Genomic DNA, 55163 nt, shown 5'->3' on the forward strand with positions numbered 1-55163 from the left:
GGGGGTGGGGGGGGGGGGGGGGGGGGGGGGGGGGGGGGGGGGGGGGGGGGGGGGGCCCCGGGGGGGGGGGCGGGGGGGGGGGGGCCCGCGGGGGGGGGGGGGCCACCGCCCCGCACACCCCGCACCATGCAGCACGCACGCATCACGAAGGAGTGAACGCCCCGATGGTGTTCAAACGCCTGCTCGGCTCGCTCGGGGTCGGCGGCCCGTCCGTCGACACGGTCCTCGACCCGGGGGCGGTGACTCCCGGCGGCAGTCTGACCGGCGAGATCCGCCTGAAGGGCGGCGGTGCGGAGTTCGAGGTCGAGCACCTCACCCTGGAGCTCCTGGCCCGCGTCGAGGCCGAGACCGACGACGGCGAGTACGACGGCACCGTCGTCTTCGAGCGGTTCACCGTCGGCGGCGGGTTCCGGCTCGGCGAGGACGAGGAGCGCACTCTGCCCTTCGCCTTCTCCGTCCCCTGGGAGTCCCCCCTCACCGAACTGCACGGCCAGCCGCTCGGCATCGCCCTCGGCCTGCGGACCGAACTCGCGGTGGCGGGCGCCCGGGACAAGGGCGACCTGGACCCGGTCGCGGTGCGCCCGCTGCCGGTCCAGGAGGCGATCCTGGAGGCCTTCGGACGGCAGGGCTTCGGCTTCCGCTCGGCGGACCTGGAGTACGGCCGGATCGGCGGCACGGGCCAGCAGCTGCCCTTCTACCAGGAGATCGAACTCACGCCCTCGCCGCGGTTCGCACACGCCGTGAGCGAGATCGAGGTCACCTTCCTCGCCACGTCCGGCGGTCTGGAGGTGGTGCTGGAGGCCGACAAGCGCGGCGGCGGGCATGACGCGGTGACCCGCTTCACCGTCGGCCTGCACGGCGTCGAGCAGACCGACTGGGACGCGGAGGTCGACGGGTGGGTGCGCCACCTGGTGGAGCACCGCGCCGCCTTCGGCGCCCACGGGGGCCACGGGTCCTACGGCCACCACGGCGACCACAGCGACCACCACGAGGGGCACCGCTCCGGCCCGGGCATGGGCACCGCCGTCGCGGCCGGTGCGGCCGGGCTCGCGGTCGGCGTCGCCGGTGGCATGGTGGCGGCCGAGATCGTCGACGAGGTGGGCGACTTCTTCGAGGGCGACGAGGACGAGGAGGACGGAGGCGAGGAGGGCTGACCCGCCCGCCGCGACCGCCTGGTAACTTCTACACGACTGTAGAACTACGGCGGTTGCCCCGGACCCGTGCCCGGTCGGCACGGGTCCGGTCCGCCCCGACACCCGGGAGCCCTCATGGCACTGTGGGACCGCATCAGGGAGTCCGCATCGACGATGCAGACCCAGCTCGTGGCGAAGAAGAACGACCTCAAGAGCGGAGCCTTCCGCGACGCCTCCATGGCCATGTGCGCGCTCGTCGCCGCCGCCGACGGTGTCGTCGACCCCTCGGAGCGCCGCCGGGTGGCCCAGCTGATCGCCACCAACGAGGTGCTGCAGAACTTCCCCGCCGAGGATCTCCAGCGCCGCTTCGACGCCAACCTGGACAAGCTGGCCGCCGACTTCGACTTCGGCAAGGTGAGCGTCATGCAGGAGGTCGCCAAGGCGAAGAAGAAGCCCGCCGAGGCGCGGGCCGTCATCCAGATCGGCATCGTGATCGGCGGTGCGGACGGCGACTTCGACAAGACCGAGCAGGGCGTCGTCCGGGAGGCCTGCTACGCCCTGGACCTGCCGCCGCACGAGTTCGACCTCTGAGGGCCCGCGCCCCGCGGGGAGCGCGGCGCCCCGGCGGTCCCCCGGGCCGGTGCGCGCCTCACAGCGGTGTGGCCGCCTTCAGCACGAAGAAGAGCGTGACGGCCGAGTTCGCCGAGGACAGCGCCGAGACCGCGGCCCCCGCCGCCGCCCCCCAGGCGGCCAGCCCCACCGTCGTCGCCGCCGGCGGCCACGCCCGGGTCGCCGGCGGGGGCGCCAGCAGTGCGGCCACCCGGCGCGGGACGGGCCCGGCGGAGGCGCCGGCCAGGGTCGGCGCGGGCGCTCCGTGCGAGACCAGGCCCGCCTTGCCGATCGCCCGGGCCACGGTCCGGCGGCTGCCGGTGGCGGCGGCGGCCTCCTCGTCGGCCCAGCGCTCGGCGGTGTAGCCGACCGCCGTGCACAGCGGCCGCAGGAAGGGGTTGGCCCGCGCCGCCAACCGCACCACCAGCAGGAAGCGGTGGTGGCCGCGGGCGAGGTGCGCCCGCTCGTGGGCGAACAGCGCCCGCCGCTCGGGCGCGGAGAGCGCGTCCAGCAGGGCCCGGGTCACCACCACCCGGCCGCCGCCGCGCCCGGGCAGGGCGTAGGCGTAGGGGGTCCCGTCCGGCAGCACCGCCACCCGCCGCGCCGGCAGCGCCGCCAGGGCCCGTTCGGCCCGGCGGCGCACCGCGCGGTGGTGGCCGAGCAGCCGGGCGCAGGACAGCAGGACGGCCGCCAGGGCGGGGATGGCCGCCTTGCCGGCCACCTCGTCGTAGGGGAGGGCCCGGCGCACCTCCGGGTCCGACCAGCCGTCGGGCAGCGGGTTCCCGGGGAGCTGGGCCGTTCCCACGACCACCAGCAGGGCGAGGCACAGGGTGCTGCACACCGCGAGGACGGCGGCGGTCGCGGACAGCAGCCAGGTCGCCGCCCGCGGGTGCAGATGCTGCTCGGCCAGGCGCGCGATCGGCCAGGCGCTGAGCGGAAGGACGAGCGGCAGGAAGACGAAGACCCCCATGCGGTCAGTCTTCCCCGTCCCCCGCCGCCTCTGCCAGCAACTCCCGCAGAAGCTGCTCGTCGTCCGGCCGCAGCGCGGTCACGAAGCTGGCCAGGACCGCCTCCCGGTCGGCTTCCGCGTCCAGCATCCGCCGCATCCGCAGGGCGGCCAGGCCGGCCTCGTCCGCGGTGGGCGTCCACTGGAAGGAACGGCCGGCGCGTTCCCGGGCGACCGCGCCCTTGGTGTGCAGACGCGTGAGGATGGTGACGACGGTGGTGTAGGCGAGGTCGCCCCCGAGGTGCCCCTGGACCCAGGCCGCGTTCACGGCTCCGGGCGCCTCCCGCAGCGCGGCGAGCACCTGGCCCTCCAACTCGCCCTGGGCGCGCCGCCGGTGGTGCCGAGCAGCGGGTCCGTCCTGGTTCCGGCCCGTCATGCCGTCTCCTCCCGTCCGTCCGGCCGCGCGGCGTGCGCCGGGGCGGTTCATCGTACTGACCGGGGGGTCGGGCGCGACGCACGCCGTTCCCCGTGCGTTCGGCGGGACGTCATGGCGCGGACCGCCCTCCCGGGGACGCTGCCGGTCTCCTACAGTGTTGTAGAGGCCGCGGGTGCCGGTGGGAAGCCCGTGGCCGGAGCGGTCGTGGTCCGCCCGGCAGTGGGCCGGGCCCTTCGAGGAAGCGGGACGATGTTCGGTCTCAGTGAGCTCGCGATACTCCTGATCGTGGTCCTCGTCGTGTTCGGTGCGCGCAAGCTCCCGGAGCTGGCACGCAACGCGGGCAGGGCGGCGCGGATCCTCAAGAGCGAGGTGCGGGCGGCGAAGGAGCCGCACGAGGCGCCCGGCGCCCCCGCGGCCCCCGGGGACTCCGGGGTGCTGGAGGGCCGGATCGTCGAGGGCCCCGGGGGCCCGTCCGGAGCGCCCCGACCCTGAACGGCCCCTCGCGGCAGAAGCGCCCCGCCCCTGAACCGCCTTCGCGGCAGAACGGGGCGGCGCCCGCCGCGGTGTGCGGCCCCGGAACGCTCCTCGCGGGGGGAAGGGGAGCGCGTGGAGACACCCGGGGCCGCGTTCACGGCCGTGGTCCCCGGCGCCGTGCTGATCGGCGGGTCGGCCGCGGCCTTCGCACCGGTGGCGGTCGTCGGGTGGCGCCGCAGGGCCGTCGGCGCCCTGGTGCGGGCGGAGGAGGAGCGGGACGCCGCCCGGCGGGGCGGGCCGTCCGGGCCGCGCTCCCCCGGATGACCTCCCGCCGCGCGGCCGTCGGCGCGTCACACCGGACGCGGTGAGGGCGGTTGGGGAGACTGCGGCACATGAACGAGACCATCCAGGCCGTCCTCGAAGGCGGCCCCTCCGAGCTTCCGGAGCGCATCGTCCAGGTCCCCGCTCCGGGGGAGGACGTGAAGGTGCCCTTCCGCGGCGGCTACGAGCACTTCAGGGCGACCATGCGTCAGCAGGACACCGAACGGGGCACACTGCCCGTCTACGAGTGGTGGGAGCGCACCGAGCTGCCGGGCTGACCCTCCGCGTCCGCCCTCCGGCCCCGGTCCGACCCCCGTGCGGCCGGGACCGCGCAGGGCCCGGTCCCGGCCCGGCGCCCCCCGCTCAGTGCGCCGCGCCCGCGGACCCCTCGGCGGCGGCCGCGGCCTCCGCCTCGCGGCTGATGCGCGCGAACTGCTCGCCCATCGCCGCGGAGAGCGCCTGGGCCGCGGAGAGCGGGCGGACCATCACGGTGAACTCGTCGATCAGGCCGTCCTCCCCGAGGTGCAGCATGTCGCAGCCGTGGACGGTGCGGCCGCCGACCCGGGCGGTGAAGACGAGCACATGGTCCCGGCCGCCGGCGTCCTCGATCACGCGGACGTAGCGGAAGTCCTCGAACACCCGCCAGACGCCGCGGAGGATGGCGGTGGTGATCGCCTTGCCCGGATAGGGGCGGAAGGCGACCGGGCTGGTGAAGACGACGTCCTCCGCCAGCAGGGCGGCGATTGCGTCGTGGTCGCCCGCCTCGACGGCCTTGCGGAATGCCTGCATGGTCCTGCTCCCTCGCGTCGGGCCGTCCCTCTGCCTATTCAATTCGTTGAGTAGGTGCGGAAGACAATAATCACCTCGGTGATAGCGTGTCCAGATGTCCCTGAAGCACGCCGTCCTGGCCGCCCTCCTGGAGGGCGAGGCGTCCGGATACGACCTGGCCAAGCTCTTCGACGCGGCCGTGGCCAACTTCTGGTCCGCCACGCCGCAGCAGCTCTACCGGGAACTGGAGCGGCTGGCGGACGAGGAGCTGGTCAGCGCCCGGCTGGTCGCCCAGGAGCGCCGGCCCACCAAGCGGGTCTTCACCCTCACCGAGTCCGGGCTGCAGGCGCTGGCCTCCTTCACGGGGGAACCGCCGCGGCCCACGGCCGTCCGCGACGACCTGCTGGTCAAGATCCAGGCCCTCGACTGCGGCGACCCGGCCGGGGTGCGGGAGCTGGTGGAGGAGCGGGCCGCGTTCTCGCGCGGGAAGCTCGCCCGCTACGAGCGGCTGCGCGAGCGGCTGCTCGACGGCCGGGGCGAGGAGGAGTACCTGCGCCGGGCGGAGCGCGTGGGGCCCTATCTGACGCTCCTGCGGGGGCGGGCGTTCGAGGAGGAGAACCTGCGCTGGTGCGCCCGGGTCCTCGCCGTGCTCGCCGAGCGCGAGGCGGTCCGGGGGGCGGCGGGGCCGCGCTGACCCCGGCGGGTGGACGCGCCCCGGGGGCGTCCCGCGCGGGCGCGGGGTGCGGGCGTCAGGCGAGGGCGATGAACAGGCCCAGGGTCACCAGCGCGAGCAGCCCCCCGCCCAGTCCGAGGGCCACCGAGCGTGCCTCGTCCCCCGGGTCGGTGCCCCCGTCGGCGCGGCGCAGCCCGAGGACGGACCTGGCGATCAGGGTCAGCGCGGCCGCGCAGCAGGCGGCGATGAGTGCGTCGGTCACGCGGCGACGGTCTCACGCACCGTCAGCCGTCGCATCCGGACGGACCCCATCGGGTCCCCCCCGGCCCGCCGGAGAGTTCGGACAGGGTGTCCGAGAGCCAGGTGATCCAGAACGACTCCAGCTCGATCCCGCCCCGCAGCACCACATGCCGGAGCCGGTCCTCGCGGCTGATCCGCCGCTCGGGCGGGAAGTCGCGCCGCTCGATCTCCCGGTAGGCCGCCAACTGCTCCCGGTGCAGGAGGAGATGGCGGCGCAGCTCCTCGTCGAGGTCGGCTCCGCCGCCGGTCGCCGCCGCCGCCCGCAGACGCAGCAGCAGCGGGTCCCGCACGGCGCGCGGCTCCTCCCTGCGGTCCACCCAGGAGGCCAGCTCCTCCCGGCCCGCGGGCAGCACCTCGTACTCCTTGCGCTGCCCGCGGGTCGGCTGGGGGGAGGGGAGGACGCGGATGTGCCCCGCCTGCTCCAGCTTCCCCAGCTCGCGGTAGATCTGCTGGTGGGTGGCCTGCCAGAAGTAGCCGATGGACCGGTCGAAGCGGCGGGTCAGCTCCAGCCCGGACGAGGGCTTCTCCAGCAGGGCCGTGAGGATGGCGTGCGGCAGGGACATGGCCGCATCCTAGGGACGCGCGGCCCGCCCGGCCGCGGCCCCGCTCACAGCTCCGCCGCGAGGCGGGTGCCCTGGTCGATGGCGCGCTTGGCGTCCAGCTCGGCGGCCACGTCCGCGCCGCCGATGACGTGGACGCTGCGGCCGGCGGCGTGCAGCTCCTCGTAGAGCGAGCGCTGCGGCTCCTGGCCGGCGCACAGCACGACGGTGTCCACCCGGAGTACCGAGGGCGTGCCGTCGACGCTGATGTGCAGGCCCTCGTCGTCGATGCGCTCGTAGGCGACCCCGGCGGTCGTGGTCACACCGCGGTGCTTGAGTTCCGTGCGGTGGATCCAGCCCGTGGTCTTGCCGAGCCCGGCGCCGACCTTGCCGGTCTTGCGCTGGAGCAGGTGCACCGTGCGCGGCGGGGCCGGGCGCTCGGGGGCGGTGAGCCCGCCGGGGGCCGCGTAGGAGGTGTCGACGCCCCACTGGCGGAAGTAGGTCTCCGCGTCCAGGCTCGCGCCCTCGCCGCCGTCGGTCAGGTACTCCGCGACGTCGAAGCCGATGCCGCCCGCGCCGATCACCGCGACCCGGTCGCCGACCGGGGCGCCGTCGCGCAGCACGTCGAGGTAGCCGATCACGCTGGGGTGGTCCACGCCCTCGATCACCGGGGTCCGCGGGCTGACGCCGGTGGCGACCACCACCTCGTCGTAGGTGTCCGCCGGGAGGTCCTCGGCGGTGACGCGGGTGCCGAGCCGCACCTCCACCCCGAGCTCGGCGAGCCGGTGGCGGAAGTAGCGCAGCGTCTCGCCGAACTCCTCCTTGCCCGGGATGCGCTTGGCGATGTTGAGCTGGCCGCCGATCTCCGCCGCGGCGTCGAGGAGGGTGACGCGGTGGCCGCGCTCGGCGGCGGAGACGGCGCAGGCGAGCCCCGCGGGCCCGGCGCCGACGACCGCGACCCTCCTGGCGAGCCGGGTGGGCGCCAGGACGAGTTCGGTCTCGTGGCAGGCGCGCGGGTTCACCAGGCAGGAGGTGATCTTCAGGCTGAAGGTGTGGTCCAGGCACGCCTGGTTGCAGCCGATGCAGGTGTTGATGGCCTCGGGGCGTCCGGCCGCGGCCTTGGCGACGAACTCCGGGTCGGCGAGGAAGGGCCGCGCCATGGAGACCATGTCGGCCCGCCCCTCGGCGAGCACCTGCTCGGCCACCTCGGGGGTGTTGATGCGGTTGCTGGTGACGAGCGGGATCGAGACCTCGCCCATCAGCTTCCGGGTGACCCAGGTGTACGCGCCCCGCGGCACCGAGGTGGCGATGGTGGGGATGCGGGCCTCGTGCCAGCCGATGCCGGTGTTGATGAGGGTCGCCCCGGCCTCCTCGACCGCCCGGGCGAGCGTGACGACCTCCTCCAGGGAGGAGCCTCCGGGGACGAGGTCGAGCATGGAGAGCCGGTAGATCAGGATGAAGTCCGGGCCCACGGCCTCGCGGGTCCGCCGGATGATCTCCAGGGGCAGCCGGATGCGGTTCTCGTAGGAACCGCCCCACCGGTCCGTGCGGTGGTTGGTGCGGCTCGCGATGAACTCGTTGACGAAGTAGCCCTCGGAGCCCATGATCTCGACGCCGTCGTAGCCCGCCGACCGGGCGAGGACGGCGGCGCGGACGAAGTCGGCGATCGTCTCCTCGATCTCGTCGTCGGTGAGGGCATGGGGGACGAAGGGGCTGATCGGCGCCTGGATCGCGCTGGGGGCGACGAGGTCCTGGTGGTAGGCGTAGCGGCCGAAGTGCAGGATCTGCAGGGCGATCCGGCCGCCTTCGGCGTGCACGGCGTCCGTGACGGTGCGGTGCTGTGCCGCCTCCTCCTCGGTGGTGAGCTTCGCCCCGCCCTCGTAGGGGCGGCCCTGGTCGTTGGGCGCGATGCCGCCGGTGACGATCAGGCCCACACCGCCGCGGGCGCGCTCGGCGTAGAAGGCGGCCATGCGCTCGAAGCCCTGGTCGGCCTCCTCCAGGCCCACGTGCATGGAGCCCATCAGGACGCGGTTGGGCAGGGTGGTGAAGCCCAGGTCGAGCGGGCTCAGCAGATGGGGGTACGGCGTCGGCGCGGGCCGGGTGGTGGGCGTACTCATCGGAGCCTCCTCGCTCGGGTGTCGAGAACGTTGTAGTCGGCTCCGGGATGGTTTTGCAACAAAGTGCAAAATGAAGTGCGTCACCGTAGCCCATCGCGGCCGTATGAATGGTCCGACAAGTCCATCTATCAGCCATACGGGTGATATTGGTTAAACGCCCCGCTTCCTTCCCTCTACCGTGGCGCTCGTGGCGGGATGGCAGCAGATGAGCGCACTGGGGGTCGCGGCTGTTCTCGGGGCGCAGGGGGTGGCGATCGCGGCCTCCGTGCCCGAGGAGGCCAACGCGGCCGAGCGGCGGAAGGTGTCGGCCGGGACCCCCGAACGGCAGGTGGGGGACCGCCGGCCGGGGCGGCCGGGTGCGGGCCCTCCCGCGGGCTCGGTCACCGTGACCCTGCCCGGTTCGCACGGCGCGCACGCCTCGGTGGTCGTCTCAAGCGGCCACTGCCCCCCGCCCGGGCCCCCGGAGCCCCCGCCCGAGCCGCCCGTGCCCTCGCCCGAGCCTCCGCAGCCGACTCCGGAGCCCCCGGCCCCCGAGCCGCCCGCGCCCTCGCCCTCGCCCTCGCCCTCGCCGGAGCCTCCGCGGCCCGAACCGGTGCCGGAACCCGAACCCGAACCCGAGCCCCCCGCCCCCGCACCGGAGCCCGCCGCCGAGCAGCCCCCGCCTCCGGCGGCCCCCGCGCCACCGGAGCGGCCCCCCGCGCCCCTGCCGGCGCCCGCCCCGGCCCCCGCGCCACCGCCTGCGGCCGCCCCGCCGCCCGAGGCGGCGCCGGTGGTCATCCGCCGCCACCGCCCGGCGGGCCAGGGGCCCGAGGCGGACGGCACGCCGCTCACCGTGCTGATGCTGGTCACCACCACCCCCGCGGTCCTCGCGGCCGCCCTGCTGCGCCCCCGGGCGCACTCGGCCGCGCGCCGCGGGCGCTGACGCGGGGCCGGGGCCCGCCCCGGCCGGTCGCCGCCCGCCGCACCTCCTGCCCTGCCCCGTCGCACCCCCACGGAGAAGCCCCCATGTCCGACTGGCTCGTCCTGGCCACCGTGATGGCGGCCGCCTGCGCCGTCGTCCTCGTCGTCACCGTCCTCAGTCAGCGCCGGCTGCAGGGCGCTGCGGACGGCCCGGCCCCCGCCCCGCGGCAGGAGACGCCCGACGTGCTCGAGTACATGGTGATGATGGTCGGCGTGGTCTACGCGATCGTCCTCGGCCTCGCCATCGCGGGCGTGTGGGAGGCGCGCGGGGCGGCCCAGGACGCGGTGCGCACGGAGGCCCAGGCCCTCCACGAGGTCACCCAGCGCGCCCAGGTCTACCCCGCGGACTACCGGGAGCGGTTGCGCACGGACGTGGACGCCTATGTGAACGAGGTGGTCGCCGGCGAGTGGCCGCGCATGATCGACGAGTCGGAGCTGTCGCCGCGCGGCGCGGAGCTGCTCGCCGCGGTGCGCACCAGCGTGGCCGAGCGCGCCCCGTCCAACGAGCTGGAGGCCCAGGCGTACCAGCCGATGCTGGACCAGGTGGCCCTGGCCGAGGACGCGCGCAGCGCCCGGGCGGAGGGGGCCGGGCAGACCCTGCCGGGCATCGTCTGGTTCGGGCTGATCAGCGGGGCCGTGATCACCGTGGGCCTGATCTTCACCATGCAGATCGGCCGGTCGTTCCGGGAGTTGCTGCTGGCGGGCCTGTTCAGCGCGCTGATCGCGTTCCTGCTCTTCCTGGTGTGGGATTTCGACGCGCCGTTCGGCCGCTCGGGCAGCGAGTCCGCGGACGCCTTCCGCCAGCTCTTCCCGGGGGCCACCGCCCCCTGACCGGGTGCGCCCGGACACCGCCCCTGGCCCGGTGTGCCCGGACACCGCCCCCGTCCCCGCGCCGTCCGCGGGGGGCGGGGGCGGAGCCGTGTCCGCGGGGGCGGGAATAGTGCCCCGGCTCGCCCGGTTGCCGATATAGTTCAACTTTCAATCAACATGGAGGGGTGACCCCATGGAGTTCGGCATCTTCACGGTCGGCGACGTCACGACCGACCCGACCACGGGCCGCACGCCGAGCGAGCACGAGCGGATCAGGGCCACCCTCGCCATCGCGCAGAAGGCCGAGGAGGTGGGGCTCGACGTGTTCGCCACCGGCGAGCACCACAACCCGCCCTTCGTGCCGTCCTCCCCGACGACGCTCCTCGGCTACCTCGCCGCCCGCACCGAGCGGCTGGTGCTGTCCACCTCGACCACGCTGATCACCACCAACGACCCGGTGAAGATCGCCGAGGACTACGCCTACCTCCAGCACCTCGCCGAGGGGCGCGTGGACCTCATGATGGGGCGCGGCAACACCGGACCGGTCTACCCGTGGTTCGGCCAGGACATCCGCCGGGGCATCGAGCTGGCCGTCGAGAACTACGCGCTCCTGCGCAGGCTGTGGCGGGAGGACGTGGTCGACTGGGAGGGGACCTTCCGTACCCCGCTCCAGGGCTTCACCGCCACCCCGAGGCCCCTGGACGGAGTGCCCCCCTTCGTCTGGCACGGCTCGATCCGCTCGCCGGAGATCGCCGAACAGGCCGCGTACTACGGCGACGGCTTCTTCCACAACAACATCTTCTGGCCGATGTCCCACACCAGGAAGATGGTGGACCTCTACCGGCAGCGGTACGCCCACCACGGCCACGGCGGCCCCGAGCAGGCCGTCGTCGGCCTCGGCGGCCAGGTGTTCATGCGCGGCAACTCCCAGGACGCCGTACGCGAGTTCCGGCCGTACTTCGACAACGCCCCGGTGTACGGGCACGGGCCCTCGCTGGAGGACTTCACCGAGCAGACGCCGCTGACGGTGGGCTCGCCGCAGCAGGTGGTCGAGCGCACCCTCGGCTTCCGCGAGGCGGTGGGCGACTACCAGCGCCAGCTGTTCCTCATGGACCACGCGGGCCTGCCGCTGAAGACCGTGCTGGAGCAGCTGGACATCCTCGGCGAGGAGGTCGTCCCCGTGCTGCGCAAGGAGTTCGCCGCCCTGCGGCCCGCGGGTGTGCCCGAGACCGCGCCGCCGCACCCCGCCGTCGCGCGCGGGAGGGTCGCCCCCGCCGCCCCTGCCACCCGCGCCACCCGCAGCGTCGAGGAGGACTGACGCCATGACCGCACCCCGGACCGCCCCCGCCCCCGCCCCCGCCCCCGTGAGGCTCGCCGTCGTCTCGGCAGGGCTCGGCGTCCCGTCCCGGACCCGGCTGCTCGCCGACCGGATCACCGCGTCCGTGCGCGGCGAACTGGCCTCGCGGGAGCGCCCCGTCGAGGTGACCGTCGTCGAACTGCGCGACCTGGCCGTGCCGATCGCCCACCACCTGGTGACCGGCTTTCCGCCGCCCCGGACCGTGCCGACCGCGGTCTACGCGGCCTCCGAGGACTGGGGCGGCGCCGGTGACGCGCTCACCGGGGATCTGCCGGCGCGCATCGGGCGGGCGGCCCGTGAGCTCGCCGTGCTGCTGGACGCCCCGGCCGCCGATCGGGCGCCACAACCCCACCCTGTCGACCTCTTTGCGTAGTTTTGCATAGGCTTGCACCGTGTGCATGGGTTCGTGTGCACGCACCAGGCGGACGGCTGCGGAGGTGGCGACATGGCAGAGGCAGGCAGGATCGTCGTGGGCGTGGACGGTTCCGAACCGTCGGTCAAGGCCCTCAGGTGGGCCGTCCGCCAGGCCGGTCTCAGCGGGGAGACCCTGGAGGCGGTGATCAGCTGGGAGTACCCGGCGGCGGGCTGGGCGGCCATGGTGCCCTCGCTGCCGCCGGACTTCGACCCCGAGGAGATGGCCTCGAAGATCCTCGACGACACCCTGGAGCGGACGCTCGGCGCGGAGGCGGCGGCCTCCGTGCAGCGCACGGTCGTCGTGGGGAACCCCGCGCAGGCGCTGATGGAGCGGGCCGAGGGGGCGGACCTGCTGGTCGTGGGAGACCGCGGCTACAGCGGGTTCAAGGCCGCCCTCCTCGGCTCCGTCGGGCTGCACCTCTCCCAGCACGCGCCCTGCCCCGTGGTGGTGGTCCGCGGCGGCGCCGAGGAGTGAGCGCCGCCGGTCCGGGGCCGCCCGCACGGGCGGCCCCGGACCGGCGCACACGGGCTCACCTGCGGTTGTACAGCCGCATGGTGACGGGACCGAAGACGGCCACGAGCAGGGCGGACCAACCGAGCGACCAGGCGATGTCCGCCGCCGGCCACTCGCCCGCCATCAACTCGCGGACGGCCGTGGCCACATGGGTCACCGGGCTGTTGTTCACGAACGCCTGGAGCCATCCGGGCATCGTCCGCGGGTCGACGAAGACGTTGCTCAGGAAGGTCAGCGGGAAGATCACCATCATGCTGACGCCCATCACCGACTTCTCGGTGCGCAGCAGCAGCCCGAACATCGTCCAGATCCACGAGAACGAGAACGCGAAGACCATCAGCAGGGCCACCCCGAGCAGCACGCCCGCGACCCCTCCGGCGGGGCGGTAGCCGATCAGCAGGCCGACGCCCAGCATGACCGCGGAGGCGATGAGGTAGCGCACCACGTCGCCGAGGAGGTAGCCGACCATCGGCGACGGCCGCCAGATGGGCAGGCTGCGGAAGCGGTCGAAGACCCCCTTGACGATGTCGGTGTTGACCGCGACGCCGGTGTACATCGTGATCATGACGACGCTCATGGTGAGGATGCCGGGCAGCAGGAACTGCACGTACGCCGAGACCGAGCCGGCGATCGCGCCTCCGAAGAGGTACGTGTACATCAGCACCATCATGATCGGGAACGCCGTCACGTCGAACATCTGCTCAGGCACGTGCTTGATCTTGAGCATCGCGCGCCACCCGAAGGTGAGGGATGTCGTCAGGGCGGACGGGCGCGCGGGCCGCTCGGCGGAGAGCAGCAGCGCGGCCAGTTCCTCCGCCCGCGGGGCCTCCCGTTCGAGCTCGGTCTCCTGGGTGGTGGTCGTGGTCGTCATACCGCGCCCCCCTTCCGGTCGGTCAGGGCGAGGAAGACCTCGTCCAGGCTGGGCTGGCCCAGCGCGAAGTTGTCGACGGTGATGCCGCTGCGGGCCAGCTCGGCGAGGGCGTGGGCGGCCTGCTCGGAGGCCCCGCGGTCGCCGCCGTCCACCCGGGCCGTGAGGGCGACCGGGTCCGCGTCGAGCAGGACCTCGGCGCCGAGCGCGGCGGCCAGGACCCGCTCGGCCTCCGGCCGCCGGGCCGGGTCCCGCAGCCGCAGATGGACGGTGCCGGAGCCGACGGAGGCCTTGAGCTCGCCCTTGGTGCCCTCGGCGATCACCCGGCCGTGGTCGATGACGGCGATGCGGGAGGCGAGGTGGTCCGCCTCGTCCAGGTACTGGGTGGTCAGCAGCACGGTGGTGCCCTGGGCGACCACCGCGCGCACGATGTCCCAGACCTGGTTGCGGCTGCGCGGGTCGAGGCCGGTGGTCGGCTCGTCCAGGAAGAGCAGATCGGGCGTGTTGAGGATGGACGCGGCGATGTCGATGCGCCGCCGCATCCCCCCGGAGTAGGCCTTGACCTGCTTGCCCGCCGACCGGCTCAGGCCGAAGGCCTCCAGCAGCTGGGCGGCCCGGTCGCGGGCGGAGGGCTTGGAGTGGCCGAGCAGCCGGGCGAGGAGCACCAGGTTCTCCGTGCCGGTGAGGTCCTCGTCGACGGAGGCGTACTGTCCGGTGAGGCTGACCCGGCTGCGGACCGCGTCGGCCTCCCGGCGCACGTCGTGGCCGAAGACGCGGGCCTCGCCCCCGTCGGGGCGCAGCAGGGTGGCGAGCATCCGGACCGTGGTGGTCTTGCCCGCGCCGTTGGGACCGAGCAGGCCGTAGACGGTGCCGGCGGGCACCCTGAGGTCGACGCCGTCCACGGCCCGGTTGTCGCCGAAGACCTTGACCAGTGCGGTCGTCTCGATCGCGAGGTTCGTACTCATCGTCCGTCCCTTGGTTCCTCTCCGCTTGCGTGGAGAGGGGACCGGCCCGGTCGCGGAAACTCATCGGTCGCCGGTCGCCGGTCGCCGGTCGCCGGTCGCCGGTCGCCCCGGGGCGGCCGGGTCCCCGCGGTCCGGACACGCCGCCGCGCGGCCACCGCCTTCCGGTGACCGCGCCGGGCGGGCCGCTGCCGCGCCCCCGGCGGCGCGCCCCGAGCCGGGGCCGCCGCTCCCGCGCCTGGCCCGGCCCCTACTCCCGCACGTAGAAGCTGTAGAACATGACCACGGTCAGCCCCGCCCCGCAGGCGAGGCCGATACCGGAGGCGCGGAGCACGCTCCCCCCGGCCAGGCTGGTCAGGAACCCGACCGTCGCCCCGAACAGACCGCCGTAGGCGAGGGCCCGCAGTTCGCGGGGGAGCGTGTGCCCCCAGCGCCCCAGGGCGAAGGCGAGCATGCCGAGCACGAGTGCGCAGATGATCCCGACGAGCCACTGCGCGCCGTTGGCGATGCCGCCGTCCTGGAAGCGCAGGATGGAGGCCGCCCAGAGCCCGGCCGTCACCGCGAGCACCGCGGGGAGCACGAATCCGAGCGGGCTGTGGTGCTCCCCGTCGTCCGGCGCGGTCCGGCGGTGCCGCCCGGAGGGCATCGCTGCTTGTGTGGCCATGGCGCAGAACTCCTTCCCTCTCGCCCCGGCGCCTCCCCGCGCGCCCTCCCTAACAGGGCACACCCGCCCGGGCCCGGCGGCAAGTCCGTACAGGTCCGGACCCGCTACCCGCCACGACGTGCGCGGACGGGCCCACCGGGTGAGAGTGAGGGGCGGGAGACCGGGGGCACCGAGTCGGGAGGCCACGAGGATGCGTGCGGTCACGGTCGGCCGCTCCGGTGCGGAGCCGGAGCTGGTCCAGCTGCCCAAGCCGGAGCCCGGCGAGGGCGAGGTGGTCGTCAAGGTCGAGTACGCGGCGCTCAACCCCGCGGACTGGCAGGCCGCCGACGGCCCGGGCCCGGCGACGGCCTTCCCGCTGGTCCTGGGCACGGACTTCGCGGGCCGGGTGGACGTGGTCGGCCCCGGCGAGAACCGCTTCCGCGTCGGTGACGCGGTGTTCGGGCTGGCGCTGCGCCCGGGCGGCTGCGCGGGCAGCTACGCCGAGTACACCGTCGTCCACCAGGACGGGCCGGTCGCCCTGGTGCCCGCGGGGCTCGACCCGGGGACCGCCGCGGCGCTGCCGACCGCCGGGACGGCCGCGGCCCAGCTGCTCGCCGTCACCGGGCTGCGCCGCGGGCAGAGCCTGCTGGTGGTGGGCGCGGCGGGCGGCGTCGGCAGCTGCCTGACCCAGCTCGCCGCCGCCCGCGGCATCCGGGTCGTGGCCCTGGTCCGCGGCGACGAGCGGCGCCGGATGGCCCTGCTCGGGGCCGCCGGGGCCGTGGACGCCACGGCCGGGGACGCGGCAGGGGCCGTGCGCGCCGTGTGCCCCGAGGGGGCCGACGCGGTGGCCGACCTGGTCTCGGGCGACCCGGTCGGCTTCGCCCGGCACGCGGCACACGCCCGGGCGGGCGGGCTGGCCGTCGCCGCGCGGCCGGGCGCCGACCCGGCCGCCCTGACCGGCCCCGTGGAGGGGGTCGCGTTCCGGCTGCACCCCTCGGTGCGGCTGCTGGAGGCGCTCGCGGCCGCGGCGGCCGAAGGCGGGCTCCGGACGCCCCTGGACGCCGAGCTGCCGCTGGAGAAGGCGCCCGGTGCCCTTGCCCAGAACCGTGCGGGCGGCGCCCGCGGGAAGACGGTCTTCGCCGTGTGAGCCACCGCAGCCGGGCCGCCCACCGCCCCGGTGGCGGCCCGGCCCCGAGGAGGAAGGGCCGTCCCATGGACGACGAGGAGATCATCGACGACATCGGCTCGCTGGTGGAGGAGGAGCGCGCCCTGCGGGGCCTCGCGCTGGAGCAGGGCGGGCTCGACGCCGGGCAGCGGGAGCGGCTGCGGGAGCTGGAGATCCGGCTCGACCAGTACTGGGACCTGCTGCGCAGGCGCCGTGCCAAGTCCGAGTACGGCGGCGATCCCGACACCGCGCAGGTGCAGCCCGCCGACGAGGTGGAGAACTACCGCGGCTGACCGGGCCCGGGCGGTGCCGGTCCCCCGCGGGGCCCGGGGGATCATGGGGGCACCATGAAGGATCGCGAGCCGGACCGCAGCAGCGACGGCCCCCCGGCCGGGGCCCCCGCTCCCGGGGGGAGCGGCCCCCGCCCGGGCCGCCTCCCCTCCCCGCCGGCCTGGCTGGTGCGCGGGCTGCGCCCCCAGCCGGCACCGATCCCCTGGGCCGCCGCCGCGCGTGCCGCCGTCGCGCTCGCCGCACCGCTGGCCGCGGGGATCGCGGCCGGGCTCCCCTCCTACGGGGCGCTGGCCTCGATGGGCGCGCTCTCGGGGGTCATCGGGGACACCGCCGACGCCTACCGGATGCGCCTGCTGAACATCGCCGTCCCCCAGCTGCTGGGCGCGGTCGGCGTGACCCTGGGCACCCTGGTCCACGGGCAGGGCTGGGTGGCCGTGGGCGTGCTCACGGCGGTCGCGCTGGTCTCCGGGATGATCTCCAGCATCGGCTCGGTGGCCTCGGTGTCCGGGCTGCTGCTCCTGCTGAACGCCGTGGTGGGCGCCGGTCTGCCGATGCCGCAGCCGTGGTGGAAGGCCCCGGTGCTGCTCTGCCTGGGCGGGCTGTTCGTCCTGGTCCTCACGCTGCTCGGGTGGCCGCTGCGCCGCAGGGCCGCGGAGCGGTCGGCGGTGGCGGCGGCCTACGCGAGCGTGGCGGAGCTCTTCGCGGTCGCGGGGACACCGGACACCGCCGCGTACGACGCCCGCCGCCACGAGGTGACCCGGGCCCTGGACGCCTCCTACGACCTGATCCTCGCCCGGCGCGCCCGCGAGCACGGCCGCGTCGGACCCATGGTGCGGCTGCTGGCCCAGCTCAACGCCCTGATCCCGCTGGTGGAGTCGGCCCCGGCGGCGCACCGCCACGGCCGGTCCTCGCGCAGTCCGGAGGTCGCTGCGGCCGTGCGGACCCTGGCGGACGCCGTCGCCTCGGGCCGCGGCGGCGCGGCGGAGCCGCCCGGCCTGCCACCGCCCGAGGGCCCGGCCGACCGCGCGGTGGAGAACGCGCTCCGGCACGCCGCGGCCGTCGTCCGCAGCCCGGACGCGGACGTGCTCGCCGAGGACCGCCTCGGGGTGCCCGCCGAGCTCGGGGTGCGGGCCCGGCGGGCGGCCCGGGCGGCGCTGCTGTCCCGGGAGTCCTGGCGCTACGGGCTGCGCCTGGCGCTGTGCATCGGCGTCGCGCAGTCCTTCGTCTCCCTGGTGCCGGTGGAGCGCTCCTACTGGGTGGCGCTGACGGTGACCTTCGTGCTGAAGCCCGACTTCGGCTCGGTGTTCTCCCGGGCGGTGCTGCGGGCGCTCGGGACGGCGGCGGGGCTGCTGGTCGCGGCGCCGCTGCTGGCGTCGGTGCCGCGCGGCTGGGCCGACGTGCCCGTGATGATGGCCCTGGCCGCGCTGATCCCGGTGTTCTCCGCCAGGGGGTACGCCTTCCAGACGGCGGCGGTGACGCCGGTGATCCTGCTCCTGTCGGACGTCCTCAACCAGCAGGGGCTCCACCTGGTCCTGCCGCGGCTGGTGGACAGCCTGACCGGGTGCGCGATCGTCCTGGTCGCCGGGTACCTGCTGTGGCCGGAGAGCTGGCACACCCGGGTCGGCGACCGGGTGGCGGACGCGGTCGAGGAGACGGCCCGCTATGTGGCCGGCTCCTTCGGCGGGGTCGCGCACGCCGAGCGGGTGAGGCGTCGGCGGCGCCTCTACCGGGACCTGTCCGCGGTGCGCTCGGAGTTCCAGCGCGCGCTCACCGAGCCGCCCCCGGCGGGGGAGCGGGCGGCGGCCTGGTGGCCCCTGGTCGTGGCCGTGGAGCGGGTCGTGGACGCCACCACCGCGGCCCGGGTGCGGGTCGACCACGGGGCGCCGGCGCCCCGGCCGGAGGAGGTGGCCGAGGTGCAGCGGCAGCTGTACGAGCTGGCGGAGGGGGTGCGCTCCAGCACGGAGCTGGTGGAGGTCCGTGCGGAGCTGCCCGGTGACGAGCGGGGGGTGCTGGAGCCGCTGCGCCGGGAGGTCCGTGCCGCCCGGGCCGTCGCCTCGCCGAACGCCTCGCCCTGACCGGCCGCCCCGGCCCCGCCCGGCCGCCCCGGCCCCCGCCCGGCCCCTCAGCTCCTGGGGCGCCCGCCGAAGAGCCGCTCCAGCTCGCGCCGGTCGCGCTTGGTGGGCCGTCCCGCGCCGCGGTCGCGGACCACTGCCGGAGCGGTGAACTCCCTCGGCGGGGGCGGCGGGCTCTGGTCCTCGTAGGCCTCGACCGCGACGGGGGCCCCGACCCGCTTGCGGAGGATCCGGCGGACCACGACCAGCCGCTCGCGGCCCTCGTGGAAGACCCGCACCGTGTCGCCGGAGCGCACCGGCTGGGAGGGCTTGACCCGGTCGCCGTTGATCCGCACATGCCCGGCCTTGCACGCGGCGGACGCCTGGGACCTGGTCTTGATCAGCCGTACCGACCAGATCCACACGTCGACCCGTACGGTCCCGGTCTCCGTCGCCTCAGCAGCAGCCATGCCCCCGACTCTACGACTCCCGGCGCCCGGCGCGGGGGCGTGCGCGCCCCGCCCGCACCCCAGGGGCACCCGCCCCCTCACCACAGCGCACGCGTCCGACTACCATGCGCACCGTCTCCCATCGACGGAAGCGTCTCTTCCGCACGCGGGTGCTCGTCCGTTTCCGACACGCCCGCACCTTCCGCGCGGCACAAGGGCATTCGGAGATCTCCATGCGCAGCAGCACGGGCCGAGGACTACGGCCGGGCGTCCTGCGGACGTCCGGCACCGCCGTCACGGCCGTCGCGGGCAGCGCCCCCGCGTACCCGATCGCCGCGAGGCCCGCCGTGCTCGCCGCCACGGTGGGCCTCGCGGCCCCGGCCGCCCCGCCACCGGCCCGCCCGGCCGCCGCGCCACCGGCCCGCCCGGCCGGCCGCCACCCGGGCCGTCCCGCACCCGCACGAGGGCGGTCGCCAGGGCCGCCACCGCTCCGGCGAGGCGCTCGCCACCGAGTTCTGACCGCCCCGAGTCCCCCACCGAAGGGAGGCCGTCATGGCCCGGCCACCGCGTTCCCACCGGGTTCCCCGCCCCGTCCGGATCGCGCTGTCCCGGCGCCTGCCCCGCGGGCAGCGCCGCCGGTTCGTCCCGGACTTCGACCCGGCGTTCGGTGACCGGGCGCTGTCGGACGCGCAGGACGACATCGTTATCGGGCGCTGGCAGGGCGTGCGCGACCTGCTCGGCGGAAGCAGCGGCGACTGGGCCCGGCGCACCCACCGGATACGGGTCCTCGCGCACGCCGCCGCGGGCTCCTCGGCCACCCGGATGTGGCAGGCGGCCGAGCCGGACAGCCCCGACGCGGCCGTGCTGCGGGCGGCGACGGAGGTGGTGGGCGTGTTCCACCGGGCCGTGGCCTCGGGGCGCCGGGCCGGGGCCGCGCAGCACGCGCAGGGCGAGGCGGGGCGCGCGGTGGTGGACCGCTCGCAGGTGGGCCGCGACAGGCTGGACGCCGTGGTCCGCACCTGCCTGGAGGCCGCCGGGATCCATCCGGCCGACCCCATGCCCTGGGTGTCGCTGCTGACGGTGGCGCGGCTCTACGAGGACGGCGTGCCGCGGCGCGAACTGCGCCGCTGGTGGGACGAGTTGCGCCGGCGCGACCCCCACAACGTCGAGGGCCACATCCAGTTGCTGCGCTACCACGCGGCGCGCTGGCACGGCACGCACGGCCGGATGTACGACGTCGCGCGGGACGTCGCGGGGGCCTCGCCGCCCGGGTCGCCCCTGCCGGTGCTGGTGCAGATCGCCCGTGCGGAGGAGTACCGCTATGTCTCCGAGTCGGCCCGGGGGCGGGTGGTCCGCGGCTTCGACCAGCACTGGAAGCACGAACTGGCGGTCACCGAGATCCGGCGGACCTGGGAGCGGTGGATCCTGCGCCGGGAGGACGGCCCGGTGCCGCCCCACGAGGTGGCCGAGCTGAACTACCTGGCCCACGCGGCCTGCCACGCGGGCCTGGAGCTGGAGGCCCGGGGGCTGTTCGTGCTGCTGGGGAACCGGGTCGCGCACCTGCCCTGGGCGTACACCGGCGAGCCCGCCGCCCAGTTCACGGCCTGGCGGGAGCGGCTGGGGGTGCGCGGCCCGGAGTGAGACCGCGCCGGGGGCCTCGCGGCCCCGGCGTTCCCGGGGGCGGGCGCGCGGGCGCCCGCCCCCGGGGCGGCTCAGACGCCGATGTCGCGGCCGTCCTTGCGGTAGACGGCGACGACCGACGGGCGGACGATCCGGCCGGGCCCGTCCGGCCAGGTGCTCGCGGGCTTCTCGACGGTCGCCCCGTCGACCTCGCCCGGGTGCTGGACGGCGACCAGGACGCGGCGGTCCTGGATCACCGGGCCGCAGGTCTCGGCCCCGGTCGGGACGGTGAGGAACTGCTTCAGCTCACCGCGCCGCGAACCCTGGGTGGCGACGCCGTACAGGCCGTCGTGGGTGCCGAGCGCGTTGCCGTCGGTGGAGATCCACAGGTTGCCGTGCGGGTCGAAGGCCACGTTGTCGGGGCAGGAGATCGGGCTGACCCTGTCCTTCGGGAACCCGGCGAAGTAGGTGGCCGGGTCCTTCGGGTCGCCCGCCACCAGGAACAGCCGCCAGGCGAAGCCGTCGGAGGACGGGTCGTCCCAGTGCTCGGCGAGTTCCAGCACGTGGCCGTGCTTGTTGAGGTTGCGCGGGTTCGCCTCGTCGGCGCCCGGGTAGCCGGACTTGCCCCGGTTGGAGTTGTTGGTGAGAGCGACGTAGACGCGGCCCGAGCGCGGGCTGGGCTCCACGTCCTCGGGGCGGTCCATCTTGGTGGCGCCCACCTTGTCGCCGGCGAGGCGGGTGAAGACGTACACCTCCTCGGCGGACATGCCGGGCACGTGCGAGACCTCGCCGGTGGCGAGCGGGATCCAGACGCCGGAGCCGTCGAACTCGCCGTCGTTCGGCAGCTTGCCGGTGCCGTCGACCTCCGCCGCGGGGCTGTCGCCCGTGAGCTTCGCGACGTACAGGGTGCCGTGGTCCAGCAGGGTGCGGTTGTGCTCGCGGGCGGCGCGGCTCCCGCCCTTCTTCATCCGCTTCGAGGAGACGAACTTGTACAGGTAGTCGAAGCGCTCGTCGTCGCCCATGTAGACGACGGGGCGGCCGTCGGAGGTCAGCCGGGGCTGCGCGGCCTCGTGCTTGAAGCGGCCGAGGGCGGTGCGCTTGGCCGGGGTGAAGTCCGGGTCGTGCGGGTCGAGTTCCACGACCCAGCCGAAGCGGTGCGACTCGTTGGGCTCCTTGGCCGCGTCGAAGCGGTCGTCGAACCGCTCCCACTTGCGCTCGGTGGCGCCGCTGCCGATGCCGTAGCGCTTGTCGGTGGGGCCGGAACCGTTCGCGAAGTACTGGTTGAAGTTCTCCTCGCCGTGCAGCGTGGTGCCCCACGGGGTGGTGCCGCCGGCGCAGTTGTTGAGGGTGCCGAGCACGGTGCGCCCGGCCGGGTCGGCGGAGGTGCGCAGCAGGGCGCCGCCCGCGGCGGGGCCGGTCAGCTCGAAGCGGCTGGTCGCGGTCAGGCGGCGGTTGAGCGGGTGGCGGGTGACGGGAGTGAGCCGCCCGGAGCGGTGCTCCTCCTGGACGGCGACCACGGAGAGCCCGTGCGCGGCCCAGGCGATCTCGACCTGCTCGCGCGTGGGGTTCTCGGGGTCGTAGCCCTTGAACATCAGGAACTCGTCCGTGTACTCGTGGTTGGCCACGAGCAGTTGGCGGCCGCGCTCGCCGCGGAGCGGCAGCAGGCTGAGGAAGTCGTTGTTGTAGCCGAACTGCCCGGCCTGGGCCCGTGCGCTCTGGCGGTCGGGGTCGAAGGAGGGGGCGCCGCGCAGGATCGGCTCGCCCCACCGGATCACTACATGCTGCGCATAGCCCTCGGGCACGGTGACCTTGTCGTCCCGGTTGGGGGCGACGGGCCGGAAACGCAGGCCGCGGGCGCCGTCGGAGGGCCTGCCGTGCCCGTGGCCCGGGTGGCCGCCCGCCCCGTGGGCCTCGGCGCTGGGCGCACCCGGCACGAGCGCGGTGGCACCCGCCGCCGCCGTGACGGTGACGACCGCGGCGGCGCGCATCATCGAGCGGCGGGAGAGCGCACCGGCGATGACGTCGCCGACGTACTCGTTGTCGCTGGTGTTGGGAACCTCGTGGAAGCAGGCGTCACCGCAGCGGTAGCGGCAGGTCAGAGCGGAGCGCCCGCCGGCGTGCGGCGCCTTGGTCAGCAGGGGCAGCAGTCTGCGCACTTCGTCCTCCTCCGGCGCGCGATGCGCCGCCGTAATCCCGGATGATTCCGGCCGTGAGGCTAGGACGGCCCGTCTGCCCCTCGGGGGACATGACATGAACAGGGCGTGAATGTGATGCGGCCGGGCCGGGGGCGGCGGGCGGTCCGCGCGCGGCGTCCGCTGCCGCGCCGTGTCCGCGACGTGCGGCCGGGCCCGCGCGGGTGCCCTCCCGGGGAGGCTTGCGGAGGGCCGCTAACCTTACGTGTCAGCCCAGGCCCACGGCTTGGGCGGCACGTCTGGAGGAGCGGACAGTCACCCGCACCCAACTCATGCGAAAGGCCCCGCCCATGGGTATTCGGAGCTTGCTGCGCAAGGTGTTCGGACGCGACCGGGACGGCCGGGAGGTGGGGGCGGCGGCCACCGTTCCGGCGCAGACCGAACGTAAGGAACCGGCCACGGAGGAGCCGGCACGGAGCGGGGACGCCTCGGGCGACCCGGCCGCGCCCGCGCCCGCGGTGCCCTCCCAGGCCCCGGTGGACCGGGCGGACGACCTGGTGTCGGCCGCCTTCGACACGGCGACGCGCCAGGCGGCGTCCACGGTCCCGGCGCAGGAGACCGCGGAGGCGGCGGAGGCACGGCAGTCGGAGGCGGCCCCCGGGCGCGAGGCGTCCGCCCCGGCCGACACCGACGCCGGTACGGACTCCGACCGCCCGGCCGCCGCGGCCACCACCCCGGCCGTCGAGGAGTCCCCGGCCGTCCCGGCCCAGGCCGAGGCGTCTGTCGTGGAGCCCGAGGTGTCCGCTCCGGCCGAGGCCGACCCGGCGCGGGGCGGGGAGCCCGAGGGGTCCGCCGTCGTGGAGCCCGAGGTGTCCGCCGAGGCCGCCGAGCCCGAGTCCGCGTCCCCGGCCGTCCAGGCCGCGGCGCCCGCGGAGTCGGCGGTGGAGTCGGCTCCCGAGGCCGAGGCCGAGGGTGCCCCGGAGGCCGGAGCCCCGGCCCCGGAGGAGGCCCCGGAGGAGGATGCTCCGGCGGCGGAGCCCCGGTCCGAGGCCGAGGCTCCGGCGACGGGTGCGGCGGAGCCCTCCGCCGCCGACGGCGCTGCTGCCGAGGAGGCTGAGACCGGGTCGTCCGCCGTCACCGGGCCCGAGGCCCCCGTTTCGGCCGAGGCCGCCCCGGCGCCCGCCGTGGAGCCCGAGGCGTCTCCCGTGGCCGAGGAGCCCGCGGCGGAGGCCGCTTCCGGGACGGAGGCGCCCGCCCCGGCGCCCGAGGCCGACACCCCGGCTGACGCCGACGCCTCGGCCGGGGGTGCGGCCGACGCGGCCGCCACCCCCGCCGAGGAGCCTCCGGCCACCGAGGAGCCTCCGGCCACCGAGGAGCCTCCGGCCACCGAGGAGCCTCCGGCCGTCCCGGCCCAGGCCGAGGCGTCCCCGGCCGTCGAGCCCGATGCCGCTCCCGAGCACGCTCCGGAGGCCGAAGGCCCTGCCTCCGAGGCCGCCCCGGCGCCCGATGCCGCACCCGAGCCCGAGGTGTCCCCGGCGCCCGTAGAGGAGCCTGCCGCGGAGGCCGCTCCCGAGCCCGCTCCCGAGCCCGAGCCCGAGCCCGCTCCCGAGCCCGAGCCCGCTCCCGAGCCCGAGGCCGCTCCCGAGGCCGAAGGCTCTGCCGCCGCCGCCGCCGCCGCCGACGACGACGCCCCGGCCCCGGCCGATGCCCCTGCCGACGCGTCGGCCGACGAGACCCCCGCCGTTGCCGGGAAGCCGGCCGTCCCGTCGGCGCGGGTCAGGTCGCGCGCGCCCCTGCTCGTCGACGCGTACAAGACCGCGGGCAGCGCGCTCGGGAAGGCGCAGCTCACCGGCGCCCGGGCACGGGTCTACCTGGTGCTCGACCGCTCCGGCTCGATGCGCCCCTACTTCAAGGACGGCAGCGCCCAGGCCCTCGGCGAGCAGGCCCTCGCCCTCGCCGCCCACCTCGACGAGCGGGCCACCGTCGACGTCGTCTTCTTCTCCACCGAGGTCGACGGCACCGGCGAGCTCACCCTGGACTCCCACGAGGGCCGGGTGGACGAGCTGCACGCCGGTCTCGGCCGGATGGGCAGGACCAACTACCACCTGGCGATGGAGCGGGTCCTCGCACTGCACCAGGCGGCGGGCACGGACCTCCCCGCCTTCGTGATCTTCCAGACCGACGGCGCCCCGGAGTCGAAGACGGCGGCCACGGCCGCCCTGTCCGCCACTGCCGACCTGCCCGTCTTCTGGCAGTTCGTCGCCTGGGGCGAGCCCGATGCCAAGGCCTTCGACTACCTCCGCAGGCTCAGCGCCGACAACGCCGGCCTCCTCACCGCCGGGCCGTCCCCGCGCGAGCTGACCGACGCCGAGCTGTACACGGGCCTGCTGGCGGGCTTCGGCCCCTGGCTCGCCGCCCGTACCGCCTGATCCCCTCCGGCACCGGGCGACCGCACCGCGCCCCCGCCCCCGGCCGACCGGCCGGAAGGCGGGGGCGCGCGTGTGTCCACCGGGCGAAACGCATGCGAGGGCCGCCCCGCGGGGCCGTTAGGATTTCGACCATGGCGGCCACTGGATCCGAGAAGCAGGGGGCGAAGGCGTACTACGTCACGACCCCCATCTACTACGTCAACGACGCTCCTCACCTGGGCCACGCCTATACGACCGTCGCAGGCGACGTGCTCTCCCGCTGGCACCGCCAGCGCGGCGAGAAGGTGTGGTACCTCACCGGCACGGACGAGCACGGTCAGAAGATCATGCGCACGGCCGAGGCGAACGGCGTCTCACCGCAGGAGTGGTGCGACAAGCTGGTCACCGAGGCGTGGAAGCCCCTCTGGGAGCACCTGGAGATCGCGAACGACGACTTCATCCGGACCACGGAGAAGCGGCACACGGACCGTGTGCAGGAGTTCGTGCAGGACCTGTACGACAAGGGCGAGATCTACAAGGGCGGGTACGAGGGCCCGTACTGCGTGGGCTGCGAGGAGTACAAGATCCCCGGGGAACTGATCGAGGCCGAGGACGGCACCAGGCTGTGCGCCGTCCACAAGCGCCCGGTGGAGATCCTCAAGGAGGAGAACTACTTCTTCAAGCTCTCCGAGTACGGCCCGAAGCTGCTGGACTTCTACGCGGCGAACCCCGGCTTCATCCAGCCGGAGTCCGCCCGCAACGAGGTCGTGAACTTCGTCAAGCAGGGCCTCCAGGACCTGTCGATCTCCCGCTCCACCTTCGACTGGGGCGTCCCGGTCCCGTGGGACGACAAGCACGTGATCTACGTGTGGGTCGACGCCCTGCTGAACTACGCCACGGCCGTCGGCTACAACGAGAACCCGGCGAAGTTCGAGGGGACCTTCCCCGCCGACGTGCACCTGGTCGGCAAGGACATCCTGCGCTTCCACGCGGTGATCTGGCCCGCCATGCTGCTGGCCCAGGGCCTGCCGGTGCCCGGCAGGGTCGCCGCCAACGGCTGGCTGATGGTCGGCGGCGAGAAGATGTCCAAGTCCAACCTGACCGGCATCAAGCCGCAGGACCTGACCTCGCACTTCGGGGTGGACGCCTACCGCTGGTACTTCCTGCGGGCGATCGCCTTCGGCAGCGACGGCTCGTTCTCGTGGGAGGACTTCAGCGCCCGCTACACCTCCGAGCTGGCCAACGACTACGGCAACCTCGCCTCGCGCGTCGCGGCGATGGTCGGCAAGTACTTCGACGGTGCGCTCCCGGCCGCGACGGCCGACGGGGACGCCGAGAAGGCGGTGCACGAGGGCCTGGCCAGGGCCGTGGCCGAGGCCGACCGCAGGATCGGCGACGAGCTGGACTTCCAGGGCGGCATCCTGGCGGTCTTCGACTTCGTGAAGCAGGTCAACGGCTACATCACGGAGCAGGAGCCGTGGAAGGTCGCCAAGGACACCTCGGAGGAGGGCCGGGCGCGGCTGGCGACGATCCTCTACACGGCGGCGGAGTCGCTGCGCGCCGTGGCCGTCCTGCTGCACCCGGTGATGCCGGAGACCTCCCGCAGGCTGTGGGAGTCCCTCGGGGCCGAGGCCGCGCTGGGGGCCCTCGCCGACCAGCGGGTCCAGGAGGCGGGCACCTGGGGCCTGCTGCCCGCCGGCTCCGCTGTGACCAAGGGCGCCGTGCTCTTCCCGCGCCTGGAGGAGCCGAAGAAGGACTGAACGCGACCGGGCCCCCGGGGCCCGGTCCCCGCGACGCCGCCCGGTCCCGTCCGGGCGGCGTTCCGCGTTCCGGGGGCACCGTGCCGCGCGGCCGTCCGGCACGGCCCCGGGGCGCCGCTCAGCGGCGCAGGGTGCGGGCGTCGCCCATCACGACGACCGGGTGCAGACCGGGGTCGAGGGCGCGCAGCAGCTCCCGCATGTGCTCCAGGGACAGCGACACGCATCCCTGCGTCGGGCCGCCGTGGTCGACGTGGATCCAGATGCCGCCGCCGCGCTCCCCGCCCATGGGCCGGGCCCGGTCGAGCGGGCTGGTGCCGGGCTCCCGGTTGTAGTCGATGGCCACCACGTAGTCGAAGGAGCCGTCGAGCGGCTCCCCCTCGAAGCCGCGGCCGCTGATCGTGAACTCGGGCCCCTGGTCGTAGGGGAGCGCGGTGCCGGGGTCGGGCAGCAGACCGCCCGCGCCGGTGAGGCCGAAGACGCCGATCGGCGACCGCAGGTCGCCCTCGCGGTGCTCCTCGGTCCAGCCCCTGAGGGCGTTGTGCGCGGTCCACGGACCGGCGGTGCGCTGCCAGCCCTTCTCCGGATCCCTGACGTGGAGCGCCACGGCGGAGGCGGAGGAGTCGCGGCCCTCGCCCGTCACGACGAGCACCTGACGGCTGTCCGCGGGGATCTCCGCCATGGTCCGGGGCCCGAGGCCGGAGATGTCCGCCACCGGGACGGTCTGGGCCGCGGGACGCCCCGGGGCGTCGCCGGGCTTGGCGTCCGTCACCGCCGGTGGCGCCTGTGCGTCGGTACCCGCTCCGCAACCGGTGAGCAGGGCTCCGGCGCACAGCAGGGCGGCGGCCGGAAGGGTTCGGGTACGCAGAGGCATTGCGGCGGGCGGCCTTTCGGACTCGGGAACCGTCTCCGGACGGCATGTGCTTCCAGAGTGGCAGGCGCCCGGCGTTTCGCAGCTCCGCACCACTCGGGAGAGCGGTCGATTGTCGGCCATGTCGACGCTTCCGTCTTAGGGGCAAGGGCCGTTGACGCCACGACGCCCGCCCCGATGGCATATGCCGACCCACCCCGCACTCGGTGTCACCACCGGGCACGGTGGGTGTTCCTCCCCCGGGGCGCCTCAGCGTGACGCCGCGTACGCCACGAATCCCGCCCACGCACTGGGCGTCAGCGCAATCCGGGGGCCGTCGAGGTCCTTGGAGTCCCGGACGTGCACCGCGCCGCGCCCGTCGGCGACCTCGACACAGGAGTCGCCCTCGGGCCCGCTGCTGTGGCTGCTCTTGAACCACACCAGCTCGGAGGTGGCTCCGACGGTGGATTTGCGAATCATGTCTCTCCCAGCATTTGCTCGATCAGGGCCAGGGACTCGCCCGGCGGCAGCGCCTGAGCCCGGATGGTGCCATACCGCAGTTCGAGGATCCGCAACTGTTTCGGGTCACGCGTCGGCCGCCCGTTGAAGGCGCCGTCGGAACGTCCCACGGCCGTACCGTCCTCGAACTTCAGCAGTTCGATCCTGCCGCTCAGGCCCGGGTGGGCCTCACTCCGCGTAGGCATCACCTGAAGTGACACGCCGCTCAACCGCCCTACTTCCAGCAGATGTTCGAGTTGCTGCCGCCACACCATTGTGCCGCCGACGCACCTTCTCAGCGTCGCCTCTTCCTGGACGAAGCTGAGTGCCGGGGCTGGTGAGCGATCGAAGACGGACGCCCTCGCCATCCGCGCGGCGACCAGTCGCTCCACCTCCTCCTCCGCGTAGGCGGGTTGCCGCGCCTTGAAGAGTGCCTGCGCGTGCTGCGGTGTCTGAAGCAGGCCGTTGATGCTGATGCACTCGTAGACCCCGAGCTCCACCGCCCGCGCCTCCATCTGCGCCAGATCCCGGACCTGCTTGGGGTACCGGACCTTCGCGATGTCGTCCTTCATGGCCGCCAGCAGACCGGAGGCGCCGAGGACTGCGTCCGCCCTGTCCAGGTACTCGGGCCGGGGGATCCGCTTGCCCGACTCGACCTTGTAGACCAGGTCCTCGCCGTAGCCCACGGCCTCCGCGAAGGCGGCGGCCCGCATACCGGCCGACTCCCGACGCAACCGCAACTGCCGTCCCACGGTGGCCAGGACGGCCACGCCCCACTCGTCCTCCGGGTCCACCTCCCAGCCGGGTTCGTCGGCCTCCGCCGTGAACCGCCGTGCCCGCACCTCTCCGTCCAGCGGCATGTCGCCCCTCTCCGTCGCACCTCCCGAACGAGGCGCCCCGTACCCACCCGCGGGGCGCCGACAGCCCGGACAGCTGCGGACAGGCCCCGGACAGTCACCCTACGCATCTGTCCACTCACTGGTACCCGCTGCCGCCGCGCGCCACGGTGGACCGTGTGAACAGTACGAACCTCCCCCAGTCCGGCGGTCCTTCGGACCGCTTCTCCGTCCTGCTGTCCCCGACCCGGCGCGGAGCGCGCCTCGGCCGGCTGCTCCTTGCCGCGTGGCTGCGGTCCCGGGAGCTGCCGGACGGTGTCGCCGAGGCGGCCGTGCAGATCACCGCCGAACTCTGCGCGAACGCCGCCACCCACGGCAGGGTCGGCGGGCGGAACGTCCGCCTCGCCGTCCAGGTGAGCGGCGACCGGCTGCGTGTGGAGGTGACCGACACCCGGGGCGGGGAGCTTCCGCGGCCGGGGCCCGCCGCACCCGAGGCGGAGTCCGGCCGTGGGCTCCTCCTCGTCGCCGCGTTCGCGGACCGCTGGGGCGTGGAGCAGGGACCGGTTCCCCGCAAGACCGTATGGGCCGAACTCGACCTGCCGCAACGTCGGTCGGGGGAGGCGGGGCCCGCCACCGGAGCCCGGGAACGCGGGTTCCGGTGGGGCGGCACCTCTGACCAAGGAACGACGGGAGGGAAAGGAACCGCACCCGACCCCACCCCTCCCTCCCGGACCGACTACTCACCCGCGCGGGTGAACATCGGCAACTGAGCTGGATTCGGGACGGGTTGCCTGCCATACGCTCAGCGCGACAAGCACACCGACTGCGGACATACGACGGCCCCCGCCGGGACTGCAATCCCAAGGCGAGGGCCTGACCACCGAGGAAACACCCTTCCTGATGGATACCGAGAACCCTAGCGCGCACCCTCGCGCCAAGTCCCGCAACGACGGGAACAACCACCATCCCCGGCGCGCCGGGGCGGCGGCCCGGCCCGGTGGAGTCGTCCACGACAACTCCCGCCACACCACCCGCTTCACGGTGATCGGCAACCACCTGGCGCAGCACGCCGAGCTGTCGCTGCTGGCCATCGGCCTGGCCGTGCACATCCAGTCGCTCCCCGGCGGCGCCTGCGTCAGCATCCGGACCCTGGCGGCGCGCTTTCCCGAGGGCACCGCGCGGATCGCCGCCGCCCTGCGGGAGCTGGAGGCCCACGGCTATCTCCGCCGCAGCCGCGAGCGCACCGGGGGCGGCCGGATCGTGACCCGGACCGTCTCCTGCAACCAGCCGGGCCGGGCCCGTGGCGGTCCGGGCACGGTGGCCGCGGGCAGCACCGCGGCGGGGCCGCCCGCGGCCGTCCGCCGCCCGCGCCCGGAGCGGGGGCGGCCCGGTGCCCGGTCCCTCCCGCCCGTGCCCCGGCCCGCGTACACCTCGCCCGCGCTGCTCGCCGACGCGGCGGAGGTACTGGCGGGGCTCCGGCGGCAGGACCCCCGGCTGCTGCTGTCCGCCGCGGACGCGGCGCACCTCGCCCCGGGCGTCGCCGCCTGGCTGGAGCGCGAGTTGACCCCGGCCGAGGTGGGCCGCGCCCTGGCGGCGGACCTGCCCGAGGAGCCCCTGCACCGCCCCGCCGCCCTGCTGGCGCACCGCCTCACCGCGAAGCTCCCGCCCCTGCCGCCGTTCCGCGCCCCGGCCCCGCCGGAGGCCGTCCGGCACCCCCTGCAGAACTGCGACTCCTGCGACCACGCCTTCCGCGGCCCGTCCCCCGGCACCTGCCCGCCCTGCACCCCGGACCGCCCCGGCCCGTGACCTCGCACGGCGTACGGCCGGAGCGGGTGGTGCGGGGAGTGGGCTACTGGAGCGCCCGCCCTGATGGCGGTTCGTACCAAGCGCGAAGGTGCCCGCGGCTTATGGGCTGCTGCTGAGGTCATTTATGGACACAGTTGCCATGAAAGCCTAGTCACTGACCAAAAGGTAGAGTCTTGGTTTAATGTGCGAAACTGGTGTGAAGTGTCCGCTCGAAGGTGGTCAAGTCTTCCGGCCGGACCTGTCCGGGAATGCGTCATTGCTGTCTTGAAACCCAAGTACGATCCCTTCGATCCTCAAATGAAGCTCAGGGAAATGCGTTCCCGGTTGTCGGGTGATCAACTTCTGTGTGAAGGTTCCAATGTGAATCCGCTGGGAAGTTCTGAGCGGTGCACGTGACCAGGGGGCGAGTGGCAGGCGTAGGGGGATTAGCTTTCTTCGTCGCGCTTTCAACCTCTACTTATCCTGCATGTGCATGCGGGATTGGCTGATTGGGGGAATAGTGGGAAACTTTACTAGGCGGGGCTTTGTCGGGATTCTGGCGGCGTCCATCGGGGCGATGACTCTGGCGGGGGTGCCGAGCCAGGCCACGGCTGCAGAGGCTCAGTTGCCGTCCACGCCGAGCGCGTACGTGGCTTGGCTCGAGGCCAAGTCTGATCCTGGTGCGGCCGAGACCGCCGCCCAGTTCAAGGCTCTGTCCAAGGAGAAGCAGGAACGGTTCCTCGGGTATCTCAACAAGCCGGAACACGTCAAGGCGTTCATGGACGCGGTGCAGAGCCCCACGAAGGCGCGGAACGTATTGGCCGACGGCGACATTGTCATCAGCAGGGAGGCGGTGAACTCCTCTGCTGGCTCTCCGTCGAGTTCTCCGTCGATGTCGGCGAGGGCTGCGTCTCGTGACATGAGGGCCTCGCACAGCGTGTCCGACAGCATTCTCGGCGTCAAGGTCACGACGGTGAAGCTCGGCGTCAACTATCGAGTCTCCGGAAAGCGGGTGACGGCGGTCCACAACGGTTGGGCGAGTCACACGAACTGGGTGCCTGCCCTTGCTTTCGAAAATCAGCCGATCAAGAACTGGATTTCCGCAGACCCCGGGAACAATGCACACTCGGAGACGGTCTGGACCGCAAAGTTCGCGCTCTACGGCACGTGGTCCTGCCGTCATCGGATGTGGGCCGATCAGGACGGCCTCAAGGGCGGCTATCTCAAGAGGGTCTGATCCGTCCACTCTGGGCGAAGCTCAACGCGCATCTGTCCGTTGAGCTGTGACTACCCGGTCGTACACAGGTGGTTGTGGATCACGTTCCCTCCCCCTGCGCGGCTGAGCGCCCACGCGGAGGGCCCCGGAGCCGCTCAGCGGCTCCGGGGCCCTCCGGAGAGTGGGTCCCCCCGGCCCGGCCGGGGAGGGCGCGGGCCCTACTCGGCCGGCTTGGCGACCGGCTTGCGCAGGGCGATGTTCAGCTCGCGCAGGCGGGTCTCCTCCAGCTCCGTGGGGGCGCCCATCATCAGGTCCTGGGCGTTGCCGTTGAGCGGGAAGGCGATGGTCTCGCGGATGTTGGGCTCGTCCGCGAGGAGCATCACGATGCGGTCCACGCCCGGGGCGATGCCGCCGTGCGGCGGGGCGCCGTACTGGAAGGCGCGCAGCATGCCCGCGAACTCGCGCTCCACGGTCTCCTTGTCGTAGCCCGCGATCTCGAAGGCCTTGAACATGATCTCGGGCTCGTGGTTCCGGATGGCGCCCGAGGACAGCTCGACACCGTTGCAGACGATGTCGTACTGCCAGCCGAGGACGTCCAGCGGGTCCTGCGTCTCCAGCGCCTCCAGGCCGCCCTGGGGCATCGAGAACGGGTTGTGCGAGAAGTCGATCTTCCCGGTGTCCTCGTCCTTCTCGTACATCGGGAAGTCGACGATCCAGCAGAACCGGAAGACGCCCTCCTCGAAGTGGCCGGACCGCCGGGCGGCCTCCACCCGGACCGCGCCCATGATCCTGGAGACCTCGTCGAACCCGCCCGCGCCGAAGAACACGGCGTGGCCCGCGGCCAGGCCGAGGCGCTCGGTGAGGACCTTGACGTTCTCCTCGGTCAGGAACTTGGCGATGGGGCCGCTCAGCGTGCCGTCCTCGCCGACCCGGACCCAGGCCAGGCCCTTGGCGCCCTGCTCCACCGCGTAGTCGCCGAGGCCGTCGAAGAACTTCCGCGGCTGGTCCTGGACCGCCGGGACCGGCAGCGCGCGGACGTGCTTGCCCGCGAAGGCCTTGAACTCCGAGCCCTCGAAGACGTCGGTGATGTCGACGAGCTCCAGCCGGGCGCGCAGGTCGGGCTTGTCGTTGCCGTACTTCAGCATCGCCTCGCGGAACGGGATCCGCGGGAACGGGGAGGTGACGTGGCGGCCGCCGCCGAACTCCTCGAACAGCTCGGTCATGAGCTTCTCGATCGGCTGGAAGACGTCCTCCTGCTCGACGAAGCTCATCTCCACGTCGAGCTGGTAGAACTCGCCCGGCGAGCGGTCGGCGCGGGCGTCCTCGTCGCGGAAGCACGGCGCGATCTGGAAGTAGCGGTCGAAGCCCGAGATCATGAACAGCTGCTTGAACTGCTGCGGAGCCTGGGGCAGCGCGTAGAACTTCCCCGGGTTCAGGCGGGAGGGCACCACGAAGTCGCGGGCGCCCTCGGGGGAGGTCGCCGTGAGGATCGGCGTGGCCATCTCGTTGAAGCCGAGGGCCGTCATCTTGTGCCGGATCGCGGAGATGACCGCGGTGCGCAGCATGATGTTGCGGTGCATGCGCTCGCGGCGCAGGTCCAGGAAGCGGTACTCCAGGCGGCGCTCCTCGCCGACACCGTCGTCGGTGTTGATCTGGAACGGGAGCTGCTGCGCCGCGCCCAGCACCTCGACGGAGCCGACCTCGACCTCGACCTCGCCGGTCGGCAGCTCGGTGTTGACGTTCTCCGCGCCGCGGGAGACGACCGTGCCGTCGACGCGGACGACCGACTCCTTGGTCAGCTTGTCGAGCGCCTCGTAGGCGGGCGTGCCGGGACGGGCGACGAGCTGCGTGATGCCGTAGTGGTCGCGCAGATCGATGAAGAGGATGCCGCCCAGGTCTCGGCGATTGTGCAGCCAGCCGCTCAGCCGGACGTCCGTGGAGACGTCAGAGGCGCGGAGCTCGCCGCAGGTGTGGGACCTGTACCGATGCATCGTCGTTCATCCAGTCTTGGGGATTCGGGAGTGGGCGATCTGTGCAAGGTTACCGCCCGGGACCCTCCGCCCTCATGGGCATGGACGCAACAGACGGGCCGCGGCCCGTCCGGCGGGCCCGTGCGCCTGCCGCCCCCTCCCCGGGCGGATGCCTCCCGGCAGGTCATCGGCGCGCACATCTGCCTACAGTGAGCCAATGCGCACCGAGGACGTGCTGGTCGCCGTGGCGACCGGTGTCTGGCGCTGGGAGGCCTCGAAGGGGTCGGTCTCCCTCGACGCCGAGGCGGCCAGGCTGCTGGGGCTCCCCGAGGGCACCGGCGAGTTCCCCGAGGCCGCCGTGCGCTCCTGCTTCCACCCGGTGGACTGGAGCGAGCTCAACGGCATCGCCAGCCTGGCCCTCGCCGAGGGCACCGTCGCCGAGGCGCGGCTGCGGGTGGTGGACGGCTCGGGCCGGGTGCGGCGCATCCTAAGGACCCGTGGCAGGCCGATCACCCACGGTGACACCCTGCGGCTGGTCGGCACCCTCCAGGAGGTCACCGACCAGCCGTCCTCCGCCGCGCAGGCACCCGTCACCGGGGACTGGCGCCGCTCCCGGGAGGCCTTCCTGCTGGACGCGGGCAGGGCGCTGGCGGAGGCCCGCTCCACCGCCGAGGTGCTGCGGGTGGCGGGCTCGCTGTCGATGCCCGGCTTCTCCCCGGACGGACTGGCGGTCTTCGGGGCCGCGGCGGACCGGTTGACGATCATCGGCCACCACGGGCACGGCACCGGCGACGACGAGCCCTTCACCGACATGCCGCTGGACACGGACTACCCGGCGGCGGAGGTGGTGCGCACCGGCCGGGCGATCTACCTGCCGAGCCCCGACGACTACCGCGACCGCTTCCCCGTCACCTGGCCGCTCGCCCAGCGCTTCGGGCGCGAGTCCTGGGCGTTCCTGCCGCTGGTGGTGGCGGGGCGCACCATCGGGGCCTGGATGGCGGCGTTCCGCCACCCGGTCGCCTTCACCCCCGACGAGCGTGCGGTGCTCACCACCGTCGCGCGGATGCTCGCGGGCGCGCTGAGCCGGGCCGGGGCGGCCGAGTCGGAGCGGGAGCTGTCGCTGGGGCTCCAGCGGGCGATGATGCCGAACCTGGGTGCCGGCGTCCCGGGGCTGGCGGTCGCCGCGCGCTATGTGCCGACCGGTGGCGGCCTCCAGATCGGGGGCGACTGGTACGACATGATCCCGCTGCCGGGCGGCAGCGCGCGCGGTGACGGCAGGGACGGGCGGATCGCCCTGGTCATCGGCGACGTCCAGGGGCACGACGTGCGGGCGGCGGGGCTGATGGGCCAGCTGCGGATCGCGCTGCGCGCCTACGCGGCCGAGGGGCACCGGCCGGACGCGGTGCTCTCCCGGGCCTCGCGGTTCCTGCACGGCGTCACCGAGGCGACCGACGACGGCGACCTCCTGGGCGGCCCCCGTTTCGCGACCTGCCTCTACCTGGAGTTCGACCCGGCGACCGGGGTGGCGGAACTCGCCCGCGCGGGGCACCCGGAGCCCGTGGTGGTGACCTCCGACGGGACGGTGCTGCAGCGGTCCACGGAGGGCGGGCTGCCGCTGGGGGTCGACCCGGACAGCGACTATCCGACGACCCGGCTGACGCTGGACCCGGGGGCGACGCTGCTGCTCTGCACCGACGGGCTGCTGGAGACCGGCGGGCACGACCTGGACACGGGCTGGGCCAGGCTGCGGGACGTGCTGGAGGGGCACCGGGGGGCGGCCCTGGAGGATCTGGCGGACGCCCTGGTCCAGGCGGTCCACGGGCCCACCTCCCACCACACCACGGGGCCGCTCGCCGACCGCCGCGAGGACGACATCGCCGTGGTGCTGATGCGGCGGGAGAGCAGCGGGGACCGGAGGCCCGCGCGCCGGACCGCGATGGTCGTCGCGCAGGCGGAGCCGCAGCGCATCGCCCATGCCCGCCGCCAGGTCCGGGAGCTGCTGCACGACTGGGCCGACTCCGAGCAGGTGGACTCGGCGGTGCTGATGGTCTCCGAGATGCTGACCAACGTCCTGGTGCACACCGACGTCACCGCGCTGCTGGCGGCCGAGGTGGTGCACGAGGAGGCGGTGCGGCGGGTGCGGGTGGAGGTGACGGACGGCAGCGACGAGCTGCCGCACCGGCGCAGTCCGGGGGAGCTGGCGTCCTCGGGGCGGGGGCTGGTGCTGATGGAGATGCTGTCCGACGCCTGGGGTGTCGAGCCGCGGGGCGAGGGCAAGTCGATCTGGTTCGAGCTCTACGAGCCGCCGGCCGGGGAGGGCGGCTCCGGGCCGGGGGCCGTAGCGGTCCCGGTGGCCGCGCCCCCGCCGTAGCGGTCCCGCAGCTCGCCCAGGATGCCGAAGGCGGCGGCCGTGACCGGCACGGCGAGCAGCATCCCGAGGATGCCCGCGAGGCTGGCGCCCGCGGTGATGGCCAGCATGACCAGCGCCGGGTGCATCTGCACCGTGCGGCTCTGGATCATGGGCTGGAGGACGTGGCCTTCGAGCATCTGGACCGCCAGCACCACGCCGAGTGCCCAGAGCGCGATCACGAAGCCGCGGTCGGCGAGGGCGACGAGGACGGCCACCGCCCCGGAGATGAAGGCGCCCAGGTAGGGGATGTAGGCGCCCACGAACACCAGCGCGCCCAGGCCGACGGCCCCGGGCACGCGCAGGACCAGCAGGCCGACGGTGATGCAGAGGGCGTCGATCAGGGCGATGAAGGTGGTGCCGCGCATGAAGCCGGAGACGGCGCCGAAGGCGCGCCGGGCCATGGCCTCGGCCACGTCGCCGGTCGACCGGGGGGCCAGGGAGCGCAGGGTGGCGACGGCACGGTCGGAGTCGCGCAGGAAGAAGAAGACGAGCAGCAGCGCGAGCACGGCGATGGCGGCCATCTCGCCGACCACGCTCAGTCCGGAGATCACGCCGGAGGCGGCGGTCTGGCCGAACCTGCCGAGCAGGTCCCTGGCGTTGGTGGCGATGTCGTCCAGCGAGGTGCCCGCGGCGCCGAAGAGGTCGGCGAGGTCGAGGGCGGCCCTGCGGAGCGAGGCGACGATCTGGTCCCCGGTCTCGACCAGGGCGTGCACCACGATGTAGACGGCGCCGCCGACGACCCCGAGGACCCCGGCGCAGGTCAGGGCGGCGGCGAGGGAGCGCTGCACCTTCATCCGGCGCAGCCGCCGGTACAGGGGCTCCAGCAGGGCCGTGCCGAGGAGCGCCAGCAGCACCGGGGTGACGGCGGTCTTGAAGACGATGACCAGCCAGACTCCGACGCCCGCGACCCCGGCCACCAGCAGGGCGAGGGCGCACCAGGCCGCGAGACGGCGCGCGGGTTCGGGCAGGACGGGCTGGGGGGCGGGACCGGTCACACGGCCAGCCGACCACGGGGGAGGCGCGGGGGCGCGCGGGGGAGGGCCAGGGGGGTGACGGTGCGTCAGTCCCGGTGGGGCGCCAGCGGCGGCCCGGCGGGCGGGATGCGCCCGCCGCCGCACCGGCCCGGGGGGGGGCCCGGGGGGGCCCCCCCGGGGGGGGGGGGGGGGGGGGGGGGCGGCCCCCGCCCCCCCCCGGCCGGGGGTTCCACGGGTTGCCACCAGCCTGTGGACAGCGGTTCGACGCCGGGCGCCCCGCTCCCTGCCTTCTGCTCCCTGCTCCCGCTTCCCCGCCCCTGCTCCCGCTCCCCGGCCTCAGCCGGAAAGGCCCGGCAGCAGCACCACCCGGCGGCCGTGCAGTTCGCCGTCCTCGATGCGGCGGTGGGTGCGGGCCGCGTCGGCGAGGGGGGCCGGCTCCACGGCGCGCGGGCGCAGCCGCCCGTCGGACAGGAGGCGGTTGATCGCCGTCGCCGCCTCGGCGAGTTCGGCCGTGGTGGCGTGCGAGATCACGAAGCCGACCACCGCCCCGTCCTTCATGTAGAGGGGGCCCGCGGGCAGTACCGGCTCGGAGCGCGCACCGGCGAGCAGCACGATCCGCCCGCGCGGGGCGAGGACGTCCACGGCGGTGGCCAGGTCGTTGGCGCCGGAGGTGTCCGCGTGGACGTCGACGCCCCGTGGGCACGCCCGGCGGATCCGCTCGCGCAGGCCGGGCGCCCGGTAGTCGAGGACCGTCTCGGCTCCCAGGGCCTTGCAGTGGTCGGCGTCGGCCGCCGAGGCCGTCGCGACCACCCGTGCCCCGGCCTCGGCCGCCATCACCACGAGCGCGCCGCCCACATTGCCGCCGGCGCCCGCGACCAGCACCGTCTCCCCGGCACGCAGCCGCCCGTGCCGGAAGAGGGCGAGGTGGGCGGTGGCCGCCGGGTGGACCACGGCGACGGCCTGAGCGGCCTCGACCCCGGGCGGCAGGTGGTAGAGGCGGTCCGCCGGCACGACCGCCTGCTCCGCCGCCGCGCCCTGCCGGCCGCCGTGGCCGAGGCTGTTGCACCACACCCGGTCGCCCGGCGCGAAGCCGGGTGCTCCGGGGCCCGCGGTGACGACGGTGCCGACCAGGTCGCGGCCGACGACGAAGGGGAACTCCATCGGCGTCGCGAAGAGGCCGGAGCGCACGAAGGTGTCCACCGGGTTGGCCGAGACGGCCTCGACCTCGACCAGCACGTCCGTCGGCCCCGGCAGGGGTGCCTCGATGTCGCCGTACCGGATGTTCTCCGCGGGGCCCAGTTCTTCGATGAAAGCTGCACGCATGAGGCGATCGTCGCAGTGCCGAGAGGCGGACCGCGCGGATCGGTGCGGGTTCCGTCACCTCCGCGGGGCGGCGGCGCGGTGCCGGGCGGCCGCCGCGGCGGCCACCCGGTGTGTCAGTGCCGCTGCCGGGCCGCCGCCTGCTGGCGCGGAACCTTCTTCTCCGGCGTGCCGGCCCGGCGCTCGAAGCGGCTCGGGAAGGGGTACCTGCGCTCCAGGAAGGCGCCGATCGCCCGCTGGGCCGCCGCCCGCGCCGCGGGCGGTGTGTCCACGTCGTTCAGGCAGAAGAAGTCGATGTCCTCGCCCGCCGCCAGCCGCGCCAGCCGCTGCTTCATGTCCGGCGAGCCCAGCTGCACATAGCGGAACAGGTACTCCGCCGGCACGGCGCGCCCGGTGGCGATCGCCCAGTGGTGGTGCAGCGTGGAGGCCGGCGCCAGATCGGAGGTGGAGCGGAACCGGGAGTACGACGTACGCCGCAGCTCCTCGATGCCGAGGCTCTCCATCTCCCGCATCACCGACAGCAGTTGCGGATGCGGGGTGTGCAGCGACTTGCGGGTGATCTGCCGCCCGTGGAACCGCCGGATCACCTCGCGGGTGTTCTTGCCGGCCGAGTTCGGCGCGGGCTCCAGCGGATGCGGTGCGCCCACCCCGAGCTTCAGCGGCGAGAACGGGATGCGGGCGATGCCGTTGCCGTGGAAGAAGTGGGCGGCGCCCACCGGGCGGTTCACGAACACATCGTCGTTGAAGTAGAGGAAGTGGTCCGACAGGCCCGGGATGTGGTGCAGGCGGCTCTCGATGGCGTGCGAGTTGAACACCGGCAGCGCGTCCGCCGGGAGGATGTCCCGGTGGTCGACCACGGTCAGCCCCTCCGCCCCGGGGTCCAGCCAGGACGGCACCTGCGCGTCGGTGACGAGATAGACGTTCCGGACGAAACCGGCGTACATCTCCAGGGAGCGTAGTGCGTACTTCAGTTCGTCGTGGCTGGTGTACCGGGAGTCGCCGGTCTCGCGCGCGGCGATGTCGTTGTCGGACCGCTCCTGGTGCGCGCGGCGCTTGGCGGCCATCGCCGGGTCGTTGCCGTCGACCCAGGTGTACACCGCGTCGACCGGGAACAGCACCTCGTCGACGCCTGGCTCGGCGAACGCCGTGAACGTCGGCACCGTGCGCCGGTGCCCGCGTGCCGTGGCCGTCTCGCGGGCCGCCTCGGGCAGGACCTCGGAGACCGGGTTGCGGCGCGGGGCGACCAGGGCGGTGCCGAACACGTCCTCCAACTGCTCCCCGGGAACGCTCAGATGGGCGGGGTCGCCGCCGAGGTCCCGGCCCTGCCGCCAGAACTCGATGTCGCAGCCGGCCTCCAGGCCGCTGAGCACCTGCCCGACGGGGCCGAGCCGGACCAGGCCGGTGCGCAGCACCGCCGCGCGGCGCAGGGCGCCCGGCAGCCGGCCGTCGGCCCACAGCACCGCGGTCGGCACGGTGCCGTCGGGGGCGACGGCACCGACGTACGCCGCGGTGCCCGCGAACTGCCGCCGGGCCCCCGCCAGCACCGTCGCGCGGTGCTCCTCCGCGACACCGACGACCTGCCGGGGTGTGCCGCTCCCGTGCTCGACGGGGACCAGGAAGTACGGCACGCCCGAGGACTCCAGCAGCGTGCACACCTGGTCGAGGTCGGCCTCGGCGGCCTCCGCGGCGGTGTAGCGGGCGACCGTGGGCCCGTACAGCCGGAGCGGGCCGAAGGACACCCTGCGCAGCCCGGGCACGGCGCGCCGCAGCCGGCGGCGGGGCCGGGACCTGAGCAGCGGCCACAGCCGGGCCGCCGACCACAGCCGCAGGCGCAGCAGCAGGTCCCGGGCGGCCCGCAGGGCCGCCGGGACCGGCAGGAGTTCGCGCATCCGCATGGCCCCGGCCCGTCAGTTCCGCTTCTCGAAGGGGCTGGGGAAGGGGAAGTAGTCCTCCAGGAAGGCGGCCATACGGGCCTGGACCTGCTCCCGCTCCTCCGGCGCCACGTCGACGTCGTTGAGGCAGAAGAAGTCGAAGCGCCGGGTGGACCGCAGGTCGGAGAGGCGCTTGTCGGCGTCCGGACGGCTGATGTTGACGTACCGGAAGTTGTACCGGCCCGGGACTCCGCGGCCCGCCATGAGCGCGTAGTTGTACAGCAGCGGCGCGGTGACGGCGATGTCCGTCGGGGAGCGGAAGCGCGACCCCATGGTCCGCTGCACGTCCTCCGCGAACAGCTCCTCGATCTCCTGAAGCGTGCCGCGGTGCTGGGGCAGCGGGGTGTGCATGAAGTTGTTCGTGGTGATCTTGCCGAACTTCTCCAGCAGCAGCGCCCGTACGTTCTTGCTGGCGGAGTTGGTGGCCGTCTCCTCGGCGTGCGGCTTGCCGACGCCGATCTTCAGCGGGGACACCGGGACCCTCATCAGGCCGCTGCCGTGGAAGAAGTGCTCCGGGGTGATGCGGCGTCCGGCGAACACGTCGTCGTTGAAGTACAGGTAGTGCTCGGACAGGCCCGGGATGTGGTGCAGCCGGGTCTCGATCGCGTGCGAGTTGAACACCGGCAGCACACCCTCGGGGAAGATGTCGCGGTGGTCGACGACCGTGATGCCCTCGGCGGTGTCGTCCAGCCAGTGCGGCTTCTGGCCGTCGGTGACGATGTAGATGTGCCGCACGAAGTCGGCGTACATCGCCAGGGAGCGCAGCGAGTACTTCAGCTCGTCGTGGCTGGTGTAGCGGGAGGCGTTGGTCTCCTTGTCCAGGATCTCGGCGGTGCCGCGCTCCTGGTACCGGGCCCGCTTCGCCCGCATCTCCGGCTCCTCGCCGTCGACCCAGGTGTAGACGACGTCGACGGGGAAGGTCGCCCGGCTCGGGGTGGGCAGGGTGAGCGGCGCGAAGCTGGGCAGCTCCCGCTCGCCGACCCGCACCGTCACCGGCTGCTGCTCGGCGGCGGGCAGCACGTCCGTGAGGCCGTTGTTGCGCGGAGCGACCAGGGACTCGGCGAATATGTCCTGCGACGCCTGCGGCTGCACCTTGGCCAGGCGGCTCTCGCCGTCGGCGGTGGCCAGCAGCTGCCCGCCGTCCTCCCAGAACTCCACGTCGCAGGCCAGCTCCGGGCCCGCCAGCAGCTGGCCCTTGGGGCCGAGGTGGTTCTCCCCGATCCGCAGCACCGGGGCGGTACGCAGCCCGGCGGGCAGGACGCCGTCCAGGAACATCGCCGGATGCTTGAGCTGCCCGCCGGGCAGGGGCCAGCCGATGAAGACCGCCCTGTCCGCGTACATCGACTCGAGCGCGTCGAGGAGCCGGCCGCGGTCCACGGCGTTGACGCCCACCACGTGCCGGGTGCGGGAGGTCGGGAGGAGGAAGTAGGCGATGTCCTCCTTCTCCAGCGCGGCGACCACCAGGTCGAGGTTGGCGGCGGCCGCACCGGCGGCTGTGAACTCCGTCACCATCCGCCCGTAGAACTGCTGGCCGCGCACGGTGACCGGGCGCAGCACCGGGTCCGTGTCCGCTGCTCTGCGGCGCCGCCGCATGGTACGCAGCTGCCAGACCCGCTCGGCGGCTTTCCGCTCGACTCGCGGACGCATCCGCCGCGCAAAGGAACGCACGGTCACGATTCTGTGCTCCTCATCTGAACCGCTACACCTGCGCTGACCGGACAGGTGGACGTGGCACTAGGGTATGGAAGAGTTCACCATAATTTAGGCTCGGGCCCGACCACCCCTCCAGCGGCCTCCGGACCCCGTGATGGGGCGAAGCCCACACTCACGAGTGGCCCGCACCCCGCGGCCGTGACCGGGCCGCTCCTCCATGCGCCCGGCACCCCCGGGCGGGTCCGGGGCCGCGGCCGGGGCGCGGTGCAGCGCATTCCCCTCCGCCGCGACGGAGTCGGCCGGAGCGCCGGGCCCCCGCTCACGGGCCGGGCGGACGTCAACCCGGTGGTGGACATCGCCCTCGCGGAGCCCGGGCCCGAGCCCGAGCCCGGGCCGTGGGTCGAGCGGGTGCCGCCACGCTCCCACGGCAGAGCGAGCGAGCGGCCGCGCCCCGCCGTCCGTACCGGGGCCTACGCGCCCCGCCGTCCGTACCGGGGGGCCTACGCCCGGGTCTCGCCGATCTTCGCCGCGAGGGCGGCGAGCAGCTGGCGGAGCAGCTCGATCGTGGTCTCGTCGGTCAGGTTCCCGGCCTCGTCGAAGCGCTCGTGTGCGCGGAAGATCTGGAGTTCGGGCTTGCCGACCACCCGGGAGTCCGTCCACAGGAACATCTGGCGCAGGGCGAGTTGGGCGCGCACGGTGCCGAAGTTGGTGGGCGCGGCACCGGCGAGGGCGATGGGCCTGCCGGCGAGGGAGGAGCCGACGGCGGGGCGGCTCGCCCAGTCCAGGGCGTTCTTCAGCACCCCGGGGATGCCGTAGTTGTACTCGGGGGTGGCGATGAACAGGCCGTCCGCCGCGCTGATGCGGCGGCGCAGGTCGACGACGGACGGGGGCGGGGTGTCGCCGTCGGCGTCGGAGTCGTACGGGGGGATGTCGCGCAGGCCGTCGTAGATCTCGACGGCGATGCCACCGGGGGCGAACTTCTGCGCGGCGCGTACCAGGGAGCTGTTGAACGAGGCGGCGCGCAGGCTTCCGGAGATCGCCAGGATCTTGAGATCGGCCATGAACGGTCCTTCCACAAACGCTGGTCGGGGGCGGCCGCCGGGGGTCGGCGGCCGCCCCGCAGGGGGAACGCGGGGAACGGGCAGGAGTCTGCTCGGGCGGGGCGCCGAGGGGCAATCGGGTCCGCGGGACTGTGTCAGCTGTGAGCGGAGGGCGGCCGGTACGGGCACTTGCCCCCGGGTCCGCCCCCGCGCTATAGATAAACTGAACTGTTCAGTTCACATAACCTCCCGAGGGGAGAGAGGGCCGCATGCGCACCCGACCCACCGACACCGCCGCCCACCGGAGCGTCGCCGCCGTGCTCCCCTCCGCCCGCACACCGCTGGACTCGGGGCTCCCCGTGCGCCGTGCCGCGCTGCCGGGCACCCGGACCGGCCCCTCGGCGGCCTTCCTGACGGTCGAGCAGATCGGCCCCGGCATTCCCTCCTGCCCGCCTCCCGCCGCTGCGCGTCCTTCGTGCCCCGGTGGCGACGGCTCCTTCGCCTATGTGCTGGACGGGGGGCTCCTGCGTCCCGGCGGCTCCGGCCCGCGGCGGAGCGTCCCCCCGGGCGCGGTGGTGCTCCGGTGCGGGGACGCGGCCGAGCCCTTCGGCACCCCGCTCGCCGCGCCCGGCGGCCTCCACCACCAGCTGCGCGTGCTCCGGGGGCCGAACGCCGGGCCTCCCGGCGACGGGCCCGCCTCGCTCCGCCCCGGTCCTGCTCCGGTGGTGCGGCGCCTGGACGGCACCTGGTTCCGGGTCCTCGCCGGGCGGGCCTGCGGGGTCGCCGGCCCCCTGGACGCGGGTGCGGGCGTGACCGCGGTGCACGTCTCGCTCGCCCCGGGAGCGGCGGCCGAACTGCCCGCGCCCGCGCGGCATCTCGCGGCCGTCTACGTCCTGGCGGGGGACGGCCGCGTCGCCGGGCGGGAGGTGGGCGAGGGGGAGCTGGCCGTGCTCGCCGAGGGCGGTGCGGCCGTCCGCATGGCGGGCGGCCCGGTGGGTGCGGACCTCCTGCTGCTGTCCGCACGGCCCGGAGGGTGACCGCCCCGGGGCCGGGTACCGGGGGCCGGAGCACGGCCGCCGGGCCCGGTCCTCCCGCCCCTGCCGGGCCCGGAGCGTGACCGCCCCGCCGGGCGAGGAGCGACCCCGCCGGGCCGGCTCTACCCCAGGGCCGCGGCAACGAGCTCGGCGGCCCGGGCGACGAGGCGGTCGTCCCGTCCGGCGTCCGGGGCGTCCCGGCTGGAGAGCACGGCGAGGACGATCGGGGCGCGGCCGGGGGGCCAGGCGACGGCGATGTCGTTGCGGGTGCCGTAGCCCGCCGAACCCGTCTTGTCCCCGACCACCCAGTCGGCCGGGACGCCCGCGCGCACCAGGGTGCCACCGGTGGTGTTGCGCCTCAGCCAGTCCGTGAGCAGGGCCCTCCCCTCGGCCCCGAGCGCGTCGCCGAGGACATAGGCGCCCAGGTCGGCGGCGAGCGCGCGCGGGGTGCTGGTGTCGCGGACGTCGCCGGGCACGGCCTCGTTGAGCTCGGGCTCCCAGCGGACCGGCCGGGTCACCCGGTCGCCCAGGCAGGCCAGCGCCCGCCCGAGGCCCCGGGGGCCGCCGAGGTCGCGCAGCAGCAGGTTGCCGGCCGTGTTGTCGCTGAAGCGCACGGCCGCGTCGCAGAGGGCGGCGAGCGTCATGCCCGTGCCGACGTGCTGCCCGGTGACCGGTGAGTAGTCGACCAGGTCCGCCGCGGTGTAGCGGACGAGGCGGTCCAGGCCCGCGGGTGAGTTCTTCCGCACCACGGCACCCGCGGCGAGCGCCTTGAAGGTGGAGGCGTAGGCGAACCGCTCGTCCGCGCGGTACGCGACGGTGCGCCCGCTCCCGGTGTCCCGGGCGTGGACCCCGAGCCGGGCGTCGAACTCCCGCTCCAGGCGGGCGAAGGCGGCGCGGGGTGCTGCGGAGGGCGCCGCGTGGGCGGCCCCGGCGGCGCGGCCCCCGAGGGCCGGGGCCAGGGCCGCGGCGGTCAGCGCGGTGAGCGAGGCACGGCGGGTCATGGGCACAGGCGATCCCCGTTTCGTCCGGTGAGACGGCGTTTCCCGAGGCTAACGAGCGCCTTGCGGGCCGGGCCGGACCGCGGGCCGCCGGCCGGTGCCCGGGGGCTCCGGGCACCGTCGGGATCCGGCCGTCGGCCGGGCCGGACCGCGGGCCGCCCGGCCGCGCGCCCCGGCGCCGATCCCCCTGCCCGGCTCTCGGCCCGGGGAGGGAACGGCTCGGGGGTCAGGGCCGGGAGACCTCTTCGGTGCCGTAGTAGTGCAGGAAGACGTCGACTCCCCCGCGGATGAGCCGGTCGGTCAGCTCGGGCGGCATCTCCGTGCCGTAGGTTCCGTAGACCAGGTGCGGGGAGAGCACGAGCCCCGAGAGCTGGAGCACGGCCAGCTCCATGTCGGGGATGCGCAGCAGCCCGCGCTCGTCCAGGCGCCCCAGGGCGGCGGCCAGGGCGGCGTGCTGGCGGCCCGGTCCGCGGTCCTGCCAGGTGGCGCCGAGTTCGGGGAAGCGGCGGCGCTCCCCGGCGATGAGGTGGCGCAGGGCCATCACGTCCGGTGCGATGAGGCCCGCCACCCAGGTCCGGCACGCCTCCAGCAGGTCGGCGCGCACGTCCTCGGACTCGGCCAGGCGGGCCTGTATCACCGACTCCGCCTCGGAGAGCGCGTCGTCGAGGGTCTGGCCGATGACGGCGTGGAAGAGGCTCTCCTTGCTGCCGAAGTGGTTGTAGATCGTCACCTTGGACACGCCCGCCTCGGAGGCCAGCAGGTCCACCCCGGCGGCGAAGCCCTCGCGCAGGAAGACCCGGCGGGCGGCCTGGAGGATCGCCTGCCTCTTGCGGGCCGCCCTGGCGCCCGAGGGCACGGGCGGCTGCGGTGCGCGGGCGTCCTCGGCGGCCGGGTTCCCCGGTGCGGTGCTGTCCATCTGGTTCCTCCTGCGTCGTCCCCGCAGTCTAGGTCCAAGTGAACCGTTGCGTTCAATTGAACTGAACTGTATTGTTCAGTTCGCCGGGAGTGACCGACCGGCCACTCCCGCGGAACCGTGCGGTGCGCCCGTGTGCACCGCCTCACCACCCGCTCCCGCCCGCAACCGAGGCGCCCGGAGCGAGGCCGCGCACCACGTGCCGGGCACCCCGCCCGGCGCGCCCGCACCACGCGGCACGCCCGCACACCGCACACGACGCGGCGGCCCCCGGCGCACCACGCGCCGAAGCCCGCCGCGCACCGTCCCGTGCCACCAGGCACACCGGCCATCAGGCACACCGACCACCAGGGGGTACCCCGTGAGCAACCAGACCACCGCGGACACCGGCGTCACCGCACCGCTGTTCGCCTCCCGCGCCGAGATCCGCGTCGCGGCCGCACCGGACGCCGTCTACCGCATCGTCAGCGACCTTCCCCGCAGCGGCGAGTGGAGCCCCGAGTGCCGCGGCGGCTCCTGGGTGACGGGCGAGGCGGGCGCCGTGGGCTCGGTGTTCCGGGGCGAGAACGAGCGCAGCCCGGAGGTCGTCGCCTGGGCGCCGGTCGTCCGCGGCACCTGGACCACCCACGCGGAGGTGGTCGCCGCCGAGCCCGGCCGCACCTTCCGCTGGGCCATGCACGACAGCAGGGGCGAACGCCAGCAGAGCGTCTGGGCCTTCGACGTCGAGCCGGACGGCGACGGCACCCTCCTGGTCCACCACTTCCGGATGGACGCGCCCACCGAGGGCATCCGCGGCATCACCGCCGAGATGGACGACGACCGCAAGCGGGCCTTCTTCGCCGAGTGGGGCGAGAAGGTGGCCGGCGACCTCGCCGAGACCCTCCACCGGATCAGGGCCGTGATCGAGAAGAACGGCTGACCGGGCACCCGCCCCCGCACCCGCACACCCGACGCCACCAGACCTCACGGTGAGGAAGGCAGCACGATGATCCTGCAGCGCATCGGAAACAAGGGGATCCGGCTCGGCACGCTCTTCGAGCGGGCCGCGCGCAAGCATCCCACCAACGTCCTGATACTCGACCACGACCTGGACATCGCCCCCGCCCTCGGGCGCCGCGCCACGGTCCCCGAAGTAGCCGACCTGGTCGACGACTTCGCCTCCCGCCTCTGGGCCGCCGAGGTGCGCCCCGGCCGGCGGGTGGTCGTCTACAAGTCCGACGGCTTCGACATCACCCTGCTCGCCTGCGCGGCCGCCCGCATCGGCGCCGTGCCGGTGCTGCTGTCGCCGAAGCTCGACGGCGCGACCGCCGCCGAACTCGTCCGGCGCACGGACCGGCCCTTCCTCCTCACCGACCAGGAGAAGCTGGAGAAGGAGCTGCCGGCCTCCGTCTTCGAGAGGGCCGCAGGGGTCCTGCTCACCTCCGGCAGCCACGAGGGCGCCACCGAGCTGGCCTCGCTCGCCGGCTGCCCCCGCGTCCCCGCGGTCGACATGCCCCCGGAGCACCCCACCCTCATCACCCACACCTCCGGGACCACGGGCACCCCCAAGCTCGCCGTCCACACCAGCCGGACCCTCCAGGCCCGCTACCGCCCGCAGGCCGCGATCACCAGGCCGCTGCTGACGGGCCGCGAGACCATCGCGATGCACGTGTCCTTCGTGCACTCCCGCCTGATGACCGCCCTGGCGATCTCCCTGCTGCGCGGCTACCCCGTCGTGGTCCTCGCCGACTCCGACCCGCGCCGGGCCGCCGACCTGTTCGCCCGGGTGCGCCCCGGGATCCTGGAGGCCCACCCCAACTCCTTCATGGAGTGGGAGGAACTGGCGGACGACCCGCGCCGCCCGCTGGCCAACGTCAAGCTCTTCAGCTCCACCTTCGACGCCATCCACCCGCGCACCGTCCAGCGCCTGCTGAGCGCCAGCCGCCGCACCGCCCCCGTCTTCGGCCAGCTCTACGGCCAGAGCGAGGTCGGGCCCGCCGTGGTGCGCTCCTTCTCCCGCCGCCGCGGCCTCGAAGCGGACGGCCGCTGCGTCGGCATGCCCTTCCCCGGCATGACCGACGTGCGGGTGGTCAGCCGCAACGGCCTGCCCCCGTCGGAGACCAACCCCGGCTTCATCGAGGTGCGCAGCGACGGCCGGATCGTCACCTACCTCGGCGAGCAGGAGCGCTACGACGCCCAGGTCAACGACGGCTGGTGGCGCATGGGCGACGTCGGCTACCGCACCAGATGGGGCTGCGTGCACCTGCTCGACCGCGAGGTCGACCTCATCGAGGGCTTCGGCTCCACGCTCGCCGCCGAGGACACCCTGTTCTCCCGGATCGGGGAGCTGACCGAGGTCATCATCATCCCCGACGCCGACGGGCGGGCCGTCCCCGTCGTCTGCACCAGGGACGACAAGCCCCTCGACGAGCGGACCTGGCGGACCGCCACCGCCGGACTGCCGCCGATGGCCGCCCCCGTGCAGTGGCGCCAGCGCGACCTCCCGCAGACCGCCACCACCAAGATCAAGCGCCTCGAACTCGCCCGCCTGCTCGCCTCGGGCGCCGGTGACGGGGCCCGTTCCGCCGAGGAGAAGGTCTGATGCCGCACCTCATCGTCGTCGGCGGCGGTATCGGGGGGCTCGCCACCGCCCTCGCTGCCGTCCGCCACGGACACCGCGTCCTCGTCCTGGAGCGCGCCGACGAGTTCGCCGAGATCGGCGCGGGCATCCAGCTCGCCCCCAACGGCATCCACGCCCTGGACCGCCTCGGACTCGGCGACGCCGTACGCGCCACCGCCGTCCGCATGGACGAGCTGCGCTTCATGGACGGCGTCACCGGAGAGCACGTGGTCAGCCTTCCGCTGACCGAGCGCTACCGCGCCCGCTTCGGCAACCCCTACGCCGTGGTCCACCGGGCCGAACTGCACAGCCGGCTGCTCGACGCCTGCCGCGCCTCCGAGCTGATCGAACTCCGCAGCGGCTGCGCGGCGGTCGGCTACGAGCAGGACGCGGCGGGCGCCGCCGTCCTGACCGCGGACGGCCGGAGGATCACCGCGGACGCCGTGATCGGCGCCGACGGCATCCACTCCGCCATCCGCGGGCAGCTCGTCGGCGACGGCGCGCCGCGCGTCTCCGGCATCACCGTCTACCGGGCCGTCATCCCGATGGAGCAGGTCCCCGCGGAGCTCCGCCACAACACCTCGGTGACCTGGTGGACCGGCCCCGGCTGCCACTTCGTCCACTACCCGATCGCCGGCGGGAAGTACCTCAACCTCGCCGCGAGCAGCGACAACGGCGCCCGGGAGGCGCTGGCGGGGGTGCCCGCCACCAAGGGGGAGGTCCGCCACGAGTTCACCGCCCTCGGCGAGGACGCCCAGCGGCTGATGGACCTCGGAGAGGGCTGGAAGTCCTGGGTCCTCATCGACCGCGACCCCGTCGGCACCTGGACCGACGGCCGGGTCGTCCTGCTCGGCGACGCGGCCCACCCGATGCTCCACTACGTGGCCCAGGGCGCCTGCCAGGGCCTGGAGGACGCCGTCGTCCTCGGCGACCTGCTCGACTGCGGCACGGGCGAACTGGCCCAGCGCTTCGAGAAGTACAACGCCGAACGCCGCGAGCGCACCGCCCGGATCCAGCTCCTCGCCCGGCAGAGCATCGCGCTCTGGCACGCCGCCGGACCGGCCGCGAGCACCCGCAACGCCCGCCTGTCCGCCCTCTCGGAGGACGACCTGCACGACTACGTGGCCTGGATGCACGGGTCCGAGGCCCTCGCCCCCACCGCCGGAGCCCCCGAAGGGCCCGGCCCGACACGCAACGGAGAGCCCCGATGAGCACCAGCCGGATCGAGGTCTGCCTCATCGGCGCCGGGCCGCGCGGCCTGTCCGTCCTGGAGCGGCTGTGCGCCAACGAGCGCAAGGAGCCCTCCCACACCGAGGTGGTCATCCATGTCGTCGACCCCTCGGCCCCCGGATCGGGCCTGGTGTGGCGGCCGGACCAGTCGCAGCACCTGCTGATGAACACCGTCGCCTCGCAGATCACCGTCTACACCGACGACAGCGTGAACGCGGACGGGCCCATCGAGCCCGGGCCGAGCCTGTACGAGTGGGCGCGGCAGGTCGCCGCGGGCGGCGAGGAGGCGGGCCACGACGCCGCCACGGTCACCGAGGCCGGGCGGCTGGGCCCCGACACCTACCCCACCCGCGCCTTCTACGGCCGCTATCTGCACGCCGCGTTCCTGCGCGTGGTGGACGGCGCCCCCGCCCACGTCGCCGTGCGGATCCACCCCTCGCGCGCCGTGGCGATGGCCGACACCCACGGCGTCCCGGGCGGCCCGCAGGGCGTCCGCCTGGAGAACGGCACCCGGCTGAACAAGCTGGACGCCATCGTCATGGCGCAGGGCCACGTCCCGGCCAGGCTCACCCCGCGCGAGGCCAAGACCGCCAGCCTCGCCCGGATCCACCACCTCACCTACCTCACCCCCGCCAACCCGGCGGATCTGGACCTGAGCGGCATCCGGGCCGGGCAGAACGTGCTGCTGCGCGGACTGGGCCTCAACTTCTTCGACCACATGGCCCTGTTCACCGTCGGCCGGGGCGGCTCCTTCCGGCGCATCGACGGCCGCCTGGTCTACCTGCCCTCGGGCAGGGAGCCCATGCTGTTCGCCAGTTCCCGCCGGGGCATCCCGTACCACTCCCGCGGCGAGAACGAGAAGGGCGCCCACGGCCGCTACCTGCCGCGCCTGCTCACCCCGGAGCGGATCACCGAACTGCGCCGCCGCTCCGAGACCGGCGAGGGGCTCCGCTTCGCCACCGACCTGTGGCCGCTGGTGGCCCGGGAGGCGGAGTCCGTGTACTACGGGGCCCTGCTCGCCTCCCGCGGCCGGGGCGCGGAGCGGGAGGCGTTCACCGACCGCTACCTGGCCGCGGCCGACGCCCGGGAGCAGGACCGCCTGCTGGACGCCCACGGCATCGCCGCGGAGGACCGCTGGGACTGGGAGCGCCTCTCCCGCCCCTACGGGGAGCGGGAGTTCGCCGACCGGGGCGCGTTCCGGGCGTGGCTCCTGGCGTACCTGGCGGAGGACGTGGCCCAGGCGCGCGCGGGCAACCTCAGCGGACCGCTCAAGGCGGCCCTCGACGTCCTGCGGGACCTGCGCAACGAGATCCGGCTCGCCGTCGACCACGGCGGTCTGGACGGCGACTCCCACCGCGACGACCTGGAGGGCTGGTACACGCCGCTCAACGCCTTCCTGTCCATCGGGCCGCCGGTGTCCCGGATCGAGGAGATGATCGCGCTGATCGAGGCCGGTGTCCTCGAACTGACCGGCCCGGGCACCGAGATACGCATCGACACCTCCGCCGAGGAGGCGGCCTTCGTGGCCGGCTCCCGGGTGGTGCCGGGACCCGCGGTCCGCGCCCGCGTCCTCATCGAGGCCCGGCTCCCCGAGCCGGACCTGCGGCGCACGGACGACCCGCTGCTGCGCCACCTGCTGGACACCGAGCAGTGCACCACCTACCGCATCCCCGGGACCGGGGGGAACGCCTACGAGTCCGGCGGTCTCGCCGTCACCGAGCGCCCCTACCGGCTGCTCGACGCCCGCGGCCGCGCCCACCCGCGCCGCTTCGCCTACGGGGTGCCCACCGAGTCCGTGCACTGGGTGACCGCGGCCGGCATCCGGCCGGGCGTCGACTCGGTGACCCTGGGCGACTCGGACGCGATCGCGCGCTCGGTCCTCGCCCTGCCCCCGGCCTCCCCGGTCCCCTCGCCGGTCCGCCCCCTGCCCGCCGAGACCGATCTGACGGGGGTGGTGGTGTGAGCGCGGCGCACTCCCGGCCGCCCGCCGACACGGGCCTGCTGTCACCCGTCCGCGCCGGCACGCCCGTCGAGTACGCCGTCTGCGACCACGCCTGGCTCCAGGCCATGCTGGACTCCGAGGCCGCCCTGGCGCGGGCCCAGGCCCGGCTGGGCACCGTGCCGGAGGCCGCCGCCGAGTCCATCACCCTCGCGGCCCGCGCCGAGCGCTTCGACATGCGGGCGATCGCGCTGGCCGCACGGGAGACGGCCAACCCGGTGGTGGGCCTGGTGCAGGAGCTGACCCGGGAGGTCGCCCGGTCGGACCCGTCCGCGGCGGAGTACGTGCACCGCGGCTCCACCAGCCAGGACATCCTGGACACCGGGGCGATGCTGGTCGCCCGCCGCGCGCTGCTCCTCGTCCGGGCCGACCTCGCCCGGGCGTCCCGGGCGCTGGGCCGGCTCGCCGACGCCCACCGGGACACCGCCATGGCGGGGCGCACCCTGGCCCTCCAGGCGGTCCCCACCACCTTCGGCCTGAAGGCGGCCGGCTGGCGGCAGCTGGTCGCCGACGCCGACCTCCGACTCGGCCGGGTCCTGGACGGCGGCCTGCCCGTGTCCCTCGGGGGCGCCGCCGGGACCCTGGCCGGATACCTGGAGTACGCCCGGATCGACACCGGGGACCCGGAGTGGGAGCAGGGGGCGTACCTGGACCGGCTGGTGGACTCCTTCGCCGCGGAGACGGGTCTCGCCCGCCCCGTGCTGCCCTGGCACTCCCTGCGCACCCCGGTCGCGGACCTGGCGGGCGCCCTCGGCTTCACCGCGGGCGCCCTGGGCAAGATCGCCGCGGATGTGCAGTCGCTGGCCCGGACCGAGGTGGCGGAGGTGGCCGAGCCCGCGGTGAGCGGCCGGGGAAGCTCCTCCGCCATGCCCCACAAGCGCAACCCCGTGCTGAGCACCCTGATCCGCAGCGCCGCGCTCCAGGTGCCGGTCCTCGCGGCGGGCCTCACCCAGTGCCTGGTGTCCGAGGACGAGCGCTCCGCGGGCGCCTGGCACGCGGAGTGGCAGCCGCTGCGCGAGTGCCTGCGGCTGACCGGCGGCGCGGCGCACACCGTCGCCGAACTCGCCGAGGGGCTGCGCGCCGACCCGGAGCGGATGCGCGCCAACCTGGAGCTGACGGGCAGCCGGATCGTCTCGGAGCGCCTGGCCGCCGTGCTCACGCCGAGGCTCGGGAAGGCCGCCGCGCGACGGCTGCTCACCCGGGCGTCGGCGGAGGCCGCGCGCGGTGGCAGTCTGCTGGACGCCCTGCTCGCCGAGGCCCCCGAACTCTGCGTCCGCCCGGGCCGCGCCGCGCTGGCCGCCCTCTGCGACCCCGCCGCGTACACGGGTGCCGCGGCCGAGCTGGTGGACAGGGCGCTGGATCCGTCCGCCCCCGCCGGCTGAGCGGCCCCGGGGCCCGGCCCGCGGCGGTACGCCGCGCACGACGCCGGTGGCCGGTGCCCCGCTGTGGGGCACCGGCCACGGGGAACCGGGGGCGGCGGGGCGCTCAGGAGGCGACCGACTCCCGTGCGGAGTCCGCGGCACGCTCGTCCGCCGGACCGGCGGGCGCCGTCTGCTCCGGCTCCGGGCGGCGGAAGTTCAGCGCGATGGCCATGGCGGCGACCATGGCGCCCGCCGCGACCAGCACCGCCGTGCGCAGGCCGTCCGTGGTCGCCTCGCGCAGCGCCTCGCCGGTGGCGCCGTCGCCGGTGACGGAGTTGGCGATGGCGACCAGCAGTGCCAGGCCGACCGCACCGCCGACCTGCTGCCCGGTGGAGACGATGCCGGAGGCGATGCCCTGCTCCATCGGGTCCACACCGGCCGAGGAGGCCGAGAACATGCTGGTGTAGAGGGCTCCCTGGCCGAGGCTGAGCACGATCAGGCCGGGCACCAGGGCGAGGTAGGAGCCGGACGGGTCCATCGGCAGGGCGAGCATCAGGGTGCCCGCCGCGCCGACGGCCAGGCTGGCGAGGATGGTCGTGCGGGCGCCGAAGCGGGTCGCCAGCCGGCCGCCGACGGTCGAGCCGACCACACCGGCCACCATCGGGACCAGGAAGGCCACACCGGTCTCCAGCGCGCTGTAGCCGTGGACGCCCTGGAAGTACACCGTCAGGAAGTAGAGCAGCGAGCCGAAGGTGGCCATGAACATGAAGGTCGTGGCCACACCGGTGGACAGGTTGCGGTTGCGGAACAGCCGCAGCGGCATCAGCGGTTCGGCGCTGCGCACCTCGATGGCCAGGAACACCGCGATCAGCAGCAGCCCGGCCGCGGCGGCGCCGAGCACAACGGCGGAGGCCCAGCCCGACTCGGGACCCTGGACCAGGGAGAACACCACCAGCGTGGCGCCGGCGGTGCCGGTCAGCGCGCCCGGCAGGTCGAAGGAGCGCCCCGCGGCCCGCGCGCCGTCCGCCGGGATCAGCACATAGGCGAGGGCGATCGCCACGGCCGCCAGCGGCACGTTGACGAAGAAGACCGACTCCCAGCCGAGGGCCTGCGTCAGCACACCGCCCAGCAGCGAGCCGAGGACCATGCCGCTCGCCCCGGCGCCCGCCCACACCGCGAGGGCCCGGTTGCGCTGCGCGCCCTCGGTGAACGAGGTGATCACCAGGGAGAGGGTGGCGGGGAAGAGGAAGGCGCCGCCGAGGCCCTGGACGGCCCGGGCCGCGACCAGGAGCTCCGAGGCGTCCGCGAGTCCGCCGAGCAGCGAGCCCACGCCGTACAGCGCCAGGCCGGTGACGAACATCCGGCGGCGGCCGAGCAGGTCGGAGGCGCGGCCGCCGAGGAGCAGGAAGCCGCCGAAGACCACGGCGTAGGCGCTGACCACCCACTGGAGGGTCTGCGAGGAGAACGCCAGGCTCTCGCCGATCTCCGGCAGCGCGACATAGACGATGTTGTAGTCGAGGGACGTGATGAGCTGGGCCAGCGCGAGGAGCGCCAGGACGAGGGCCGGACGGCGCCGGGAGGCTCCCGGGCCCGTCCCGTCGGCCTGCACGGGGTTCATGGGGGGTCCTTTCTCTTTTCTCTTCTCGAAAAAGACGGCCTGCTGGGTGCGCACGGGCCGCGGGGCACCGGCGCATGGAAAAGGCGGGGCCGGTCGCACGCGGCCCCGCCGTTTCAGGGAGGAATGAATGGTGGAGCTGTCGTCTCAGGGCTTGTCGATGAAGTCCCGGACCAGCTTGACGAATTCCGCGGGCTTCTCGTAGACGACCACA

The 55163-nt window shown here is 74.5% G+C and carries 51 protein-coding genes (1 of these 51 running past the window's edge); 27 read left to right on the forward strand and 24 right to left on the reverse strand.

The features are described 5' to 3' along the window. Positions 1-164 precede the first annotated feature (164 nt). Complete coding sequence (locus ACGF15_RS26035) at positions 165-1154, forward strand: sporulation protein (protein WP_392802374.1); 990 nt, start codon at positions 165-167, stop codon at positions 1152-1154. A gap of 114 nt (positions 1155-1268) precedes the next feature. Next, complete coding sequence (locus tag ACGF15_RS26040) at positions 1269-1724, forward strand: tellurite resistance TerB family protein (protein WP_345611848.1); 456 nt, start codon at positions 1269-1271, stop codon at positions 1722-1724. A 58-nt stretch (positions 1725-1782) separates the two neighbouring features. Here ACGF15_RS26040 and ACGF15_RS26045 read toward each other — a convergent pair whose 3' ends face one another. Further along, positions 1783-2712: a M56 family metallopeptidase gene (locus ACGF15_RS26045; RefSeq protein WP_392802378.1), complete on the reverse strand. Its 930-nt coding sequence runs from the start codon at positions 2710-2712 to the stop codon at positions 1783-1785. A gap of 4 nt (positions 2713-2716) precedes the next feature. Further along, on the reverse strand, positions 2717-3124 hold the full coding sequence (locus ACGF15_RS26050) for a BlaI/MecI/CopY family transcriptional regulator (RefSeq protein ID WP_360650102.1): 408 nt from the start codon (positions 3122-3124) through the stop codon (positions 2717-2719). Between the two features lie 249 nt (positions 3125-3373). On the opposite strand from ACGF15_RS26050, the gene ACGF15_RS26055 reads away from it, so the two are divergent. The 3 genes from ACGF15_RS26055 to ACGF15_RS26065 all read left to right on the forward strand — a co-directional run bounded on the left by ACGF15_RS26055 (position 3374) and on the right by ACGF15_RS26065 (position 4197). Continuing rightward, the gene (locus ACGF15_RS26055; protein WP_392802381.1) at positions 3374-3616 is read left to right on the forward strand and encodes a twin-arginine translocase TatA/TatE family subunit; all 243 of its coding nucleotides are present in this window, start codon (positions 3374-3376) and stop codon (positions 3614-3616) included. A gap of 114 nt (positions 3617-3730) precedes the next feature. After that, positions 3731-3922 carry a hypothetical protein gene (locus ACGF15_RS26060; protein WP_392802384.1) on the forward strand — a complete coding sequence of 64 codons (192 nt, stop codon included), beginning with the start codon at positions 3731-3733 and terminating at the stop codon, positions 3920-3922. 68 nt (positions 3923-3990) lie between these two features. After that, positions 3991-4197, forward strand: coding sequence for a DUF5988 family protein (locus tag ACGF15_RS26065; RefSeq protein ID WP_256522458.1), 207 nt, complete (start codon positions 3991-3993; stop codon positions 4195-4197). A gap of 85 nt (positions 4198-4282) precedes the next feature. Here ACGF15_RS26065 and ACGF15_RS26070 read toward each other — a convergent pair whose 3' ends face one another. Further along, entirely contained in the window at positions 4283-4708 is a 426-nt protein-coding gene (locus ACGF15_RS26070) for a nuclear transport factor 2 family protein (protein WP_345611837.1), read from the reverse strand. A gap of 94 nt (positions 4709-4802) precedes the next feature. On the opposite strand from ACGF15_RS26070, the gene ACGF15_RS26075 reads away from it, so the two are divergent. Then, the gene (locus ACGF15_RS26075) at positions 4803-5381 is read left to right on the forward strand and encodes a PadR family transcriptional regulator (RefSeq protein ID WP_392802388.1); all 579 of its coding nucleotides are present in this window, start codon (positions 4803-4805) and stop codon (positions 5379-5381) included. Between the two features lie 55 nt (positions 5382-5436). On the opposite strand, the gene ACGF15_RS26080 is transcribed toward ACGF15_RS26075, so the two are convergent. From ACGF15_RS26080 to ACGF15_RS26090, 3 genes are read right to left on the reverse strand one after another with little or no spacing between them, the layout of a single operon-like run. Continuing rightward, positions 5437-5622, reverse strand: a complete 186-nt coding sequence (locus ACGF15_RS26080; RefSeq protein WP_345611832.1) for a hypothetical protein — start codon at positions 5620-5622, stop codon at positions 5437-5439. 22 nt (positions 5623-5644) lie between these two features. Continuing rightward, entirely contained in the window at positions 5645-6223 is a 579-nt protein-coding gene (locus ACGF15_RS26085; RefSeq protein ID WP_392802391.1) for a PadR family transcriptional regulator, read from the reverse strand. A 44-nt stretch (positions 6224-6267) separates the two neighbouring features. Further along, on the reverse strand, positions 6268-8316 hold the full coding sequence (locus ACGF15_RS26090; RefSeq protein ID WP_392802394.1) for an FAD-dependent oxidoreductase: 2049 nt from the start codon (positions 8314-8316) through the stop codon (positions 6268-6270). Positions 8317-8503: 187 nt separating this feature from the next. On the opposite strand from ACGF15_RS26090, the gene ACGF15_RS26095 reads away from it, so the two are divergent. The 5 genes from ACGF15_RS26095 (at position 8504) to ACGF15_RS26115 (ending at position 12332) form a co-directional block, all read left to right on the forward strand. Further along, positions 8504-9238, forward strand: coding sequence for a hypothetical protein (locus ACGF15_RS26095; RefSeq protein ID WP_392802397.1), 735 nt, complete (start codon positions 8504-8506; stop codon positions 9236-9238). Positions 9239-9321: 83 nt separating this feature from the next. Continuing rightward, positions 9322-10107 (forward strand): hypothetical protein, encoded by a 786-nt coding sequence (locus ACGF15_RS26100; RefSeq protein WP_345611823.1) that lies wholly within the window; start codon positions 9322-9324, stop codon positions 10105-10107. Positions 10108-10279: 172 nt separating this feature from the next. Beyond that, positions 10280-11404, forward strand: coding sequence for an LLM class flavin-dependent oxidoreductase (locus tag ACGF15_RS26105; RefSeq protein ID WP_392802400.1), 1125 nt, complete (start codon positions 10280-10282; stop codon positions 11402-11404). Positions 11405-11408: 4 nt separating this feature from the next. Beyond that, entirely contained in the window at positions 11409-11816 is a 408-nt protein-coding gene (locus ACGF15_RS26110) for a hypothetical protein (protein WP_392802403.1), read from the forward strand. Between the two features lie 72 nt (positions 11817-11888). Beyond that, on the forward strand, positions 11889-12332 hold the full coding sequence (locus ACGF15_RS26115; protein ID WP_345611815.1) for a universal stress protein: 444 nt from the start codon (positions 11889-11891) through the stop codon (positions 12330-12332). A 55-nt stretch (positions 12333-12387) separates the two neighbouring features. On the opposite strand, the gene ACGF15_RS26120 is transcribed toward ACGF15_RS26115, so the two are convergent. The 3 genes from ACGF15_RS26120 to ACGF15_RS26130 all read right to left on the reverse strand — a co-directional run bounded on the left by ACGF15_RS26120 (position 12388) and on the right by ACGF15_RS26130 (position 14865). After that, positions 12388-13242, reverse strand: a complete 855-nt coding sequence (locus ACGF15_RS26120; RefSeq protein ID WP_345611812.1) for an ABC transporter permease — start codon at positions 13240-13242, stop codon at positions 12388-12390. Then, positions 13239-14204 (reverse strand): ATP-binding cassette domain-containing protein, encoded by a 966-nt coding sequence (locus ACGF15_RS26125; protein ID WP_345611810.1) that lies wholly within the window; start codon positions 14202-14204, stop codon positions 13239-13241. The genes ACGF15_RS26120 and ACGF15_RS26125 overlap by 4 nt, the downstream gene beginning before the upstream one ends. 247 nt (positions 14205-14451) lie before the next feature. Further along, a complete protein-coding gene (locus ACGF15_RS26130) occupies positions 14452-14865 on the reverse strand; it encodes a hypothetical protein (RefSeq protein ID WP_345611808.1) in 414 nt (137 codons plus the stop codon). A 190-nt stretch (positions 14866-15055) separates the two neighbouring features. Between ACGF15_RS26130 and ACGF15_RS26135 the strand changes: the two genes are divergently transcribed. From ACGF15_RS26135 to ACGF15_RS26145, 3 genes are all read left to right on the forward strand, one after another. Next, positions 15056-15991, forward strand: a complete 936-nt coding sequence (locus tag ACGF15_RS26135; RefSeq protein WP_392802408.1) for an NADP-dependent oxidoreductase — start codon at positions 15056-15058, stop codon at positions 15989-15991. Positions 15992-16056: 65 nt separating this feature from the next. Beyond that, complete coding sequence (locus ACGF15_RS26140) at positions 16057-16302, forward strand: DUF2630 family protein (RefSeq protein ID WP_256522480.1); 246 nt, start codon at positions 16057-16059, stop codon at positions 16300-16302. 54 nt (positions 16303-16356) lie between these two features. Further along, on the forward strand, positions 16357-18375 hold the full coding sequence (locus ACGF15_RS26145) for an FUSC family protein (RefSeq protein ID WP_392802411.1): 2019 nt from the start codon (positions 16357-16359) through the stop codon (positions 18373-18375). Positions 18376-18422: 47 nt separating this feature from the next. On the opposite strand, the gene ACGF15_RS26150 is transcribed toward ACGF15_RS26145, so the two are convergent. Then, positions 18423-18821 carry an RNA-binding S4 domain-containing protein gene (locus ACGF15_RS26150; protein ID WP_345611802.1) on the reverse strand — a complete coding sequence of 133 codons (399 nt, stop codon included), beginning with the start codon at positions 18819-18821 and terminating at the stop codon, positions 18423-18425. A 594-nt stretch (positions 18822-19415) separates the two neighbouring features. Between ACGF15_RS26150 and ACGF15_RS26155 the strand changes: the two genes are divergently transcribed. Continuing rightward, positions 19416-20441, forward strand: a complete 1026-nt coding sequence (locus ACGF15_RS26155) for a hypothetical protein (RefSeq protein WP_392802553.1) — start codon at positions 19416-19418, stop codon at positions 20439-20441. A 71-nt stretch (positions 20442-20512) separates the two neighbouring features. Here ACGF15_RS26155 and ACGF15_RS26160 read toward each other — a convergent pair whose 3' ends face one another. Then, positions 20513-22576, reverse strand: a complete 2064-nt coding sequence (locus tag ACGF15_RS26160; RefSeq protein WP_392802414.1) for a PhoX family protein — start codon at positions 22574-22576, stop codon at positions 20513-20515. 326 nt (positions 22577-22902) lie between these two features. On the opposite strand from ACGF15_RS26160, the gene ACGF15_RS26165 reads away from it, so the two are divergent. Continuing rightward, entirely contained in the window at positions 22903-24981 is a 2079-nt protein-coding gene (locus tag ACGF15_RS26165; protein WP_392802417.1) for a VWA domain-containing protein, read from the forward strand. 131 nt (positions 24982-25112) lie between these two features. Continuing rightward, positions 25113-26720: a methionine--tRNA ligase gene (gene metG, locus ACGF15_RS26170; RefSeq protein ID WP_345611793.1), complete on the forward strand. Its 1608-nt coding sequence runs from the start codon at positions 25113-25115 to the stop codon at positions 26718-26720. 118 nt (positions 26721-26838) lie between these two features. Here the strand turns inward: metG and ACGF15_RS26175 are convergent, their stop codons facing one another. The 3 genes from ACGF15_RS26175 to ACGF15_RS26185 all read right to left on the reverse strand — a co-directional run bounded on the left by ACGF15_RS26175 (position 26839) and on the right by ACGF15_RS26185 (position 28925). Beyond that, complete coding sequence (locus ACGF15_RS26175) at positions 26839-27591, reverse strand: L,D-transpeptidase family protein (protein WP_362608110.1); 753 nt, start codon at positions 27589-27591, stop codon at positions 26839-26841. A 246-nt stretch (positions 27592-27837) separates the two neighbouring features. Next, entirely contained in the window at positions 27838-28047 is a 210-nt protein-coding gene (locus ACGF15_RS26180; protein WP_392802420.1) for a DUF397 domain-containing protein, read from the reverse strand. Beyond that, positions 28044-28925 (reverse strand): helix-turn-helix domain-containing protein, encoded by an 882-nt coding sequence (locus tag ACGF15_RS26185; protein ID WP_392802423.1) that lies wholly within the window; start codon positions 28923-28925, stop codon positions 28044-28046. Before ACGF15_RS26185 ends, ACGF15_RS26180 begins: the two co-directional genes overlap by 4 nt. A 155-nt stretch (positions 28926-29080) precedes the next feature. Between ACGF15_RS26185 and ACGF15_RS26190 the strand changes: the two genes are divergently transcribed. The 3 genes from ACGF15_RS26190 to ACGF15_RS26200 all read left to right on the forward strand — a co-directional run bounded on the left by ACGF15_RS26190 (position 29081) and on the right by ACGF15_RS26200 (position 31923). After that, entirely contained in the window at positions 29081-29671 is a 591-nt protein-coding gene (locus tag ACGF15_RS26190; RefSeq protein ID WP_392802426.1) for an ATP-binding protein, read from the forward strand. Between the two features lie 130 nt (positions 29672-29801). Further along, on the forward strand, positions 29802-30707 hold the full coding sequence (locus tag ACGF15_RS26195; RefSeq protein ID WP_392802429.1) for a helix-turn-helix domain-containing protein: 906 nt from the start codon (positions 29802-29804) through the stop codon (positions 30705-30707). Positions 30708-31179: 472 nt separating this feature from the next. Then, the gene (locus tag ACGF15_RS26200; protein ID WP_392802432.1) at positions 31180-31923 is read left to right on the forward strand and encodes a hypothetical protein; all 744 of its coding nucleotides are present in this window, start codon (positions 31180-31182) and stop codon (positions 31921-31923) included. A 197-nt stretch (positions 31924-32120) separates the two neighbouring features. On the opposite strand, the gene aspS is transcribed toward ACGF15_RS26200, so the two are convergent. Continuing rightward, positions 32121-33893 carry an aspartate--tRNA ligase gene (aspS, locus tag ACGF15_RS26205; RefSeq protein WP_345611777.1) on the reverse strand — a complete coding sequence of 591 codons (1773 nt, stop codon included), beginning with the start codon at positions 33891-33893 and terminating at the stop codon, positions 32121-32123. A 196-nt stretch (positions 33894-34089) separates the two neighbouring features. Here aspS and ACGF15_RS26210 point away from each other — a divergent pair, with 196 nt between their 5' ends. After that, the gene (locus ACGF15_RS26210; protein WP_392802435.1) at positions 34090-36243 is read left to right on the forward strand and encodes a SpoIIE family protein phosphatase; all 2154 of its coding nucleotides are present in this window, start codon (positions 34090-34092) and stop codon (positions 36241-36243) included. On the opposite strand, the gene ACGF15_RS26215 is transcribed toward ACGF15_RS26210, so the two are convergent. The 5 genes from ACGF15_RS26215 to ACGF15_RS26235 form a co-directional block, all read right to left on the reverse strand. Beyond that, a complete protein-coding gene (locus ACGF15_RS26215; protein WP_362740568.1) occupies positions 36168-37277 on the reverse strand; it encodes an AI-2E family transporter in 1110 nt (369 codons plus the stop codon). The genes ACGF15_RS26210 and ACGF15_RS26215 overlap by 76 nt on opposite strands. Before the next feature lie 315 nt (positions 37278-37592). Then, positions 37593-38579, reverse strand: coding sequence for an NADPH:quinone reductase (locus ACGF15_RS26220; protein WP_392802439.1), 987 nt, complete (start codon positions 38577-38579; stop codon positions 37593-37595). 113 nt (positions 38580-38692) lie between these two features. Further along, the gene (locus tag ACGF15_RS26225; RefSeq protein WP_392802442.1) at positions 38693-40465 is read right to left on the reverse strand and encodes a stealth conserved region 3 domain-containing protein; all 1773 of its coding nucleotides are present in this window, start codon (positions 40463-40465) and stop codon (positions 38693-38695) included. Positions 40466-40483: 18 nt separating this feature from the next. Next, the gene (locus ACGF15_RS26230) at positions 40484-42181 is read right to left on the reverse strand and encodes a stealth family protein (protein ID WP_376428481.1); all 1698 of its coding nucleotides are present in this window, start codon (positions 42179-42181) and stop codon (positions 40484-40486) included. 479 nt (positions 42182-42660) lie between these two features. Then, positions 42661-43221: an NADPH-dependent FMN reductase gene (locus ACGF15_RS26235; protein WP_392802446.1), complete on the reverse strand. Its 561-nt coding sequence runs from the start codon at positions 43219-43221 to the stop codon at positions 42661-42663. Positions 43222-43469: 248 nt separating this feature from the next. Between ACGF15_RS26235 and ACGF15_RS26240 the strand changes: the two genes are divergently transcribed. Then, positions 43470-44237 (forward strand): pirin-like C-terminal cupin domain-containing protein, encoded by a 768-nt coding sequence (locus tag ACGF15_RS26240; protein WP_392802449.1) that lies wholly within the window; start codon positions 43470-43472, stop codon positions 44235-44237. A gap of 119 nt (positions 44238-44356) precedes the next feature. On the opposite strand, the gene bla is transcribed toward ACGF15_RS26240, so the two are convergent. Both bla and ACGF15_RS26250 read right to left on the reverse strand, forming a co-directional pair. Next, the gene (gene bla, locus ACGF15_RS26245) at positions 44357-45235 is read right to left on the reverse strand and encodes a class A beta-lactamase (RefSeq protein ID WP_392802452.1); all 879 of its coding nucleotides are present in this window, start codon (positions 45233-45235) and stop codon (positions 44357-44359) included. 223 nt (positions 45236-45458) lie between these two features. After that, positions 45459-46148: a TetR/AcrR family transcriptional regulator gene (locus tag ACGF15_RS26250; protein ID WP_345611756.1), complete on the reverse strand. Its 690-nt coding sequence runs from the start codon at positions 46146-46148 to the stop codon at positions 45459-45461. Between the two features lie 358 nt (positions 46149-46506). On the opposite strand from ACGF15_RS26250, the gene ACGF15_RS26255 reads away from it, so the two are divergent. The 5 genes from ACGF15_RS26255 to pcaB all read left to right on the forward strand — a co-directional run bounded on the left by ACGF15_RS26255 (position 46507) and on the right by pcaB (position 53355). Then, entirely contained in the window at positions 46507-47064 is a 558-nt protein-coding gene (locus ACGF15_RS26255; RefSeq protein WP_345611753.1) for an SRPBCC family protein, read from the forward strand. 66 nt (positions 47065-47130) lie between these two features. Next, a complete protein-coding gene (locus ACGF15_RS26260) occupies positions 47131-48726 on the forward strand; it encodes a class I adenylate-forming enzyme family protein (RefSeq protein WP_392802456.1) in 1596 nt (531 codons plus the stop codon). Continuing rightward, complete coding sequence (locus ACGF15_RS26265) at positions 48726-49955, forward strand: FAD-dependent monooxygenase (RefSeq protein WP_392802459.1); 1230 nt, start codon at positions 48726-48728, stop codon at positions 49953-49955. Before ACGF15_RS26260 ends, ACGF15_RS26265 begins: the two co-directional genes overlap by 1 nt. After that, entirely contained in the window at positions 49952-51937 is a 1986-nt protein-coding gene (locus ACGF15_RS26270; RefSeq protein WP_345611746.1) for an FAD/NAD(P)-binding protein, read from the forward strand. The genes ACGF15_RS26265 and ACGF15_RS26270 overlap by 4 nt, the downstream gene beginning before the upstream one ends. After that, positions 51934-53355, forward strand: a complete 1422-nt coding sequence (pcaB, locus tag ACGF15_RS26275) for a 3-carboxy-cis,cis-muconate cycloisomerase (RefSeq protein ID WP_345611744.1) — start codon at positions 51934-51936, stop codon at positions 53353-53355. The genes ACGF15_RS26270 and pcaB overlap by 4 nt, the downstream gene beginning before the upstream one ends. Before the next feature lie 103 nt (positions 53356-53458). Here the strand turns inward: pcaB and ACGF15_RS26280 are convergent, their stop codons facing one another. Then, entirely contained in the window at positions 53459-54952 is a 1494-nt protein-coding gene (locus ACGF15_RS26280; protein ID WP_345611742.1) for an MFS transporter, read from the reverse strand. Positions 54953-55096: 144 nt separating this feature from the next. Beyond that, a protein-coding gene (locus tag ACGF15_RS26285; RefSeq protein ID WP_256522505.1) for an alpha/beta fold hydrolase crosses the window boundary here: on the reverse strand, positions 55097-55163 show its 3' end. The gene runs 713 nt beyond the window's last position; only the last 67 of its 780 coding nucleotides appear in the window; the start codon falls outside the window, past its right edge — the gene reads right to left on this strand; it ends in the stop codon at positions 55097-55099.

The organism is Streptomyces sp. NPDC048001 (assembly GCF_043203115.1).
GTDB classification, from domain to species: Bacteria; Actinomycetota; Actinomycetes; order Streptomycetales; family Streptomycetaceae; genus Streptomyces; species Streptomyces sanyensis.

What these genes read in the sequence shown, in the direction of transcription:
- ACGF15_RS26035 (WP_392802374.1), top strand. Translation starts at nt 165, where the DNA reads ATGGTGTTCAAACGCCTGCTCGGCTCGCTCGGGGTCGGCGGCCCGTCC.
- ACGF15_RS26040 (WP_345611848.1), top strand. Translation starts at nt 1,269, where the DNA reads ATGGCACTGTGGGACCGCATCAGGGAGTCCGCATCGACGATGCAGACC.
- ACGF15_RS26045 (WP_392802378.1), bottom strand. Translation starts at nt 2,712, where the DNA reads ATGGGGGTCTTCGTCTTCCTGCCGCTCGTCCTTCCGCTCAGCGCCTGG.
- ACGF15_RS26050 (WP_360650102.1), bottom strand. Translation starts at nt 3,124, where the DNA reads ATGACGGGCCGGAACCAGGACGGACCCGCTGCTCGGCACCACCGGCGG.
- ACGF15_RS26055 (WP_392802381.1), top strand. Translation starts at nt 3,374, where the DNA reads ATGTTCGGTCTCAGTGAGCTCGCGATACTCCTGATCGTGGTCCTCGTC.
- ACGF15_RS26065 (WP_256522458.1), top strand. Translation starts at nt 3,991, where the DNA reads ATGAACGAGACCATCCAGGCCGTCCTCGAAGGCGGCCCCTCCGAGCTT.
- ACGF15_RS26070 (WP_345611837.1), bottom strand. Translation starts at nt 4,708, where the DNA reads ATGCAGGCATTCCGCAAGGCCGTCGAGGCGGGCGACCACGACGCAATC.
- ACGF15_RS26075 (WP_392802388.1), top strand. Translation starts at nt 4,803, where the DNA reads ATGTCCCTGAAGCACGCCGTCCTGGCCGCCCTCCTGGAGGGCGAGGCG.
- ACGF15_RS26085 (WP_392802391.1), bottom strand. Translation starts at nt 6,223, where the DNA reads ATGTCCCTGCCGCACGCCATCCTCACGGCCCTGCTGGAGAAGCCCTCG.
- ACGF15_RS26090 (WP_392802394.1), bottom strand. Translation starts at nt 8,316, where the DNA reads ATGAGTACGCCCACCACCCGGCCCGCGCCGACGCCGTACCCCCATCTG.
- ACGF15_RS26100 (WP_345611823.1), top strand. Translation starts at nt 9,322, where the DNA reads ATGTCCGACTGGCTCGTCCTGGCCACCGTGATGGCGGCCGCCTGCGCC.
- ACGF15_RS26105 (WP_392802400.1), top strand. Translation starts at nt 10,280, where the DNA reads ATGGAGTTCGGCATCTTCACGGTCGGCGACGTCACGACCGACCCGACC.
- ACGF15_RS26110 (WP_392802403.1), top strand. Translation starts at nt 11,409, where the DNA reads ATGACCGCACCCCGGACCGCCCCCGCCCCCGCCCCCGCCCCCGTGAGG.
- ACGF15_RS26115 (WP_345611815.1), top strand. Translation starts at nt 11,889, where the DNA reads ATGGCAGAGGCAGGCAGGATCGTCGTGGGCGTGGACGGTTCCGAACCG.
- ACGF15_RS26120 (WP_345611812.1), bottom strand. Translation starts at nt 13,242, where the DNA reads ATGACGACCACGACCACCACCCAGGAGACCGAGCTCGAACGGGAGGCC.
- ACGF15_RS26125 (WP_345611810.1), bottom strand. Translation starts at nt 14,204, where the DNA reads ATGAGTACGAACCTCGCGATCGAGACGACCGCACTGGTCAAGGTCTTC.
- ACGF15_RS26130 (WP_345611808.1), bottom strand. Translation starts at nt 14,865, where the DNA reads ATGGCCACACAAGCAGCGATGCCCTCCGGGCGGCACCGCCGGACCGCG.
- ACGF15_RS26135 (WP_392802408.1), top strand. Translation starts at nt 15,056, where the DNA reads ATGCGTGCGGTCACGGTCGGCCGCTCCGGTGCGGAGCCGGAGCTGGTC.
- ACGF15_RS26140 (WP_256522480.1), top strand. Translation starts at nt 16,057, where the DNA reads ATGGACGACGAGGAGATCATCGACGACATCGGCTCGCTGGTGGAGGAG.
- ACGF15_RS26145 (WP_392802411.1), top strand. Translation starts at nt 16,357, where the DNA reads ATGAAGGATCGCGAGCCGGACCGCAGCAGCGACGGCCCCCCGGCCGGG.
- ACGF15_RS26150 (WP_345611802.1), bottom strand. Translation starts at nt 18,821, where the DNA reads ATGGCTGCTGCTGAGGCGACGGAGACCGGGACCGTACGGGTCGACGTG.
- ACGF15_RS26165 (WP_392802417.1), top strand. Translation starts at nt 22,903, where the DNA reads ATGGGTATTCGGAGCTTGCTGCGCAAGGTGTTCGGACGCGACCGGGAC.
- metG (WP_345611793.1), top strand. Translation starts at nt 25,113, where the DNA reads ATGGCGGCCACTGGATCCGAGAAGCAGGGGGCGAAGGCGTACTACGTC.
- ACGF15_RS26175 (WP_362608110.1), bottom strand. Translation starts at nt 27,591, where the DNA reads ATGCCTCTGCGTACCCGAACCCTTCCGGCCGCCGCCCTGCTGTGCGCC.
- ACGF15_RS26180 (WP_392802420.1), bottom strand. Translation starts at nt 28,047, where the DNA reads ATGATTCGCAAATCCACCGTCGGAGCCACCTCCGAGCTGGTGTGGTTC.
- ACGF15_RS26185 (WP_392802423.1), bottom strand. Translation starts at nt 28,925, where the DNA reads ATGCCGCTGGACGGAGAGGTGCGGGCACGGCGGTTCACGGCGGAGGCC.
- ACGF15_RS26195 (WP_392802429.1), top strand. Translation starts at nt 29,802, where the DNA reads ATGGATACCGAGAACCCTAGCGCGCACCCTCGCGCCAAGTCCCGCAAC.
- ACGF15_RS26200 (WP_392802432.1), top strand. Translation starts at nt 31,180, where the DNA reads ATGCGGGATTGGCTGATTGGGGGAATAGTGGGAAACTTTACTAGGCGG.
- aspS (WP_345611777.1), bottom strand. Translation starts at nt 33,893, where the DNA reads ATGCATCGGTACAGGTCCCACACCTGCGGCGAGCTCCGCGCCTCTGAC.
- ACGF15_RS26210 (WP_392802435.1), top strand. Translation starts at nt 34,090, where the DNA reads ATGCGCACCGAGGACGTGCTGGTCGCCGTGGCGACCGGTGTCTGGCGC.
- ACGF15_RS26220 (WP_392802439.1), bottom strand. Translation starts at nt 38,579, where the DNA reads ATGCGTGCAGCTTTCATCGAAGAACTGGGCCCCGCGGAGAACATCCGG.
- ACGF15_RS26225 (WP_392802442.1), bottom strand. Translation starts at nt 40,465, where the DNA reads ATGCGCGAACTCCTGCCGGTCCCGGCGGCCCTGCGGGCCGCCCGGGAC.
- ACGF15_RS26235 (WP_392802446.1), bottom strand. Translation starts at nt 43,221, where the DNA reads ATGGCCGATCTCAAGATCCTGGCGATCTCCGGAAGCCTGCGCGCCGCC.
- ACGF15_RS26240 (WP_392802449.1), top strand. Translation starts at nt 43,470, where the DNA reads ATGCGCACCCGACCCACCGACACCGCCGCCCACCGGAGCGTCGCCGCC.
- bla (WP_392802452.1), bottom strand. Translation starts at nt 45,235, where the DNA reads ATGACCCGCCGTGCCTCGCTCACCGCGCTGACCGCCGCGGCCCTGGCC.
- ACGF15_RS26250 (WP_345611756.1), bottom strand. Translation starts at nt 46,148, where the DNA reads ATGGACAGCACCGCACCGGGGAACCCGGCCGCCGAGGACGCCCGCGCA.
- ACGF15_RS26260 (WP_392802456.1), top strand. Translation starts at nt 47,131, where the DNA reads ATGATCCTGCAGCGCATCGGAAACAAGGGGATCCGGCTCGGCACGCTC.
- ACGF15_RS26265 (WP_392802459.1), top strand. Translation starts at nt 48,726, where the DNA reads ATGCCGCACCTCATCGTCGTCGGCGGCGGTATCGGGGGGCTCGCCACC.
- ACGF15_RS26270 (WP_345611746.1), top strand. Translation starts at nt 49,952, where the DNA reads ATGAGCACCAGCCGGATCGAGGTCTGCCTCATCGGCGCCGGGCCGCGC.
- ACGF15_RS26280 (WP_345611742.1), bottom strand. Translation starts at nt 54,952, where the DNA reads ATGAACCCCGTGCAGGCCGACGGGACGGGCCCGGGAGCCTCCCGGCGC.